The following is a 55,722-nucleotide window of genomic DNA, read 5'->3' as shown; positions in this document are numbered from 1 at the left end:
CCACGCCCGCCGCGGCCAGGTACATCAGCGCCGGCGAGCCCAGGCCGCCGGCGCCCACACACAGCACCTTGGCGTTCTTCAGCCGCTTCTGCCCGTCCATCCCGACGTCCGGGATGATCAGGTGGCGGGAGTACCTGCGGACCTCGTCTACGGTGAGCTCAGCAGCTGGCTCGACCAGGGGTGGCAGCGACACGGGGACTCCGTTGATCGGTCAATCACTACGGTTGTTCTCCCTGTAACACTGCCATGCCCATCTTCATTCCGAGACACCCGTCCCGACCCGCGAGACGATGTCGTCCCAGTAGCCGGGCAGGGTCTCCCAGGGGTCGGCTCTTCCGCCCCGGTCCGTGCGGTCGGTGAAGTAGATCGTCGCGGCGCCCTGCCAGCGGGCGATGCGCAGCGCCTCTTCGAGGTGGGGTCCGGGCACGCCGTGGACGAAATGGCAGAAGCGTTCGGGCGGATGATCCGCGGTCCACTCGGCCACCTGCGACCAGCGGTAGTCGCTCCAGGACCCGGCGAAGGTGACCAACTGGTCCCCGCACTCGACGTACCCGGGGTGCGGGTGGGTGCCGTGGCCGAGGACGACATGCGCGTCGTCGCAGAGCGAGCGGAGCGTGCCGACGGTGCGGGCGATCTCGTGGAGCGAGGCGAGTTCGGTCGGGCAGCGGTCCACGAGGAAGCCGTCGACCCGGTACCAGTCGCGGTAGCGGTGCGCGTCGGAGATCAGCTCGCCGAAGGTGCGGGCCCCGTACGCGCTGTCGAGGTTGCCGAGGACCCGCACGCCCGCGTTGCGCAGCCGGCCCGCCGCCTCCAGACAGTGCGGGTCGGGGCGGGCGCCGGGGCCGTCGGCGACGTCGAGGACGACCCAGTGCAAGGGGGTGCCCGGGCGGGTGAGTTCGGCCCACTCGGTGGGAGCGACCAGGGGGTGGGCGTAGCCCGGGATGCCGAGCCCCGTGCGGACGTCGGTGCTCGCGGTGCCCGCCCTGGTGCTGGTCAGATACGGCATGCCGCCTCCATCCAGATGTCGGCCAGGGACTCTTCGAGGTTGATCCGGGGCCGCCAGCCGAGCCGGTCGCGCGCGGTGCGCACATCGGCCTGCTGCCAGCTGCCGCAGCCGTCCGGGTACGGGTACGCGACCGGGGAGGCATGGTCGGACTCGGTGCGGGGGTGGCCGATGCCGGTGCGCATCAAGGGGCCGGGCGGGCCGTCGAGTTCGTGCAGGGCGCCGCCGTATCCGGCCACCCGCGCGAGTGTGGCGGCGGCGTCGCGCAGCCGGACGGCACGGCCCGAGCCGATGTTGATGACGCCCTGTGCGGCGGAGAGCGAGGCCGCGTGCACGGCGCGCGCCACGTCGCGTACGTCGACGAAGTCGCGCTGGGCGCCGAGGCCGGCGAGTTTCAGCTCGCCGTCGCCGGACTGCATGGCGCGCCGCATGGCCTCGGCGAGCCGGCCGAGCGGTGAGCCGGCGGGCGTGCCGGGTCCGGCAGGTGAGAAGACCCGCAGCACGACCGCGTCCAGGCCGGAGCCGAGGACGAGTTCGGTGGCGGCGAGCTTGCTGACGCCGTACGGGCCGCCGGGGCGCGGCACGGCGTCCTCCGCGGTGGAGGAGCCGGGCTGGCTGGGGCCGTACTCGGCGCCGCAGCCGATCTGCACCAGCCGGGCGCCGCAGCCGCTGCGGCGCAGGGCCTCGCAGACGGTGGCGACGGCGACGGTGTTGTGCCGCGCGAGTTCGCGGGCGCCGCCGCGGGTGGCGCCGGCGCAGTTGACGACCACGCCGGGATGGACCGCGTCGAGGAAGCGGGTGAGGGCACCGGGGCTGCCGGACGCGAGGTCGAAGCGGACGTCGGCGTCGTCGCCGCGGCCGAGCGCGGTGAGCTGGACGGCGGGGTCGGCGAGCAGACGGTCGGCGACGAAGCGGCCCAGATAGCCGTTGGCTCCGATCAGCAGGACTCTCATCGCACGGCTCCCGGAGCCGAGGGTTCGGGTCGGGAGGTGATCATTTGGTGTTCTCCTTCAGCGAGGGTGGTGCCGTTGCCTCGGGGTCGGGCGCCCGCGGCGCGATGGGCGGTGGGCGGGGTGTGCCGGGTCAGCACGGCCGGTCGGCCGGTGCGTGGGCCGAGGCCCGGGTGAGGGTGCGGGTGGTGTGGACCAGCAGGGTCAGGGCGGCCGCCGCGCAGGCCAGGGCCGGGACGCTGCCCGGGCCCGTGGCGTCGACGAGGGCTTCCACGGGGGTGGCGAGGAAGCCGCAGCCGGGAAGGCGGGCCGCGAAGACCGTGACCAGGGCTGCCGCCTCGGCCGTGGCCGTGACGGTGAGGACGAGCGCGGGTGCATGGGTGAAGCCGTGCGTGGTGAGGAGGCGGGCGAGGAACAGGAGGGCGCCGAGGGCGAGGGCCTGGGCGTAGGCGACGGGCTGGTCCAGTGCGGTGGCGCATAGGAGGAGCAGGGCCGTCAGGGCGCACAGGAACAGGGCGAAAGTGCCGAGCAGCAGCGGCCGTACGGAGGCGGCGAAGTCCGCCAGACCACGACTGGCCGTGAGTCTTCGCCGGGCGCGCGCGGTGAAGAGGTGGGCGCTCCACGCGGCGGGGGCGCAGGCCAGGGTGAGCGCCAGGACGGGAGCCGTCGCGACGGGCCAGGGACCGTCGGCCGCGCCGGTGGGCAGGCTGTCGGGGCCGCCGCCGACGGCCGCGCTCAGGAGCCCGTCGCCGAACAGGGCGTAGGCGATGAGCCAGCACGCCCACACGCCGGTGCCGGGGGTGTGCGGGGCGGGTCGTCCCGAAGGGGTTCGGTCGGGCACGCCCAACGGGCCGCGGGCGAGCGCCGCGCGCAGACCGAGAGCCACAGCGAGAACGCCGACGACGGCCACGATCAGGCGTACCCGACCGTGAGTGAAGGGCAGGCCGATCACGGTCGCCGCGCACAGCGTGCCCGGCAGGAGGGCGAGCAGGGCCCAGCCGGCCCGCGCACCCGGGGCCGACGGGGTCTCGGGGGTCGGACGCGTGTCCTCGCCGTGGGAGGCGCGGGCGTACATCTCCTCCGCGAGCGAGAACACGTCCCGGTGCCGGAAGCGGGTCGCGGTCCGGTCGGTGACGCCGTGCGCCTCCAGCCCCGCGGCGATCTCCAGCGGGTCCACGGCTCGTTCGCACAGGTCACGGTGACGGTGCATCAGCGCCTTGACCGGGTCGGCGGCGGTGGCGCGGCGACGGGTGGCGGGGGCTTCGGTGCCGGGTGCGGTGAGTGAGGTGGGGGAGGTCGCGGCAGCGCGTACGCCGGTGAGCGCGTGTCCCGCGCTCCCGTACTCAGGGTCCGCGCCCTCGACGCCACGTCCCGCGCTCCCGTACCCAGGGTCCGCGCCCTCGTCATCACGTCCCAAGCTTCCGTACCCAGGGTCCGCGCCCCCGTCATCACGTCCCAAGCTTCCGTACCCAGGGTCCGCACCCCCGTCGCCACGTCCCACGCTTCCGTCACCACGCCCCGCGCCCTCGTCCCCGCTCCCCGCGCTTCCGTCCCCGGGGTCCGCGTCGCCGTCGGCCCACTTCCCCGAGCGTTCGTCCCATGCCCCGGGATTGGTCGGCGTGCCGGGTCGGTCCAGTTCTCCCAGGTCGCTCATCGAGCCCCCTCCGAAGCAGGCGTCGTGGCCGGTACCGTGCCCGGCGCGATGCCCGGCGTCGCCGTCGTCGCGCGGACCGGGGCGCCCGCTGCCCAGCCAGGTCCACCGCGGGCGACGACTCGGGCGGCAGGGCCTGTCCAACGGCCCGGTACATGTGCCTCGGCCGGGGCGGCGAACGGCAGCGGCTCCCCCGTGTCGTCGAGGACGACTCGGCGTACCGGTGTCTGCGAGACGATCTCCAGGTAAATGCCGTGAAATGCCGTGATGTTCTGCTCGACGGTGAACAGTTCGAGCGCCCGCGCGCGGGCGGCGGCGCCCAGGCGTGCACGGCGCTCGGGGTCGCGCAGCAGCGTCACGCACGCCTCCGCGAGCGCCCGGGGGTTGCGCGGCGGTACGACGAGCCCCGTGCCCCCGATGACCTCCACCACCGCGCCGACGTCCGTGGACACCGTCGCCCGTCCGCTGAACATGGCCTCGACGAGAGTGATCGGGAAGCCTTCGACCACGCTGGACAGCACGGTCACCGAACCGGCTGCGTACGCGTCGGCCGGCGTCGGCACCTCCGGTCCGCCGATCTCCTCGAAGGACACGGGGTTGTCGCCGACGGCGTGCATCCCGTCGGCCTCGTCGGGGAAGAGCTGCGCGGCGAGCGCCCGGCAGTGCCCCAGATAGGCCGCGCCCTCCGCGCCGACCGGCGTACCGACGATCCGCAGCCGGGTCTTCGGCTCCTCCTTGCGAATCTCGGCGAAGGCGTGCAGCAGCGACACCAGGTCCTTCGTGGGCTCGACCCGCCCGACCCACACCAGCGTGTCGGGGTCCGCGCACTCCGGGGACTCCCCCACCTCGGCGAAGTGCGTGGCGTCCATGCCCGGGTAGACCGTGCGGAGCTTGGCCCGGTCGGCGCCGCAGCGCTCCTGCCAGCGGCGGGCGTGCGTGTTGCCGGGCGTGACGATCGTGGCCCGGTCGTAGATCTCGGCGGCGAGCCTGCCGTGGAAGGCGGCGAGCAGGGACCGCACGGCGGGCGGCGCCTCGGCGGCGGCCAGGTAGTGCGTGCGCAGCCGGACCCCGTACTCGGTCACCAGCAGGGGTACGCCGAAGAAGTGGCGGGCCAGCAGCCCGGGCAGGGCGGCCGGGCCGCCGGAGGCCGCGTGGCACAGGTCGACCGAGCCGAGCCCGTCCTCCTCGCACCAGTCAAGCGAGAGGGGGCGCAAGGCGCTCTCCAACTGCGCCGCCACGGCGAGGAGATCGGGTACGCGCGCCTCACGCGCCGCACGCAGGGCGCCGGGCGCACGACAGGCGCGCTCCAGGGCGCTCACGGCGGCCTCGGAGCGCAGCGCGCCCACCAGCCCGCCCTCGTCACGGGCGAGTTCGGCGAGCCCGTACAGAGCACTGCCGAAACGGTCCGCCTGAGTGGCGGAGATCTCCTCGGAGGAACCGGAAGCATCGGAGGAGCCACTCGCGGAAGAGGCGCCGCCCGCGGAACCCGAGGAGCCGGAAGGCCCCCCGGCACTCCCCACCCCCACCCCCGCACCCGCTCCGGCCCCCGCACACAACACGGCCGCCAACTCGCCGTAGCACTCGGCGAATCGCCGCCGCGCCCGGCGCCCGTAGCTCACCCCGTCGTCCTCCGCGCCCCACAGCGGAGCCGTGCGCACCCGGCTGACCTGGGGCGGCAGTTCGACCCAGCCCTCGGCCTCCTGGCGCTCGCTGCGGCTGAGCGCGTAGATGTCGAACTCGTGCTGCCCGAGCCCGCGCACGAGCCGGTCGCACCAGAGCCTGGCATCACCGCTCACATACGGATAGCCACCCTCCGTAAGCAGTCCGATGCGCACAGGTGCACCCCCGATCTCCCGTATGGGGAGCCGCCGTTGACCCGGCGACTCGCAGCGGGACGAACGTATGCGGACAAGGCGGTGGCGCGATGGACGGTTGTCCGTCGCGCCACCAGAAGGGGTGAACGGTCGTAACTTTCCCGTGCGGATCGCGTTCGATCGCGCTAAGGGATCAAGCAGTTACGTTCCGTCAGGCCGCGGCCAGCTCTCGTCAAGCGGCGGCCAGCTCTCGTCGCGCGGCCCGCCGCCGGGCCGCGACCTGCGGATCGAGCGCCGGTACGGCGGCCAGGAGCTGCTTGGTGTACGGGTCTTGGGGGTTGTCGTACACCTCGTCGGCGGGGCCGGACTCGACGATCCGGCCGCGGCGCATCACCGCGACCCGGTCGCTCACCTGCCGCACGACGGCGAGGTCGTGCGCGATGAAGACGAGCGCGAGGCCGAGTTCGCGCTGCAACTCGCCGAGCAGGGCCACCACCTGGGCCTGAGTGGTCACGTCCAGCGCGGAGACGGGCTCGTCGCAGACGATCACGCGCGGGTCGGCCGCGAGCGCCCGCGCGATGCCCACGCGCTGGCGCTGGCCCCCGCTGAACTCGTGCGGGTAGCGGTCGTAATGCGCCCCTTCGAGGCCCACGCGCTCCAGCAGTTCCGTCACGCGCCCCCTGATCCGCTTCTCGTCCCGCTCTCCACGCGCGCGGAGCGGGTCGGCTATCGACTCGCCCACGCTGCGACGGGGGTTGAGGGAGGAGACGGGGTCCTGGAAGACCATCTGCACGGCCGGCCGCACACCCACGCGCGCGTGGCCCTCGTAGCGGACCTCCCCCGCCGTCGGCTCCAGCAGCCCGACCAGCATCCGCCCGAGGGTCGTCTTGCCGCTGCCGCTCTCACCCACGACCCCGAGGGTCTCGCCCCGCCGGATCGTCAGCGACACGTCGTCCACGGCCGTGAACGCCCGCTTCCCGCGCCCGAATTCACGCCTGAGCCCGACGGCCTCCAGGACGACACCGTCGAGCGCCTCGGCGCCCGGCACGGCCGCTCCCGCACTCTCCGCGACCCGCGGCGCGTCCACGCGCGGCACCGCCGCCAGCAGTTCACGGGTGTACGGCTGGACGGGCGCCCCCAGGACCTCGGCGATCGCCCCGTGTTCCACCACGCGCCCGTGCCGCATGACGAGCACGTCGTCGACGCTCTCGGCGGCGACGCCCACGTCGTGCGTGACGAGCAGCAGTCCCATGCCGGTCTCCTCGCGCAGCGTGTGCAGCAGGTCGAGGATCTGGGCCTGGACGGTGACGTCGAGCGCGGTGGTCGGCTCGTCGGCGATCAGCAGGTCGGGCTCGCAGGCGAGCGCCATCGCGATGAGCGCGCGCTGACGCATACCGCCGCTGAACTCGTGCGGACGCGACCGCGACCGGCGCTGCGCGTCCGGAATTCCAACTCGCTCCAGCACCTCCACCGCACGCGCGCGTGCCGCTCGCCGCGACACGCGCGTGTGCACGCGGTACACCTCGGCGATCTGGTCGCCGATCGCGTAGTACGGATCGAGCGAGGACAGCGGGTCCTGGAAGACCATCGCGGCCTTCGCACCGCGCAGCCGCCGCAGTTCGTCGTCGGACGCCTGCTGTACGTCGACGCCGGCGACCTCGATCGAGCCGCCGACCCGCGCGCCCGTACCGCGATGCAGCCCCAATAGGGCCGAGGCGACAGTGGACTTGCCGGAGCCGGACTCGCCGACCAGGGCGACCGCGGCCCCCTGCGCCAGGCTGAAGGAGAGACCGTCGACGGCCCGCAGGTCGCCGAACTCGACGGACAGGTCCGTGACTTGGACGAGATTCACGTCGACAACACTCGGACTCACGTCCGCACCACCCGTACTCACGTCCCTACCACCCGCACTCACGTCAGTACCACCCGTCGGTCGGCCAGCGCGTACAGCACGTCCGCGACAGCGTTGGCGAGGACCACGAAGAACCCGATGACCAGGACCATGCCGACGACGACCGGCAGATCGACCACGTCGACGGCGTGGACGAGTTCCTGGCCGATGCCGGGGAGCCCGAAGAGGGTCTCGGTGAGGACCGCGCCGCCGATCGCCGAGCCGACGTTGTTGGCGTTCAGCGCGATGACGGGCGCCAGCGCGCCGCGCAGGGCGTGCCGTCCGACGATCGTCCGCTCGGCGACTCCGTAGGCCCGGAAGGTGCGGATGTGGTCCTCGGCCAGCGTCTCCAGCATCGACGCCCTGGTCATCCGGGCGAAGGCCGCGGCCTCGATGAGGGCGAGCGAGAGCCAGGGCAGCAGAAGGTTCCACGCCCACTGTTCGGGATCGTCGGTGAACTTCACGTACTGCGGGAAGGGCAGGAGTTGCAGCTCGCCGCAGACGACGATCATCAGGACGAGGCCGATGACGAAGACCGGGGTGGCCCAGCCGGCCAGGGTCAGGGCGGTCAGCAGCCGCTCGGTGAACCGGCCGCGCCGCCAGGCGGAGAGCACGCCGGTGCCGACGCCCAGGATCAGCCACAGGACCATCGCGCCGAGCACGAGCGAGAGGCTCACCGGGAGCTTGGTCAGGATGATGTCCATGACCTGCTGGTCGCTCTGGTACGAGAGTCCGAGGCAGGGCGCCGAGCAGTGCTCCACCGAGGTGCCCGTGGAGTAGTCCTGGCCGGCGACCAGACCCAGCAGGAAGTGCCAGTAGCGCACGTACAGCGGGTCGTCGAGCTTGAGTTGCTGGGCGACCTGGTGCACCTGTTCCGGGGAGCAGCGCGGGCCGCAGGTGATCTGGGCGACGTTGCCGGGGGTGGCGTAGAAGACGACGTAGACGATCACCGAGATGGCCAACAGGGTCACCACGGTGCCGACGGCGCGGCGCAGGACGAAGCCTCCGAAGCCGCTCATGCGGAACCCTCCTTGCCGGCCTCGGACGCGGTCGCGGCCCGGCCGGCCTCGGACGCGCCCTTGCGTGCCGCACCCTGCGCCTTGCCTGCCGCACCTTCCGTCCTGCCTGCCGCACCTTCCGTCCTGCCGGCCTTCGCCTCGCGCTTGCGGCCCGTGCCCACGCTCAACCGCGAGGCGGCGCGCGGGTCCAGGGCGATACGGACGCCGTCGCCGAGGACGGTCAGCGCGAGCACGGTCACGAACAGCGCGCCGGCGGGGAGCAGCAGGTACTGCGGGGCCGCCTGGTACCAGACGTCGGCCGCGGTGAGCATCTGCCCCCAGGACGGTGTCGGCGGCTTGACGCCGACACCGAGGAAGGACAGGGCCGCCTCGACGCTGATGTTGACCGGCATGAGGATCGCCGCGTAGGTGATGACCGGCGCGGCGAGTCCGGGCAGCAGTTCCCTGCGGGCGATCCGCCAGGTGCCCCAGCCGCTGAGTCGGGCGGCGGAGACGTAGTCGAGTCCCTTGAGGGTGAGCGTCTGGGCGCGCACGATCTTCGCGATGTTGCCCCACGCGATGAACCCGATGACCAGGGTGACCAGGACGGGCCGCGGGAAGCTCGACGGGACGATCGCGAGCAGTGCCAATGCCATGATCATCAAGGGCATGGCGACAAAGATGTCCGTGATCCGGCTCAACAGTTGATCAACCCATCCACTGCCGAGCGCGGCGGCGATGCCCATCACGACACCCACGAGGATCTGGATCACGGTCGCGGCGAACGCGACCCCCAGGGAGACGCGGGCCCCGTAGGCCAGCCGCGCGAACAGATCGCGCCCGGTCTGCGGTTCGAGGCCCAGCCAGTGGTCGCCGCTGATCCCGCCGAACGACCCGATCGGCACACCTCCGCGCGCGGAGTCGATGAGCGAGGGGTGGTAGGTGGTCGGGTCCTGGCCCTCGATCGCCGTGAGCAGCGGCGCGGCGAGCGCGACCAGGACCAGCAGCGCGACGACGGCCGCCGCGACGAGGGCGGCGCGCTGTGTGCGCAGCCGCCGCCAGAACTGACGGGCCCCCGAGACCCCCGGGACGGGTTCGATGCCCGTCCCGGGGGTCTCGGCGGCGACAAGTGCCTCGCTCACGGCGCTACTTGACCGCGACCTGCGAGATGTCCAGCACACCGGTCCAGTCGCTGATCACGACGTTCTTGATGTCCTGGCCGACCAGTCGCTTGTAGACGGGGTGGAACAGCGGCACGGTGAGCGCCTGCTCGCCGATCTTCTTGTCCAGTGCACCCCACCTCTTGGCGGCAGCGTCAAGATCGGTCAACTTGTTGATCGCGTCAATCTCGGCATTGACCGACTTGTCGTTCAACAGGCCGTTGTTGAAGTTGGATCCATCCTTGACGATCTGCCGGCCGTCGAAGATCGGGGCGAGGAAGGGACCGCCGGAGGGCCAGTCGGCACCCCAGTGGGCGAGGAAGAAGCCGGGCTCGGTCTTCACGTTGTGGATCTTGTCCCGGTAGTCGTTGTCCTCCAGGCCCTGCAGCTTGACCGTGATGCCGGCCTTCTTGAGCGCGTCCTGGATCGCGGTCGCGATCTCGGGGCTGGTCTCGAAGTCCTTGCTGTTGGAGTGGGTCAGCGTGACGGTGAGCCCCTTCGGGTAACCGGCCTCCTTCAGCAGCTCCTTGGCCTTGGCCGCGCTGCCGGTCTCCCCCGCAGGGAAGAGGTCGTACGGCGTGTAGCCGAAGGACTTCTGGTTCGGCAGGAAGGTCGTCGCGGACTCGGCCAGCGCGGAACCGCCGGCCGCGTTGATCACCGAGGACCGGTCGATGGCGTACGAGACCGCCTCGCGCACCTTGGCGTTGTCGAACGGCTTCACCGTCGGGTTGAAGGCGATGTAGTTCGTGTAGCCGAAGTGCCCGGTGCCGACGCGCGCGGCCAATTCCTTGTCGCCGGACACCTTGGCGAGCTCGGCCGGACCGAGGTTGGTGTCCGTGGTGACCGCGGTCGCGTCCGCCCCTTGGGACGCCGACAGCCGCTGGTTGATCACGGAGGAGTCGAGCCCCGACCGTACGTCGATCTTGTCCGGGTACGCCTTGCGCTCGTCGTCGACGGAGGCCGACCAGTACGTGTTGCGCTCCAGGACGAGGTGCTCACCGTCGTTCTCGTTCGTGACCACCTTGTAGGGGCCGGACGAGACCGGGTGCTCCTCGTACTTCGTGCCGGTGTCCTTGGCCTTGGGGACGGGCGTGAACTGCGTCTGCGTGGCCAGGTACGGGAACTCGCCCTCGGGCTTGTTCAGGTGGAACACGATGGTGCTGCTGTCCGGCGTCTCGATCGCCGACAGGCCCTTCTTGTCCTTGTAGGGCCCCTGGTAGTCGGCCGCGCCGACCAGCCAGTCCCGCAGGTAGGGCGCACCGCCGGACAGCTCGGGCGCGAAGGACCGCTCGATGCCGTACTTGATGTCCGCGGACGTGATCGCCGTACCGTCCTCGTACTTGAGGCCCTTCTTCAAGGTGTACGTCCACACGGTCGCGTCCTTGTTGGGGCGCCCGGTGTCGGTGGCGAGGTCCGGGACGACCTTCGCGCCGGCCGCGCCGTTCTCGCGGTTGCGGGTGGTGAGCGTACGGAAGACCAGGGACGGGACGTTGCCGCCGCCCGAGGTGTACAGGCGGGCCGGGTCGAAGTCCTGCTGCGGGTCGGAGTTCAGGACCGTGAGCGTGCCGCCCTTGTGCGGCGTGGAGTCACCGCCACCGGAGCCCTTGGCATCGTTGTCGTCCGGTCCGCAGGCGGCGACACCCGCTGCCAGAACCAGGCCTACGGATGCCGCGACCACTCTGCGGCTTTTTGCGGACGGTTGACGCATCGGAATGACGACCTCTCGGGTGACTCGAACCGCATGGCTCGAATGGTGAGACGGATTGACGAGGGGTGAGACGGAAGTGAACAGACGTCTGCCCGGGCGTCAGGTCGTCGAGAGGCCGTGACCGGGTCACGGCGGAGAAGAGAGATCGCGACGCGAACGCCCAGGGGCGAGCGTCAGCGACAGTGGATGTCGGCCACGCAGAGCGGGGTCACGCCGATGAGCGCCAGCTCGATGGCGGCGCTGTTCTCGACGGATTGACTAGACCACATGCGCAGCAATATGTATGACCAATCAACGCATGTCAATGTGACATAAGCACCACCGGTCGACCCGTGCGTCAACTTCCGGGGTACGCCCAGGGGTTGGGCAGACAGTGGATCCCGTCATGGTCCAGGAACTTGGTCTGCTGCTGCATCACCGGCGCGAGCTGGCCGTTCTTGTCACAGGTCACATGGTGGTAGCCCAGCCGGTGACCCACCTCATGGTTGATCAACATCTGCCGGTAGGCGTGAATCTCGTCACCGTAGGTCGTCGACCCCTGTGCCCATCTGTATGCGTTGATCATCACTCGCTCGGTGGAGGCCGAGTCGCAGGAGACGTTGTCCTCGGTGGTGTCCAGACCTGACTTGGCGCACCACTCGGCGGTCGTACCGGGGCTGGCGAGCGTGATCACGAAGTCCGGCTCGCCGGAGTAGACGCGCTCGAAGGTACGCGCGCCGTTGTGCGCCCAGCTCCGGTCGTCGTTGAGCGTCTTCTGCACTGCGTCGGCGAACAGCTCCCCGTCGAGCCCGAGCCCCTGCTCCACGTCCACGCGATACGTGTACTTCTGCCCCTTGCCGGGCGCCTTGGCGATCCCCGGGATCGCGTCGAACTTCCCCGACCCCTTGAGCTTGGCGCCCAGCGGGTACTTCTTGTCCATCTTCTGCGTGTACGTCAACGTCGCCACGCTCGGCGACGAGGACGGCGTCGGCCGCCCGTCCCCGCGCGAGGAGGAGTCCCGGGCGTCCCGCCCCTGATCCGTGGCCGCCTGCGTCCGTACGCCCTCGTCGTCCCGTCCGTCCGCGACCTGCCCGGCGACCACAACGGCCAGCACGGTGACGACCGCGGCTGCCGCGATCCCGGTGAAGGCCCGCCCCTTGGCGCCCTTGGCTGTCGCGGGCACACCGGTCGGCGGCGCGCCCTCGTCGTCGGCGTCGGTCTCGGAGGGGACGCCGACGCCGGTACGGCGGTCCCACTCGGTGCCGGAGTCGTAGAGGTCTGTCGCGGTTCGGCCGCGCGGCGCGAAGACGTCGTCGTCCTCACCGAAGGCGTCGACGTAGTCCTGCCGCGCACCGCCCGAGGGCGCCTGTCGCCGCCGCGGCGCGGCAGCACCGGCCCCCGGCGCACCCGCGCCCCTCAACTCGCCCCACCCGCCACCTGATTCACGCTGCTGCGGGTGCCCCCCACGTACCTGGGGGAAACCGTGCGCGGGGGTCCCATCGGGAAGCCGAGGCACTCCACGCGCGGGCGTGCCGTCGGGAAGCCGCGGAAAACCGTGGGCGGGCGTCCCGTCGGGGAGGCGAGGGAAGCCGTGCGCAGGGGTGCCGTCGGGAAGCCGGGGAAAACCGTGTGCGGGCGTCCCGTCAGGAAGGCGAGGGAACCCGTGCGCAGGCGTCCCGTCCGGAAGCCGGGGGAACCCATGTGCAGGCGTCCCGTCCGGGAAGCGGGGTACTCCGCGCGCGGGCGTCCCGTCGGCGGCCCGCGGAAAGCCGTGGGCCGGCGTCCCGTCAGCCATCCGCGCCGCTCCGCTCCGACCGCCCGGACCGCCCGAGCCCTGCCACTGACCCTGCTGTTGCTGACCCTGCGGTTGCTGTTGCCCTCGCTGCGGTCCTTGCTGACCCTGCTGTTGCCGCTGCCCCCGCTGCTGTCCTTGCTGAGGCCAACCGCCGCCTTGCTGAGGCCGGCCACCCTGCTGCCACGCCCCGGGAGCCGTCCCGGAAACCGGACCGTCCCCGCGCCGAGGCCCCGGCACCTGAGGCACCGCACCGGAACCGGGCCCCCGGCCCGCACCCGCCCCGGTCCCCGAAGCCGTACGCGGCCACTGCCGTTGCCGTCCCTGTTCCCGCGACTGACCCTGCTGCTGCCCCTGTTGGGAAGCCGCGCCCGGCCCCCCGCCCGCGGCAGCGGCGGGTCCGGCCCCGGACTCCGATCGCGCCGTCCGAGCACCTCGCCCCGCGCCTATGTCGGCGGCCTCGCCCTTGGCAAGACCGCGACGGCTGTGGCGTCCCACGTCCCCCCTCAGCTCCTCGCGCTCTCGCCGACTCCGTCACCCTCGCCGGCCACCTTCGCACGCCCCGTCCTCGAACCCACAGTCCTGGAGCGCTCGGGTTTCGCGCTCTCGCCGGCAGCGTCGTCCTTGACGTCACCGTCACCCCGCCCGGCGACTGACGAGCCGTCGGCGACACCAGCACCGTAGGCACCAGGAGCCCCACCGGCCAAGTCGCCCCGCGTGTCCGAGGGCACCGACTCCCCCGTATCGGCGAGCAGTTCGCAGAAGCTCCGGGCCACCAGCTCCGGGTACTCCATCATCGCCACGTGCCCGGCGTCGGGCAGGCTGAGCAGGCGGGAGTCGCGGAAGGTGCGGGCCGCCTTGCGGGCCATGCGGTAGCCGACGAGCTGGTCACGGCCGCCGTAGACGAGCAGGGTGGGCGCGAGGACGCGTTCGGCCTGGCGCCACAGCCCGTGCTGGCCGCCCAGCGTGTACGCGTTGACGATCCCGCGCGCGGAGCGGGTCATCGCGTCCCAGAAGTACGGCAGTTGCAGCCGCCGCTCCATCTCCTCCACGGCGTCGTGGAGCCCTTCCGGCGTCACCATCCCGGGGTCGCCGTAACACAGCGTCAGAACGCCGTGGACGCGCTGCTCCGCCGTCCACTCCCGGGTGAGCCGGGTGAACAGCCCGGTCACCCCGGGCAGCGCCATCAGCACCGTCGGCACGGCGCTGCGCTGGACGCGGATCTCGGGCAGCGCCGGCGACACGAGGGTCAGCGTGCGCACCAGGTCGGGTCGGAGCGCCGCCACGCGCGTGGTGACCGCGCCGCCGAGCGAGTTGCCGAAGAGGTGCACGGGACCGCGCCCGGCCGCGTCGAGGTAGCGGATCACCGCGCGCGCGTGCCCGGTGATCGAGTAGTCGCCGTCGTCCGGCGGCGGGGAGTCGCCGAAGCCCGGCAGATCGAGGGCCTCGCCGTCGACGACGCCTTCCAGGCTCTGCATCAGCGCCGACCAGTTCTGTGAGGAACCGCCCAGGCCATGGACGTAGAGCGCGGGCGGCAGCCCCTGGCGGGCGGGGGGTCGCGAACGGATCGTCAGCGTGATCCCCGGCAGCCCGACCGATCTGAGCCGCTCGCCGTCCGCGACCCTGACGGGAGACACCTTCGGGAGCACATTGGTCGCCGGCACGGACGGCGGCTCGGTCGAAGACATGCGGCAATGTTACGAGACGATCACGCAGAGGCCTGTGTGTTCGCCGTCACAGATCGCACGCACGGTCGCATAGCGTCCGGATCCGGTGTCTCCTACGCTCGTGAAGAGGGCACCCGCTTGTAGCCCCTGCTTCTTCCGGGGACATTCGTAGGAAGGGAGCCCACCATGGCCATCGACCCCACCGATCCCGAGACATTCGAGGACGAGCGCGCCGAGGAAGCCACGGAGATCGACGTGGAGGCACCGGAGGCGGACGCGGCGGAGCAGTACGCCGATGTCGTGCCCGACCGCGACGAGCCGCTGGAGGACGCCGACCAGGCCAGGGCGGCCGAGGCCGACCTGATCGAACAGCGCCGGGTCGTCTCGCTCGACGAGGACGACTACCGCTGAAGACAACGAAGCCGACGGCTTCCGACCGGGCGGAAGAGGCTCTTCTGCCCACACCGAAGAGGTCCGAAACCGCCTTTTCGGGTATCACCACGGTCCCGTCCGTGAAATTCTGCGCTCGCACCGCGCACACCACGGTTACCGAAAAGTACGATGGCGGCGCGGCGCTCACCGCAAGAGGACGACTTTGGGAGGCGGCGTGACAGCCATCGAGCAGACAGAGGCCGCGCGCCCGAGGGGTACGCGCCTGCCGCGCCGTGCCCGACGGAACCAGCTGCTGGGCGCCGCGCAGGAAGTGTTCGTGGCGCAGGGCTACCACGCGGCGGCGATGGACGACATCGCCGAGCGGGCGGGCGTCAGCAAGCCGGTGCTCTACCAGCACTTCCCCGGCAAACTCGACCTCTACCTGGCACTTCTCGACCAGCACTGCGAGTCGCTGATCCAGTCGGTACGCGTGGCGCTCGCGTCGACGACCGACAACAAGCAGCGCGTCCGCGCGACGATGGACGCCTATTTCGCGTACGTCGAGGACGACGGCGGCGCCTTCCGCCTGGTCTTCGAGTCGGACCTGACGAACGAGCCCGCCGTGCGCGAGCGCGTGGACAAGGTCACGAACGAGTGCGCCGAGGCGATCTGCGAGGTCATCGCCGAGGACACCGGACTCTCCCAGGCGGAGTCGATGCTGCTGGCCTCCGGGCTCGGCGGGCTCGCCCAGGTGGTGGCCCGCTCCTGGCTGCACAGCGACCGCAGCGTCCCGCGCGACCAGGCGGTGCAACTGCTGACCTCGCTGGCCTGGCGCGGTATCGCGGGCTTCCCGCTGCACGGCACCGACCAGCACCACTGACGCCACTGCGGCCCCGGGCGGCCGTTTGTTCCCGTCCGTTGTTCGCTCCTGGCGTTGGGGCGCGGACCGTGCACGTCCCCTCACCGGGCTAATGTGTGCTGGGTAGGGCGCGGACAGGTCGCGCACTTCATGACCGTCGGAGGGACATAGCCGTGGAGGTCAAGATCGGCGTGCAGCACGCGCCCCGCGAGATCGTTCTGGAGAGCGGTCAGAGTGCCGAGGAGGTCGAGCGGATCGTGGCCGAGGCACTGGCCGGGAAGTCGCAGCTGCTGACCCTCGTGGACGAGCACGGCCGCAAGGTCCTCGTCCCGGCCGAGCGACTCGCCTACGTCGAGCTGGGTGAGGCGGCCCCGCGCAAGGTGGGCTTCGGCGCGCTCTAGGCACACGCGAAACAGAGGGACCCGGCGACATTTCGTCGCCGGGTCCCTCTGCCGTTCTCCTCCACAAACGGAGCACAAGTCATGCACAGGGGAGGATTGCATTCCGCAGGTCACGGGTATGACGGGCTACGACCGTGATGCGCAGGCAGGCCATGTGGGAGGGACCCCTCGTGATGTTGTTGGAAGCGCTCGCCGCCGCCGTTCTCGGTCTGGTGCTGGCGACCCTGACATCCCATCGGCTGGCACACCGTCTGCCGGCCCGTTCCCTGGTCCTGGCCACCGGAGTCACCGGCGCCCTCTTCGGCGCCTTCATCACCCACAGCGCCCTCGACCCGGGCAACCTCTTCGTGATCCTCCTGGGCGCGGCCGTCATCTCCGCCGCGTCCCTCTCCCTACTCCTCCGCCCCAGCCGCAGACTCCGCCGCCGCTCAGCCCCGGCGTAGGGCGTTAGGGCGGGAAGACAGGCGGCGCAATCAAGTCGCCCTAGGGTCAACGCCGTTAGGGGCGCGGGGAACTGCGCGACCAGCCCCCACCGGGCCGCAGCCGCGCACCCCCCTCAACCACCCCCCACAGAGCGCTACGCAGCCAACCCCAACGCAGCCATCCGCTTCGTGTGCGCCTCAGTAATACGCGAGAACATCCGCCCCACCTCAGCAAGATCGAACCCGTCGGCCACGCCCCCAACAAGCATCGTCGACAACGCATCCCTGTCAGCGACAACCCGCTGGGACTGCGACAACGCCTCCCCCATCAACCGCCGAGCCCACAAAGCGAGCCGCCCACCCACACGCGGCTCCGCATCAATGGCGGCCCGCACCTTCTCCACCGCGAACCCCGCATGCCCGGTGTCGTCGAGAACCGCCAGCACCAGCTCCCGCGAATCCGTGTCGAGCCGCGCGGCGACCTCCCGGTAGAAGTCGGACGCGATCGAGTCACCGACGTACGCCTTGACGAGCCCCTCCAGCCAGTCCGAGGGCGCCGTCTGCCGGTGGAACCCGTCCAGCGCGGCGACGAACGGCTGCATCGCGTGCGTGGGCTCCTCGCCGATCTCCGTGAGCCGGTCCCGCAACCTCTCGAAGTGGTGGAACTCGGCCGACGCCATCTTCGCCAGCTCCGCCTTGTCCGCCAGCGTCGGCGCCAGCTTCGCGTCCTCCGCGAGCCGCTCGAAGGCCGCCAGCTCCCCGTACGCCAGCGCGCCCAGCAGGTCGACGACCGCGGCGCGGTACTGCGGGTCGGCGGCGGCCGTCGCCCAGTCCTGGGCGGCGACCCCGGTGTGCTCGACGGGGGCGTCGACGGTCGCCTCCCCCGTCGTCTCTCCGGTCGCGTCGGAGGCGTTGTCAGGCTTGTCAGAGGTCGTCATGAAGCGCACAATAGCCCGCTCGCCGCGAGGCGGAAGTCCCTGGTCAATCAGTGTGACGACGACTACGTGACCAATTCGGCCATCGCGTGTGCACGTTTCCGGGGTATGGTGGTAATGCGCCTGCTGAGTACGCACGTCCATAACGACGACGTACCTCGTGCGGCCGCACGTTTGAGGATGCCCGGTCGGTGGCCCGATCGGCTCCGACCTGACAGCCCTCTGGGCCGTGCGCACTCTGCGCACGGAGTACGGAGGGAACCCTCAGCGGTACGAGCGCTAGAGCGTCGGCAGAGGTCCCGTGCCCTGCGGCCCGATGTCCGTAAGGCAGCCGACGTCCCCGGCACGGTCCGTCAACGACCCCTTCGCTCGCCTCGCGCCGCGCACACAGAAGAGGCAAAACCCTGACTACGACGTTCAGAGATCTCGGAATCCTTCCCGAGACCGCCGAGGCGCTTGAAGCCGTCGGCATCATCACTCCCTTCCCCATCCAGGAGATGACCCTCCCCGTAGCCCTCTCGGGCACGGATGTCATCGGCCAGGCCAAGACCGGCACCGGCAAGACGCTGGGCTTCGGTCTCCCGCTCCTCGAGCGCGTCACCGTCCCGGCCGACGTAGAGGCCGGCCGGGCCAAGCCCGAGGCCCTCACCGACGCCCCGCAGGCGCTCGTCGTCGTCCCCACGCGCGAGCTCTGCACGCAGGTCACCAACGACCTGCTGACCGCGGGCAAGGTCCGCAACGTACGCGTGACCGCGATCTACGGCGGCCGGGCCTACGAGCCCCAGGTCGAGGCCCTCCGGAAGGGCACCGACGTCATCGTCGGCACCCCGGGCCGACTGCTCGACCTCGCGGGCCAGAAGAAGCTCAACCTCAAGCACATCAAGGCGCTCGTCCTGGACGAGGCCGACGAGATGCTCGACCTGGGCTTCCTGCCCGACGTCGAGAAGATCATCAACTTCCTGCCGGCCAAGCGGCAGACCATGCTGTTCTCGGCGACCATGCCGGGCGCGGTCATCGGCCTGGCCCGTCGCTACATGTCGCAGCCCACGCACATCCGCGCCACCGCGCCGGACGACGCGGGCGCGACGGTCGCGAACACCGCGCAGTACATCTACCGCGCGCACAACATGGACAAGCCCGAGCTGGTCTCGCGCATCCTGCAGGCCGACGGCCGGGGCCTGGTCATGGTCTTCTGCCGCACCAAGCGCACCGCGGCCGACCTCGCCGACCAGCTCAAGCAGCGCGGGTTCGCCGCCGGCGCGGTCCACGGCGACCTCGGCCAGGGCGCCCGCGAGCAGGCGCTGCGCGCCTTCCGCAACGGCAAGGTGGACGTCCTCGTCTGCACCGACGTCGCCGCGCGCGGCATCGACGTCGAGGGCGTGACGCACGTCATCAACTACCAGTCCCCCGAGGACGAGAAGACGTACCTGCACCGCATCGGCCGTACCGGCCGCGCGGGTGCCAAGGGCATCGCGATCACCCTCGTCGACTGGGACGACATCCCGCGCTGGCAGCTCATCAACAAGGCGCTGGACCTCGGTTTCAACGACCCGCCGGAGACGTACTCCACGTCCCCGCACCTCTTCGAGGAACTGAACATCCCCGTGGGCACCAAGGGTGTCCTGCCCCGGGCCGAGCGCACCCGCGCCGGGCTTGAGGCGGAGGTGCTCGAGGACCTCGGCGAGACGGGCGGCCGTGGCGGCCCGCGCGGCCGCGGCGGACGAGGCGACCGGAACGACCGGGGTGACCGCGACCGGAACGAGTCCCGCTCCGGCGACCGCGAGCGTCCCGCACGTACGCCGCGCAGCCGCCGTCGCACGCGCAACGGAACCCCGCTGGACGGCGCGGCCGCGACGACCGCCCCCCTGTCCGCCGTACCCGAGGCCGAGGAGGCCACCGGCACGCGGACCCCGCGCCGCCGGCGCCGTACGCGTAACGGTGCGTCGGAACCGGTGACGGCTGTCGCCGCCGTACCGACCGAGGCCGCCGAGGCCGCGGTCACCACGGCCGAGGGCCCCGCCCTGGACGCCCCTGAGACCGCGTCGAAGTCGCGCCGCCGCCGGACCCGCCGGTCCGCGGAGACGTCGGCCGAGGCCACGCAGACCGCTGTCGCGGCGGTGGCTCCGGTCACCGCGGAAGCCCCGGTCGTCCTGGAGACCCCGGTCACCGTGACGGAGCCCGAGGCTCCCGCCGCCCCGCGTCGTCGTACGCGCAAGGCGACGGCCGCCGCGGAGACCGCCGTGGACACTGCGGAAGCGGTGGAGACCAAGCCGAGGGCGCGCCGTACGCGGAAGGCCGCCGAACCCGTGGAAGCGGTCGCGGAGGTCGCCGAGGTCATCGAGCTGGCCGAGGCCAAGCCGCGCCGCACCCGCAAGGTCGCCGCTGCCGCCGAGACCGTCGTCGACACGGCCGAGGCCACGGAGACCAAGCCCAGGGCTCGCCGCACCCGCAAGGTCGCCGAGCCCATGGAAGCGGTCGCGGAGGTCACCGAGCTGACCGAGGCGAAGCCGCGCCGTACCCGGAAGACCGCGGCAACGGCCGAGGCCGTCCTCGACACGGCCGAGGCCACGGAGACCAAGCCCAAGGTCCGCCGCACCCGCAAGGCCGCGACCACCGCCCCGGAGACCGCCGAGGTCACCGAGGCACCGGCCGAGGCCAAGCCGCGCCGCACCCGCAAGGTCGCCGCCGCTGCCGAAACCGCCGTCGACACGGCGGAAGGCACGGAGGCCAAGCCCAAGGCGCGCCGCACCCGCAAGACCGCGGCGACCGTCACGGCCGACATCCCGGCCCAGGCCGTGGAGGAGCCGGCGGCCAAGCCGCGTCGCACCCGGAAGGCAGCGGCGACCGCCGAGGCCGTCCCGGAGCCGACCGAGGCAAAGCCCAAGACGGTACGCCGCACGCGCAAGGCGACCACCGCAGCCACGGAGCCCGCGGAAAGCTGACCGCACACTCACCCGACGGCCCGCCCCACACCACGTGGGCGGGCCGTCAGCGTTTCACCCACGCCCCCCTCGGTCCACCCCCACCCTCCCGGACACCCCCCGTGAACCAGCCCGACACCCTCCCCGTCACACCCGCCGGATAGCCTCGCCCTATGAGCAGGCCTCCGTCCTTCACCCCGCCCCCCGGCGCCCGCGCGTACTCGCTGCGTACCGCGCGCGGAGAGTTCGCCGTCGTCGACGCAGCCGTGGCCGGCGGTGTCGAGCCGCAAGGCGTGGTGTTGATGCTGCCCGGGTTCACCGGCAGCAAGGAGGACTTCAATCCGCTGCACGAGATGCTCGCGGCGCGCGGGTACCGGACGGTCGCCGTGGACGGGCGGGGGCAGTACGAGTCTGACGGGCCGGTGGACGACGAATCGGCGTACGCGCAGGAGGAGTTGGCGCGGGACGTGCTCGCTCAGGTCGCTGCCGTCGATGCCGGTCCCGTGCATCTGGTCGGGCACTCGCTCGGCGGTCAGATCGCCCGTGCCGCCGTTCTCCTGGACCACTCGCCCTTCCGCTCGCTGACCCTCATGGCCTCCGGTCCGGCCCAGATCTCCTCCTCGCAGCAGCAGCGCGTGAAGCTGTTGCGGGACGCGCTGGCCGTGATGACCCTGGCCGAGGTGTGGGACGCGATCCAGGCCATGGAGCCGCAGCCGCCGGAGGAGACGGACGCGGGTGGGCTGGACGACGGTCTCGACGACCAGGAAGACCTGCGGCGCCGATTCTTGGGCAACAAGCCCGCCCAACTCATCGCCACAGGACGCCAGTTGTGCGTCGAGCCGGACCGCGTGACCGAACTGGCCGCCGTACCCATCCCCTTCCACGTCCTGTCGGGTGCGCGTGACGACACCTGGCCGGTGACGCTGCTCGACGAGATGGCCCTGCGACTGCGCGCTCATCGGACGGTCGTCCAGGGCGCCGAGCACTCCCCCAACACCGACAACCCGGCGGAAACGGCCCGCGCCTTCGCGGACTTCTGGGACGGCGTCCACTAGAGCCGTGCACCAGCAGAAACCCGTCAGGAACCCGTACTAGTACTGCGTCTGCAAGTGCTCCCAGAACCCGTCCCGCAGCGCCCGCCGCAGATCGGCCTGTCCGCGCAGCGAGTACTGGAGAAGGCCCTCCGCCTCGACCAGCAGATCCTGGTCGACCGAGCCCGGCAGGTACGGGTGGCCCGGCAGCAGCTCCACCAACGCCTCCCGCCCCCGCGCGGCCAGCCACTTCGCCGCGATCTGCGCGCCGACGAAGCGCACGTCCTCGCGGGTGGGCCGGGTCGCCGTGGCCTCGTACGCGGGCGCGGTGCGGCGGGCGACGTACGGCTTGAAGAAGTCGAGGTCGAAGGTGCGTTGGCTGTCGACCTCCCAGAGCAGCGGCTCCGCCTGGTTGCGGCCCTCGGGGGCCTCGATGCCCCACAGGTGGACCCGCGCCCCGTACCCCTGCGCCGCCTCGACCGCCGACACCAGGTCCTCGTCGCCGCCGAGCAGGGCCGCGTCGCTGATGGCGCGGTGCCGGGCGAGGGATTCGAGGTCGGTGCGGATGAGCGAATCGACGCCCTTCTGCTGGTTGTTGGCGTTCAGGTTGCCCAACCGGACCTTGACGTCCGGGAGTTCGGCGATGGACTGCTGCTCGGCGGTGTGGATGCGGCGCCGGGCGCCGTCGTACCAGTAGACCCGCAGCAGCCTGCTGTCCGCGAAGATCGTGCGGGCCTTGTCGATGAGCGCCTCGATCAGGCCCTCGGAGTCGAGGTCGAAGGAGCGGCGGTCCTCCGTGCCGGCGACGAGACGTCCCGCGGCCGCGTACAGGTAGCCCGCGTCGACGAAGATCGCATGGGTCGAGGGCGTCTTCGCCACCTCGGCGAGCATGCGTCTCAGCAGCTCGTTCGTGCGGTCGATACGGGCGCCGAGCGCCGTCAGGTCGTCGTCTCTCATTGCCTCCATTGTCTCGGCGGTCACGCTGCGAACACAACCGGTCCCGGTCAGTCTCCTGTGTGCACCTTGAGAGTCTCTTACCGGTCAGTAATTAGCCGTTCGAAAAATTTCCTTAGCGTAGGGAATGTTTGTAACACGCATCCCGTTGACTACATCAGTACCCAAGTAGTTCTCCTCAGGAGGATGACCAGACGAAGGGAGAAGCCATGCGCTTCGAAATCATGCGTCTCGACGAGGTCGACGGCACCACCGTGGACAGCACCGTCGTGGACGCCGCCTCCGTCAATCGGATCGTGCAACAGGCCGCCGCCATAGGACAGCGTCTGTGGATCCGCCCCGCCGAGACCAAGGCCTCGTAACACTTACGCGGACCCCTCAACCACACTTCAGAGCCCCTGCACGGCACACGCCGTGCGGGGGCTCTGTGTATACGAAGCATCCGCGCACACGAAGCATCCGCGGATACGAACGCTTCAGGCGCCCTTGATCACCTGCGTGACCCCGTTGATGATCTGCTGCACGGCGATCGCGGAGAGCATCATCCCGGCGAGCCGCGTCACGAGCACCACACCGCCGTCCTTGATGACCCGGATGATCAGCAGCGAGTACCGCATCACCACCCACAGCACGACATGGATCGCGAGGATCGCCGCCCACACCGACACCTGCGAGGCGACACCGTCGGCCTTCTGCACGGCCAGGATGACGGACACGATCGCTCCGGGTCCGGCCAGCAACGGCATGCCCAGCGGGACCAGCGCCACATTGACGTCCTTGGTCTGCTTCGGCTCGTCGGTCTTGCCGGTGAGCAGATCGAGGGCGATCAGCAGAAGCAGCAGCCCGCCCGCGATCATCAGCGCGGGCACGGAGACATGCAGATAGTCGAGGATCTGGTGCCCGAGCAGCCCGAAGACGGTGATCACGCCGCCGGCGACACAGACGGCCTGGAACGCCATCCGCTTCTGCACCTTGCCGGGCCGGCCGGCGGTCAGCGCGAGGAAGATCGGGGTGATCCCAGGGGGATCCATGATGACGAACAGGGTCAAAAAGAGGGAGCCGAAGACGGCGACATCGAACATGGGTGAGCACAAGCCTTGCGAGAGAAGAGAAAGAGACAGACGGGAGCGTGGGCGTCAGGCTCCGCCGGTCCCCGGCACCGGGAACGCCCCCGTCGCGCGGCGCGTGATCTCCCCGTACACCTCGGGGTCGGTGACGTTCTCGCCGAGCACGCACGTCTTGCGGCTGCCGTGGTAGTCGCTGGACCCGGTGGTGAGCAGCCCCAGTTCCTTGGCCAGCCCCCGCAGCCGCGCCCGTGTCTCCAGGTCGTGGTCCATGTGGTCGACCTCGATGCCGTCGAGCCCGGCGGCGGCCAGCTCGGCGATCGAGGACTCCGGCACGGTACGGCCGCGCTTGCTGGCGCCCGGATGCGCGAACACGGTGACTCCGCCCGCGGCCTTGACCAGCCGGATCGCCTCGAAGGGGTCGGTCTCGTGCTTGGGGACGTAGGCCCGGCCGCCGTCGGCGAGCCACTTCTGCGTGAACGCCTCGTCCACCGTCGCCACCACGCCCAGCTCGACCAGCGCGGTCGCGACATGCGGCCGCCCGACCGAACCGTCCCCGGCGATCCGCGCCACCTGCTCCCAGGTCACCGGCACCCCGGCGTCCTGAAGCCGCGCCACCATCGCCCGGGCCCGCGGCACCCGGTCGTCCCGCACCAGCTCCCGCTCGGCGAGCAGCGTCGGCTCCTCGGGATCGAAGAGGTACGCCAGCAGGTGCATGGACACCCCGTCGATACGACAGGACAGCTCGGCCCCGGTGACGAGCGTGAGCCCCGCAGGGAGCGCGGCGATCGCCTCGGCGTACCCACGGGTGGTGTCGTGATCGGTCAGCGCGACAACGTCAAGCCCGGCACCGGCAGCATTGCGCACCAGCTCAGCGGGGGTGTCCGTACCGTCGGAAGCGGTGGAGTGGGCGTGCAGATCGATACGCACTACGCGAACTCCAGCGGGGTGACGGAAAAGGGGACCGCCCAAGAGTAACCGGCGATTCTCTTCCCTCCGCAGCCTCTCCCCCGCAGCCTCTACGGCTGAAGCAAGCGCGGCGCCAGCGCCCCACAAGGCACCAGCTCCACCTCCGCCCCCGCGTCCCGCAGATCCGTGAGCACCAGCTCGTCGTACATCAACAACCCCGACTGCTCAGGCCACACCACGGCCCAGAGCCACAGCCCCAGCGCCTCACCAGCGAAAACGGCCCGGTCGTCGGACGCACCGGCGACATGCCACAACGGCGTGGGCCTGCCCGCCGCCAACACCTTCGCTTGCGGCGGCTTCTCGACATTCATGTACGGCCCCGGGTCCGGCCCGTCGATCCCCGCGTAACGCGCACCGAGTCCGACCCCGAGTTCCTCCGCTACGAGGATGAGCTCACCGATCCCGCCGAGCGGGCCAGGACCGGAGCACGCCACAGCCGTCGCACGACCCCCACTGCGGTCGTCGCCCGCGCATGCCACGCCCGTGAACAGCCAGCCGACCGGCAGCGGCCACGGCATCCACACCGGTACCTGCGTGCGATGCACGACGACTTCGAGGGCCTCGACGCTGGGCGGGATCACGGGCTGCAGCGGATGCACGGTCCCGTGCACATCGCACTGCCAGGAATCGGCGAAGAGTCCGGGAGCCCTGACCCGGCCACCACACTTCGGGCAACTGGGTTCGCCCCTCATAGGGCCCCACGGTCCTACCCTCGCTCGCGCACGTCAAGGACGATCACCCGTCCGGACGGAAGCCTTACCGAGCAGAACTACATGTAGCTTGCATTAATTAGCCCACCTAACTTACTATGTGTATATGCCAACCATCTCCCAGTCGGAGAACAGCGAGAGAGGCGGAGGAAGCATGCACGACCGCATGGACGACCCATTCGACGCGGGAGCGACCGGCATCCTGCGACAGCCCAAGTCCGTATGGGCGACGGCCGGCGCGTCCGTCGTCGCCTTCATGGGCATCGGACTCGTCGACCCGATCCTGCCGTCCATCGCCAAGGGCCTGGACGCCACGGCCAGTCAGGTCTCCCTGCTCTTCACCTCGTACTTCCTGATCACCGCCATCGCGATGCTGGTCACCGGCTTCGTCTCCAGCCGTATCGGCGGCCGCAAGACCCTGCTGCTCGGCCTCGCGCTCGTGGTCGTCTTCGCCGGTCTCGCGGGCACCTCGAACTCCGTCGCCGAACTCGTCGGCTTCCGCGCGGGCTGGGGTCTGGGCAACGCGCTCTTCGTCTCGACGGCCCTCGCGGTCATCGTCGGCGCGGCGGCGGGCGGCAGCTCCGCAGCGATCCTGCTGTACGAATCGGCACTGGGCCTCGGCATGGCGTGCGGCCCGCTCCTTGGCGCGCTGCTCGGCGACGCCAGCTGGCGCTACCCGTTCTTCGGCACCGCGTTCCTGATGGCGATCGGCTTCCTATGCATCACGGTGTTCCTCAAGGAGCAGCCGAAGCCGACGACGAAGACCTCGATCCTCGACCCGATCAAGGCGCTCGGCCACGGCGGTCTCGCCTCGGCGGCGGCCTCGTCCTTCTTCTACAACTACACGTTCTTCACCGTGCTGGCCTTCACCCCGTTCGTGCTGGACATGACCCCGTACAAGTCGGGTGCCGTGTTCTTCGCCTGGGGCGTCCTGCTCGCCGTCTTCTCCGTGTTCGTGGCACCGCGGCTGCAGGAGCGGTTCGGTTCGCTGAAGGTGCTCGGCGGCTCACTGGTGCTGCTCGCCGCGGACGTCCTGGTCCTCGGCTACGGCGGCCACACCACGGCCGTCGTCTGCACGATCCTGTCCGGCGCGTTCATCGGCGTGAACAACACCGTCTATACGGAGCTGGCGCTCGGTGTCTCGGACGCGCCGCGCCCGGTGGCGAGCGCGGGCTACAACTTCGTGCGGTGGTTCGCGGCCGCGGCGGCGCCGTTCTTCGCGCCGAAGATCGAGGAGTGGAGCGACATCCACATCCCGTTCGTGGTCGCCGCGGTGACTGCGCTGCTGGGCGCGGTCGTGGTCGTCGTACGGCGCAAGGCGCTCACGCACGAGGCGGAGGAGCTGGAGACGCGGCACGCGGTCGAGGACAGTGTCACGGTCTTTGCCAACTGAAGCTTTTCGGCCACCGGGCGGTGAGCTTGCTCACTCCAGCGGGACGGACCTGCGGGACGGATCCCGCAGGTCCGTCCCGTTCGTCAGCCAGCGTTCCTGGAGGGCCTGGGCGCCGTGGACGCGTTTCCAGGCCGCTTCGTTCGGGGTCATCGGGAGCAGGGGCAGGAAGCGGACCGGGGCGAGGGGGGCGTCCAGTTCGAGGTCCTCGACCAGTCCGCCCGGTTCGGCCACCAGGACCGAGGTGAACGGCGCGCCGGGCCACAGCGGCTCGCCCACGTCGAGGGAGGCACCCGGGGCCACCACCACGCCCTCCACCTGCGGAGACGCGGCGAGCACGGCGAGCGGGCGCAGAACCTTGTCGGTCTCGGCGACTCCCGCGCGGACGGAGAGGACGAGTTCGGCGCGCGGTCCCGCGACCGGGTCGGCGAGCATCGCGGTGGGGTCGCTCATCGGCTGTGCGGACATCCCGAGCGTGGCGTAGCGGACGACGTCCCCCTCCTGGAAACGCAGCACCTCGACGCGGTCCGTGCCGAGAAAGGTGACCGCCGCGCGCGCGTCCGGATCGCCCAGCGCGGTGCGCAACCGGGCCTCGACCAGAGGAAGAACATCAACCATGTCGCGAGCATAGAACTCGTCAGTACCGGGCAAAGCGGCGGCTTGACACTTCGGGTCACTGCTAGTCTTGCCCGGTGGTTCGGGGCAGCACGCCGAGGCGTCGCGATCAAGTCCCGACGCCGACACCACTCCCTTTCGAGGGATTGAGACTCCCTTACGAGGGACCGGCCGGAGGAGGTGGGGCTGTCATGGATCGAAGTCGACCGTGCAGTACCACTCGTTCTTCCGCCCGCTGATGCAGCTGCTGTGACTCCGGCAACCGCCGCCTCTCACACTCGCGTCCTTGCACGGAAGAGCACTTCATTCCGTTTTGCCTGATCTCTGTGATCTGTCTGATCTGAAGCAGTAGCTGATCCAGCAATGAAGCTCCGCTGCCGCGACGATGCGGTGCTCCCCGCTTTGTGGACGTGCCAAACACACCCGCAGTCAGGACGTCCCCATTCCGGGTAGTTCCACCCGTCGCCGCCGCCCTTTGTTGCCTGTCACGAAGGAGCCTGCCATGTCGATGATCCGTGACCTGCGTGCCGCAGTACGCCCGTCGCGTCCCTCGCTGCGCAAGGACACCGGCGCGTACGACACCACCCGCGACCCCGGTACGCCCTCGGCCGTCGTCGACTGCGCCGTCTACCGCGACGGCACCCGCGTCGTGACGCCGACGCCGCTCACTCCGCACGAGGCGATGCGTCAGGTGCGCCGCGACGGGGGCTTCGTGTGGATCGGTCTGCACGAGCCGACCGAGGCCGAATTCGCCGGTATCGCAAGCGAGTTCGGGCTCCACCCGCTGGCCGTGGAGGACGCCGTCCAGGCCCACCAGCGCCCCAAGCTGGAGCGCTACGACGACTCCCTGTTCACCGTCTTCAAGACCATCCACTACGTCGAGCACGACCAACTCACCGCCAACAGCGAGGTAGTTGAGACCGGCGAGGTCATGTGCTTCACCGGACGGGACTTCTTCATCACCGTCCGGCACGGCGGCCAGGGCTCGTTGCGCGCGCTGCGGCACCGGCTGCAGGACGACCCCGAGCTGCTCGCCAAGGGCCCCTCGGCCGTGCTGCACTCGATCGCCGACCACGTCGTCGACGGCTATGTCGCGGTCGCCGACGCCGTGCAGGACGACATCGACGAGGTGGAGACCGAGGTCTTCTCGCCCGGGCGGGGCGGTATCTCGCGCGGTGTCGACTCGGCCCGGATCTACCAACTCAAGCGTGAGGTACTGGAGTTCAAGCGCGCGGTGTCGCCCCTGCTGCGGCCCATGCAGCTGCTGAGCGAGCGGCCGATGCGGCTGGTCGACCCGGACATCCAGAAGTACTTCCGGGACGTCGCCGACCACCTCGCCCGGGTCCAGGAACAGGTCATCGGCTTCGACGAGCTGCTCAACTCGATCCTCCAGGCCAACCTCGCACAGGCGTCCGTCGCGCAGAACGAGGACATGCGGAAGATCACCGCGTGGGCCGCGATCATCGCCGTACCGACGATGGTCTGTGGCGTGTACGGCATGAACTTCGAGCACATGCCCGAGCTGCACTGGCGGTACGGGTACCCGATGGTGATGACCTTCATCGTGGGGGTCTGTCTGACGATCCACCGCACCCTCAAGCGCAACGGCTGGCTCTGAGGTGCCGGGAACGGCCGTGGATAGGCTGAGCCCATGACCGCGGAGCCGATGCCAAGCGAGCTGCTCGACCAGGCCCTCGTCGAGGAGGCCACGAAGAAGTCCGGCCTTGTCTGGGTGAACGGTCCCGGCGTTCCGCCGCGCGGCCTGTGGCACGTCTGGCACGAGGGCGCGGCCTGTCTGGTCGGCGACGGTCCCGGCGAGCAGCCGCTGCCGGGGCTGACCGACGGCGGCTCCGCCGAGGTCACCGCGCGCAGCAAGGACAAGGGCGGCCGGCTGGTCTCCTGGTCGGCGAAGGTCGTCGAACTCGCCCCGGACTCCGAGGCCTGGCGGGCGACGGTCGCCGAACTGAAGGGCAAGCGCCTCAACGCCCCCGACGGCGAGGCGATGCCGGAACGCTGGGCACGCGAGTGCCGGGTGCTCCGCCTGGTTCCCACGGGGTCCGTGGCGCCGTTGCCCGACGGGGATCTGGCGCAGGCACCGCTGCCTTCGCCGGCGACCACGCGTCAGCCGGTCCCTGCTGGGTTGCCGCAGCTGCTGTTCCGAAAACGGCGACGGAAGTAGCCCACCGACAGGGCGAGTTCGGCCCCGCTACGACGTCGGCAGCTGCTTCCCGTAGTCCACTGTCTCGTCGTCCTTCGGTTCGGTGAGGGGGAACTGCTTGCCCCAGGACGAGAAGGTGAGGGTGCCCGCGCCGCCCGCGCGTTGGAGGCGGAGGGGGTAGGGCTCGCCCTTCAGGGAGACGTCCAGCGTGCCGCCGGAGCCCTCGTCGCCGGTGATGCGGATGGTGCGGGTGCCCGACTGCTCGTGGTGGCCGTCCGTCGCGAGGGACCCGTGCAGCGTCAGCAGTCCGTCGAGAAGGACGTCCTTCTCGGTGAAGCCACTGAACTTCTGGTAGGAGGGGTCACCCTTGGGCACCTTCACGTACTTGCCGTCGAGCGTGCTCGTGGCGCCCGCGTCCGAGCCGCCGTCGGCCTGGTTCCAGAACTCCGCGTCGGCCTTCAGGTACAGCTGCTCACCGACCCGCAGCAGCCCGAAGGCCACCCCCTTCGAGGTGACGGAACCGGTGCCGCCGTCGGCCGACAGCCGCATGTCGAGCGTGTACGTCCGCCCGTTGGTCACGACGTTCCCGGCCAGCCGGACCGCCGTGGCCGACTCGGCGGCCGCCTTCGACTTGGACTGGATCGTGGCGGCCGGCAGCTTGCCGACCCCGTTCGTGCCCGCGTCGGGATCCTCGCTGCACCCCGTGAGCAACCCGGTCCCCGTCACCACCAGAGCGCACACCGCGCTCACCAGCGCGGCTTTGCGGGTACGGCCCTGGGCAATCGCGGTCACAGCTGGGGCTGCCTTTCTGTCGCGGGACGGAGGCAGCGTACCGGGGCCGCGCGGACTGAACGGAGCCGGTCCGTCCGGACCCCCTACCAGGGCGGACACGATCGGGACGGGCTAGCCTGAAGCCCATCCGAGCGGGCAATTCGGAAAAGGAACACCGTACGAAACACCCGTAAAGAAAAGGAGGCGCGGCCATGGCAGCGGGCGCCCCTTCCCGGATCTTCGTCTCGCATCTCGCGGGCGTCCCCGTCTTCGACCCCAACGGCGACCAGGTGGGCCGCGTCCGCGATGTCGTCGTCATGCTGCGCGTGGCCCGGCGCCCGCCGCGCGTGCTCGGCCTGGTCGTCGAACTGACCACGCGCCGCCGGATCTTCCTGCCCATGACCCGGGTCACCGGCATCGAATCCGGCCAGGTCATCTCCACCGGCGTGCTCAACGTCCGCCGCTTCGAGCAACGGCCCACGGAGCGCCTCGTGTTCGGCGAGCTCCTCGACCGGCGGGTCACGCTCGCCGAGACCGGCGAGGAGGTGACCGTCCTCGACCTGTCGGTGCAGCAGTTGCCGGCCCGCCGGGACTGGGAGGTCGGCCGCGTCTTCGTGCGCAAGGGGAAGAAGGGCGGCGCCTTCAGACGGGCCAGGGGCGAGACGCTGACGGTGGAGTGGTCCGCGGTCACCGGCTTCTCCCTGGAGGAGCACGGACAGGGCGCGGAGAGCCTCCTGGCCACCTTCGAGCAGCTGCGCGCGGCCGACCTCGCCAACGTCCTGCACCACTTGGCCCCCAAACGGCGGGCCGAGGTCGCCGCCGCCCTCGACGACGACCGCCTCGCCGACGTGCTCGAAGAGCTGCCGGAGGACGACCAGATCGAGATCCTCGGCAAGCTCAAGGAGGAGCGTGCCGCCGACGTCCTGGAGGCGATGGACCCGGACGACGCGGCCGACCTGCTCGGCGAGTTGCCGGAGGAGGACCAGGAACGGCTGCTGAGCCTGATGGAGCCCTCCGACGCGGCCGACATGCGCCGTCTGATGTCGTACGAGGAGCACACGGCCGGCGGTCTGATGACGACCGAGCCGATCGTGCTGCGGCCCGACGCGACCGTCGCCGACGCCCTCGCGCGCGTGCGCAACGCCGACCTCTCCCCCGCGCTCGCCGCCCAGGTCTACGTCTGCCGCCCGCCCGACGACACCCCGACCGGCAAGTACCTCGGCACGGTCCACTTCCAGCGGCTGCTGCGGGACCCGCCCTACACGCTGGTCAGCTCGATCCTCGACGACAGCCTCCAGACCCTCGACCCGAAGGCCGCGCTGCCCGTCGTCGCCGGGTTCTTCGCGACGTACGACATGGTCGCGGCGCCCGTGGTGGACGAGGCCGGGTCGCTGCTGGGCGCGGTGACCGTGGACGACGTGCTCGACCACATGCTGCCCGAGGACTGGCGGGAGACGGAGTTCCACCTGGACGAGCCGGCGGAACCGGGCGGTCCGGACGGACCGGTCGAAGGGGAGGAGGCGACGGCGCATGGCTGAGCGTGAGAACGGACGCGAGCGCACCCCGGCGGGGGCGACGGCGACCTCGCGGTCGCGGACCCGGCTGGACCAGCCCCGGCCGGCCCGGCGCCGGTTGCTGCCCGAGTGGGATCCGGAGGCCTTCGGACGGTTCTCGGAGCGCATCGCGCGGTTCCTGGGCACCGGGCGGTTCATCGTCTGGATGACGGTCGTCATCATCGCGTGGGTGCTGTGGAACATCTTCGCGCCGCGTGACCTGCGGTTCGACAACTACCCGTTCATCTTCCTGACGTTGATGCTGTCGTTGCAGGCCTCCTACGCGGCCCCGCTGATCCTGCTCGCGCAGAACCGGCAGGACGACCGCGACCGGGTCAACCTCGAACAGGACCGCAAGCAGAACGAGCGGTCGATCGCCGACACCGAGTACCTGACCCGCGAGATCGCCGCGCTGCGCATCGGCCTCGGCGAGGTGGCGACCCGCGACTGGATCCGCTCCGAGCTGCAGGACCTCGTCAAGGAGATAGAGGGCCGGCGGGACGGACACGTCGTATTCCCGGCAGAACGGTCCGCCGGGCGTGACGCAGACGACCGCTGAGGGGCTGGCCGAAGGGACCGGTGGGCGCCGTACCATCGACCCTATGGCTAGCGAAGACGCGGTGCGCGAGGCACTGGCGACGGTGAACGACCCCGAGATCAACCGGCCCATCACCGAGCTCGGGATGGTCAAGTCCGTGGAGATCGACGCGGACGGAGCGGTCGCGGTCACCGTGTACCTCACGGTCTCCGGCTGCCCGATGCGGGAGACGATCACGCAACGCGTGACCGATGCGGTCGCCGCCGTCGACGGTGTCTGCCGCGTCGACGTGACCCTCGACGTGATGAGCGACGAGCAGCGCAAGGAACTCGCGACCGCCCTGCGCGGTGGCAAGACCGAGCGCGAGGTCCCCTTCGCGCAGCCCGGCTCCCTCACCCGCGTCTACGCGGTGGCGTCCGGCAAGGGCGGCGTCGGCAAGTCCTCGGTGACGGTGAACCTGGCGGCGGCGATGGCGGCCGACGGCCTCAAGGTGGGTGTCGTCGACGCCGACATCTACGGCCACAGCGTGCCGCGCATGCTGGGCGCGGACGGCCGTCCGACCCAGGTCGAGAACATGATCATGCCGCCGTCGGCGAACGGCGTGAAGGTCATCTCCATCGGCATGTTCACCCCGGGCAACGCGCCGGTGGTGTGGCGCGGCCCGATGCTGCACCGCGCGCTCCAGCAGTTCCTCGCGGACGTCTACTGGGGCGACCTGGACGTCCTGCTCCTCGACCTCCCGCCGGGCACCGGCGACATCGCGATCTCCGTCGCCCAGCTCGTCCCGAACGCCGAGATCCTGGTCGTCACGACCCCGCAGCAGGCGGCGGCCGAGGTCGCCGAGCGGGCCGGCTCCATCGCCGTACAGACCCACCAGAAGATCGTCGGCGTCGTCGAGAACATGTCCGGGCTGCCCTGCCCGCACTGCGGCGAGATGGTCGACGTCTTCGGCTCGGGCGGCGGCCAGTCGGTCGCCGACGGCCTCACCCGCACAACGGGCGCCTCGGTCCCCGTCCTCGGCTCCATCCCCATCGACGTCCGCCTCCGCGAAGGCGGCGACGAGGGCAAACCGGTCGTCCTGACCGACCCGGACTCCCCGGCGGGCGCGGCCCTGAGGGCGATCGCGGGAAAGCTGGGGGGACGGCAGCGGGGCCTTTCGGGACTGTCGCTCGGGATCACTCCCAAGAACAAGTTCTAGTCAGCCGACCTAAGGGGCGCGGGGCCGTATCGATGTGCGGCTCCGCCGCGTGGGCGCGACCAGCCACGACGGCGGAGCAGTTCCCCACAAACCGCTACTCGTACGCGCCGATGTCTTTGATCACGGCGAATCCGAGCCCATAGGCACTCATCCCTCGCCCGTACGCCCCCACATGCACACCCTCAGGCGTGGACCCGGCGAGAACCCAGCCGAACTCGGACTCCCGGTAGTGGAAGGGCGTAGGCACCCCGTCCACCGGCAGGGACAGCGTCGACCAGTCAGCCCCCTCAAGGTCGTCCGCCAAAACCCAAGCGGTCTCCGTCTGCTGATCCAGCCAGTCGTCCCGCAGCGAGTGGTCCATCTGCCCGGGCCAGGTGAAGGACAGCAGCCCCACACCGGCGAGCCAGGCCGCCGAGGAGACCGACGTGGCCTCCAGCAACCCCGTACCGTCCGCACTCCTCCGGGACGGACTCGCGGCGACGGTCACGACGACCGCGAACTTCTCCTTCGGCTCACCTGCGGAGCCCACCGCGTACTCGTTCTTGACCGAGGGCTCGTCACCGTGCCCGATCGACCCGTGCTCGACGGCCCCGTCGGCCGCCGTACCGACCTGCATCAACCAGCGCGGCCCCGTGAAGGCCTCGTCGAGGCCGTACCACGGGAAGGGCGCCTGCAGGTAGCCGTCGACCGTGCGCCGGGCGGAGGGGACCTGTTGTCCACCCTCCGCGGCCGGCGCCTGTGCGACCGCCTGACTCGTCGTCTCCATGTGCCCGGACGCCTCCTCGCTCTCGTCGGGCCGGAGCGGCCCGCCCCCCTTCGGGCGGCGTTGCTCGTTCGCCTCCGGCCCGCACAACAACTCGGCAGCATAGCCACCCCGCCGCGGGCAGCCGGGAAACCGCCCGGCGCGTGGGTCGCGAACGGGGCCGGTTCAGGGCGCGCGAAGGCTCGACGGCGTATGAAACGCGTCACGTACGGCGCGGGCGACCAGCCCTGCCGTACGGCTCAGGTGGCGTCCGCGTCGAAGGGCGGACGGTCGTCGTCCTCGGGCTTCTTGGTCATGTCGATACGACCACCGGAGGAACCGGACGACGAGGTGGAACCAGACGTACCGGAGGAGCCCGACTTGTCGCTGTCGCGGCTGTTCACCGCGTCCGTGACCTCGGCCATCTCCTTCTTCAGGTCGAAGCCGTTGCGGATCTCCTTGAGCCCCAGTTCGTCATTGTCCAGCTGCTTGCGGATGAACGTCTTGGGGTTGAGGTCCTCCAGCTCGAAGTCCTTGAACTCCGGGCCGAGTTCCTGCCGGATGTCCTCCTTGGCGCTCTCCGAGAACTCGCGGATCTTGCGTACGGTCCGCATGACGTCCTGGATGACCTTGGGGAGCTTGTCCGGACCGAAGACGAGCACGGCGAGGACGATGAGCGTCACCAGCTCCAGCGGTCCTATGTCATTGAACACCTGATGCTCCTTGTGGTCCGGGCCGGATCCACGGTACCCGGCGATCCGCTTCGACCGGTACTGTCCCGAGCGCTCCGAGTGCGGCCGCATGCCGGTTTTCCCGGTTGTTTGCCTTGTGGACCGGGGGTCGTGACCTCACGTGTGAGGTTCCTGTCAGTTGCTGTCGATGGTCACGGCGTCGATCAGTCGCCGTCGGAGGATCCGAGCACCAGCGAGATCGTCAGCTCCTTGCCGCCGCGTCGCACGGTCAGCTCCAGCCGGTCGCCGGGGCGGTGGGCCCTGGTCTTGACGATCAGTTCCTCGCCGGAGTGCACGCGCTGGCCGTCGACCTCGGTGATGACGTCGCCGGCCTTGATGCCTGCCTTGTCGCCGGGGCCGCCCGCGTTGACCGCCGGGGAGCCGCCGCTGCCCTTGGTGCCCACGCGGGCGCCGTCGCCGGTGTAGTCCATGTCGAGGGTGACGCCGATGACCGGGTGGGTCGCCCTGCCGGTGTTGATCAGTTCCTCGGCGACGCGCTTGGCCTGGTTGACGGGGATGGCGAAGCCGAGCCCGATGGAACCGGCCTGGCCACCGGAGTCCGAGCCGTCGTCGGCGGAACGGATGGCGGAGTTGATGCCGATGACCCGGGCCCGCGAGTCGAGCAGCGGCCCGCCGGAGTTCCCGGGGTTGATGGGCGCGTCCGTCTGCAGGGCGTCCACGTACGACACATCGCTGCCGTCGACGCTCTCGCCGGCCGTGATGGGCCGCGACTTGGCGCTGATGATGCCGGAGGTGACGGTGCCCTCCAGGTCGAAGGGGGCGCCGATGGCGACGACGGGGTCGCCGACCTGGACGTTGTCGGAGTTGCCGAGCGGCAGAGGGCTGAGTCCGCGCACTCCGCTGACCTTCACCACGGCGAGGTCGTATCCGCTGTCCCGGCCCACGACGGTGGCCTTGGCGGTGTCCCCGCTGTTGAAGGTCACCGATATCTCGCCGGACCCGCCGGCGGGTTCGACGACGTGGTTGTTGGTGAGGATGTGTCCGAGGTCGTCGAGCACGAACCCGGTGCCGGTGCCGGACTCCTCGGCGCCGGTCACATGCAGGGTCACCACGCTGGGCAGGGCCCGCGCGGCGATCCCGGCCACGCTGTCGGCGGCCCGCCCGACGGGCTCCTTGCCGGCCTGCGGCAGCTCTACGCCCCCCACACCGCCGTTGCGCTCCAGATACGCGCCGATGGCACCCCCGACGCCGCCGGAGAGCAGGGCGAGCGCCAGGGCTCCGCCGATCAACGCCCTGCGCACGCGCCGACGCCGTGCGGAGACTCCGTCGACGGCGGCACCGGTCTGCTGGAGGGGAGCGGCGGGGGCGGCCCAGGGGTCGTAGTTCTGCCAGGGGGTGGGAGCCGGCTGGGTCGGGGGTGTGCCGTTCGCCGGGGGTGGACTCGCCGTGCCGGAGGCCTGCGGCAGCGTGGGGAGCGCTGTGCCCTGCTCGGGCGTGGTCGCGGGGTGCTGGACCGGCGGGGCGGGTGACCAGGGACCGGGCTCGCCGTACGGCGGGGTGCTGAAGGGGTCGGGGTCGTGCAGGGGTCGGGGACGGCCCTCGGACACTGGAGCGGCGGATGCCCGGGCCGCCTCCTCCGTCAGGGACCCGTCCTGCGGAAGCAGCGGCTCGACGTCACCGTTGGACGCGTCACCGTCGGACACGGCGCCGACCGGTTCCGCGTCGCCCGCCCCCACGGGCGGGGCCAACGCGAAGTCGCCCTCCGTGGCAGCGGGCTTCGCCAACTCGAAATCACCGTCGGCGGAACCGTCCGCCTCCGCCGCCCCCGAAGGGCCGTGCGGGTGTGGACGATTCCACCACTTCGCCTTCGTGGGCTTCCCCTCGTTCACTGCTCTCCCCACAGCTGACCGCGGCACGGCTCGTCGTCGGCGGTCGCGGTTCGTCGACTCCGCGCCCGGCTGCCTGCACAGGGCGCGGCCCTCACAGGATTCAACCAGGTTCGCGAGCAGTAGCGCAGGGGCCGGTCAGCGGGCCGTGCGCGAGGAAGGGGGAGAGGTGGGGGAGGAAGGAGCGGAGGTCGTGTCGGGGACGGGTGCGGCGAGCAGGCTGCCGGGGGCCGTGACCTCCGACGTGGTGGACCACGAGGTCAGGGTGAACGGCGGGGTGGTGCCGAGCGGGCGTATCAGCGGGGACATGGCCGCGACACCGGACACCACGGGCGTGGCCAGCGTGTGCATGGTCTCCTCGCGTCCGGCGACCGCGGGGCTCGGTACGCCGGGCAGCAGGGGCGCGGACACCGAGGTCGGGGCGACCGGGGTGCCGAAGGAGCGCTGGCCCTGCCCCTGTGCGAGCAGGGGGCCGACGACACCGCGGCGCCGCTGGGACTCGGGCGCCGTCGAGGCTCCCGTCCCCTGCGTGCGCATCGGGGTCACGTTGCTCCCCGTGCCGGTGCCGCCGCGGGCGTCCGCGGTGTCGGTCGGGACGCCACTGGTGACGCCGCCGAGGGCGATCGCGGCCAGCGACACCGCACCGGCGGCGACGAACGCGAACCGCATCCCGCGTGAGGCGGAGCGCTCGGCCTCGTGCCGGCTGACGTCGTGTATGCGGAACCCGCGGTCGGCCGCCGCGGGCATGGGTACGGGCCCGGGCGTGACCGCCGGGGTGTGCGGGCGGGCCGGCACATAGCCGAACTCGAAGCGCTCGGGGCGCCTCAGCCCGAAGACGCCGGAGGTCCCGGCGCCTGCTCCGGCTCCGGCGGTGGGGCGCCCGGCGAAGCCGTCGGAGAATCCGCCCCCGCCGAACGGCGAGCCACCGCCGTCCGTGTCACCTCCCCCGGGGAGCCCCTGGAGTCGGGCCAGGAAGCTCTCGGAGGGCGGCGGGGGTGCCGCCTCCGCGAACACGTTCTTCAGGCGTCGCTGGGCGTCGGCCTCGGCCTTGCACTTGGCGCAGGTGGCCAGGTGGGCGAGGACGCGCTCGCGCGACTCATGACCGAGCTCTCCGTCCACCAGGGCGGAGAGTCGGTCTCCCAGATGCTGCTCGGAAAAGCGCCCCTCGGCGGGGCTGGGTCGTGATCCACTCACGCGGTCGCGCCCCCTCCCCCCAGTGCGGGCACCCGTGGCACGAAGGAGGAACGGCGCTCGGCCGCCCTGGCCTCCGGCGAACGGTGCGCCAGGGCCTTGCGCAGCTGGGAACGGCCACGATGGATCCGGGAGCGGACGGTGCCGAGCTTGACCCCGAGGGTCGCGGCGATCTCCTCGTACGACAGTCCTTCGATGTCGCACAGGACGACCGCGGCGCGGAACTCCGGGGCGAGGGTGTCGAGGGCCTGCTGGACGTCGGCGTCGAAGTGCGCGTCGTTGAAGACCTGCTGGGGCGAGGGCTCGCGGCTGGGCAGTCGCTCGGCCGCGTCCTCGCCCAGCGCGTCGAAACGGATGCGCTGCTTGCGGCGGACCATGTCGAGGAAGAGGTTGGTGGTGATGCGGTGCAGCCAGCCCTCGAAGGTGCCGGGCGTGTAGGTGGACAGGGAGCGGAAGACGCGGACGAAGACCTCTTGCGTGAGGTCCTCGGCGTCGTGCTGGTTACCTGTCAGGCGGTACGCGAGCCGGTACACACGGCCGCTGTGGGTGCTGACGATCTCCTCCCACGTGGGCGGAGTCCACGCCTGCCCGTCCGCGTCGGTGGAGAAAGTCGCGGTCTGGGTCTGGTCAGCGGCGTGGCTGGGGTCAGCAGCGGTGTCGTTCACGGATTTCGGCCTGCCCGCCGATCCGAGGAAGCGCCGCAGCACTCCTCCCCGATCCATAGGCGCAGCCGCACCTCCCCTGTCGGCTCTGGTGGTGTCCAGTGGAGCCCCTACCATAGCCACCTCGCCCGTTAGCTCCGGATAAGCGGTTTTACGAGAATTTGATGAGGACCGGCGTGGCTCGGGCGGCTGCGTCAGCAGTTGCTCAAGGCCCCGCTCGTCCCCCTGCTCGTCTTCGTGATCCAACTGTGTCCCCCCGCTCCTTCTTCCACCCCTCTAAACGCCTGGTCCCATCTGCGGGTTCCCGACGCCAGCGGATACAGTCACGCCCAGGCAACCACGGGGACAGGAGAGGGTCATTACCGGCAACCGGCAGACGAGCTGGGCGTTCTCCGACGCCTACGTCGCCGAGGACGAAGTGCTGCGCTGGGCCCGGGACCGGGCCCGTGAGGCGGGGCTGCGCTCGGTGTCGCCCGGCACGGGCTCCGCGCTGCGTCTGCTGGCCGCCTCCGTGGACGCGAAGGCGGTCGCGGAGATCGGCACCGGCACCGGCGTCTCCGGTATCCATCTGCTGCACGGCATGCGCGCGGACGGCGTGCTGACCACCGTGGACCCCGAGCCCGAGCACCAGAGCTTCGCCCGCCAGGCCTTCCGCGCCTCCGGGTTCGCGAGCAACCGCGCCCGCTTCATCCCGGGCCGCGCCCTGGACGTGCTGCCCCGGCTCGCGGACGCCGGCTACGACCTCGTCTTCTGCGACGGCGACCGGCTGGAGTTCCTCGACTACCTCGCTGAATCGTTGCGCCTGCTCCGTCCGGGGGGTCTGGTGGTCTTCGAGGGCGTCTTCGCCAACGGCCGCACGGTCGACTCGGGCCCGCAGCCGACCGAGGTCCTGCGGCTGCGCGAGCTGCTGCGCGCGGTGCGCGAGAGCCAGGAGCTGGTGCCGTCGCTGCTGCCGGTGGGCGACGGCCTGCTGTGCGCGGTCAAGCGCTGACGGAGAAGCACGCGGCGGAGAAACGAACGGCACAGACAGCTGCCCCGGCATCGATGACGATGCCGGGGCAGTGACGGGTCTGGTCGCGTGCGCGTCAGCCGACGACCTTCTTGAGGGCGTCGCCGAGCGCGTCGGCCTCGTCAGGGGTCAGCTCGACGACGAGTCGACCGCCGCCTTCGAGCGGAACGCGCATGACGATGCCCCGCCCCTCCTTGGTCACCTCGAGCGGGCCATCGCCCGTTCGCGGCTTCATGGCCGCCATGCTCGTTCCCCTTCCTGAAACCAGCTCATCGTCAAAGCCGACGGCCCGGGAGGGCACGCGTGGCCACAGCGAGTGACTGGGACGCACGACACCGGCATCGAACACATTGCTTCCAGGCCATTATCCCGCATCTCAGGACCCGATGACCAACATCAGTCGGCATCGCTTGGGCAACGCGCGCGAGCAAAACCACTCAATTCGGCGATGTGACTGCGATACTCCGCCGCCGCACGGACTTCCGCGGACCGGAATCCGTTCAGATTTCTTTGACGCAGGTCACACGTCCGCTCCGGTCCCCGGGCGGTGATCTCCGCCATGCTGTCCTTCGGACAGGGGCGTACCGGACGGTACGCCCGAGCCGCGACACCGGAGGGGACATCACCATGGCCGACACCGTGCTCTACGAGGTGGGCGACGGACTCGCGACGATCACGCTGAACCGCCCCGAGGCGATGAACGCGCTGAACATCGCGACGAAGGTGGCCCTTCGCGAGGCGGTCGAGTCCGCGGCGGCCGACGAGGCCGTGCGCGCCGTGCTGCTGACGTCCGCCGGCGACCGGGCGTTCTGCGTCGGGCAGGACCTCAAGGAGCACATCACGCTGCTCGCGTCGGACCGCGAGACCGGGTCCGGGCAGACCATGACCACGGTGAGGGAGCACTACAACCCGATCGTGCGGGCGCTGACGGAGATGCCGAAGCCCGTGGTGGCGGGGGTGAACGGGGTCGCGGCGGGCGCCGGTCTCGGCTTCGCGCTGGCCGCGGACTACCGGGTGGTGGCGGACACGGCGGCCTTCAACACCTCGTTCGCCGGAGTGGCGCTGACGGCCGACTCCGGGATCTCGTGGACGCTGCCGCGCGTGGTGGGTCCCGGCCGCGCCGCCGATCTGCTGCTCTTCCCGCGCAGCATCAGCGCCCAGGACGCCTACGAACTGGGGATCGCGAACCGGGTCGTCCCGGCCGGCGAGCTGCGGGCCGAGGCCGAGAAGGTGGCCCGCGCGCTCGCCGTCGGACCGACGGTGGCGTACGCGGCGATCAAGGAGGCGGTGGCCTACGGGCTGTCCCACTCCCTGACGGAGACCCTGGACAAGGAGGACGAGCTGCAGACGCGGGCCGGGCAGTCCGAGGACCACGCGATCGCGGTGCAGGCCTTCGTGAACAAGGAGAAGCCGAAGTACCTGGGCCGGTAGGGCCGGGTACTTCGGCAGGTGAGGCCGACACGAGGTTCCCGCCGGGCGTGTCGGCCTACGGAGGACCCCCCTACCGGTCGCCTCTGGCCGTTACCGATACCGCTGACCGCTACCGATCGCTGCTGACCGCTACCGGTCGCCTCTGGCCGCGCAGTCCGCCAGGTGGTCGTTCACCAGACCGCACGCCTGCATCAGCGCGTACGCCGTCGTCGGGCCCACGAAGCGCAGGCCGCGCTTCTTGAGGTCCTTCGACAGGGCCGTCGACTCCGGGGTGACCGCCGGGACATCCGACAGGGTCCTCGGGGCCGGACGGGTGGCGGGTTCCGGGGCGTGGGACCAGATGAGGGTGTCCAGGTCGCCCGGAGCCCAGTCGACGAGCACGCGCGCGTTGGCGATGGTCGCGTCGACCTTGGCGCGATTGCGGATGATGCCCGCGTCGGCCAGGAGGCGTTCGCGGTCCTCGTCGGTGAAGGCGGCGACGGCCTCGATCTTGAAGTCGGCGAAGGCCGCGCGGAAACCCGGGCGGCGGCGCAGGATCGTGATCCAGGACAGGCCCGACTGGAAGGCCTCCAGGCTGAGCCGCTCGAAGAGGGCCTGGTCGCCGTGGACCGGGCGGCCCCACTCCTCGTCGTGGTACGCCACGTAGTCCTCGGTGGACAGCGCCCAGGGGCAGCGCAGTGCGCCGTCCGGACCGGCGAGGGCGGTGCCGTCGCTCACTGCTGCTCCCCCGGGCCGTGCGTCGGCTTCTCCATGGAGACGTGGGCACCGGCCCGGACACCCGCCAGCGCGGACTCCAGGTCGGCGATGCGCGCGTCGCGCTCCGCGAGTTCGGCACCGATGCGGTTCAGGGCGTCGTCGACGTCCGCCATGCGGTAGCCGCGGGCGGCGAGGGGGAAGCGGAGTTCGTCCACGTCCGCGCGGCTGACCGGGCGGTCCGGCGGCAGCGGGTCCTGGAGCCGCTCGGGGGCCACCTCGGGCAGCGGGCCGTCGCTCTCGCCCCCGCCCACCACGGCCAGCGTCACCGCGGCCACCACGACGGCCAGGGCGACGACCAGGAACAAGAACATAACCATCGCTGTGGTCCCCAAACTCGATGTTCGGAAGCTGAATGTGTCAGGGTCCGATCGTGCCATGCGGGTCTGACAGTTAGGGTCGCAGGCGGCCGAAGACGGTCCCGTACTAGGAGAGGTCACAGGGGATGCTCAGGCTGGGCAGGCGCGAATTCGAGGCGCACGAGCCGGTGATCATGGCGATCGTGAACCGGACCCCGGACTCCTTCTACGACCAAGGGGCGACGTTCCTCGACGAGCCCGCCCTCGCGCGCGTGGAGCAGGCCGTGGCCGAGGGCGCGGCGATCATCGACATCGGCGGGGTCAAGGCGGGCCCGGGCGAAGAGGTGACGGCCGAGGAGGAGGCGCGGCGGACCGTCGGGTTCGTGGCGGAGGTGCGGCGACGATTCCCGGACGTCGTCATCAGCGTCGACACCTGGCGGGCGGATGTCGGTGAGGCCGTGTGCGAGGCCGGGGCGGATCTGCTGAACGACGCGTGGGGTGGCGTGGACGCGCGGCTCGCGGAGGTGGCGGCGCGGTACGGGGTGGGGCTGGTGTGCACGCACGCGGGTGGGGCGGAGCCGCGGACTCGGCCGCATCGGGTGGCGTACGACGATGTCATGGCCGACATCCTGCGGGTGACGGTCGGGCTGGCGGAGCGGGCGGCCGAGTTGGGGGTGCCTCGGGAATCGATCCTCATCGATCCGGGGCACGACTTCGGCAAGAGCACGCGGCACAGCCTGGAGGCGACTCGGCGTCTTGGCGAGATGGTCGACACCGGGTGGCCCGTGCTGGTGTCGCTGTCCAACAAGGACTTCGTGGGCGAGACCTTGGACAAGCCGCTGAAGGAGCGGGTGGTGGGGACGCTGGCGACGACCGCGGTGTCGGCGTGGTTGGGGGCGCAGGTGTATCGGGTGCACGAGGTGGCGGAGACGCGGCAGGTGCTGGACATGGTGGCGTCGATCGCGGGGTGGCGTCCGCCGGCTGTGGCCCGACGGGGCCTGGCGTAGGGCTTTTCTCGCCCCCGCCGCCCCTACCCGTCCCATCCTCCAGGGGCTCTGCCCCTTCGACCCCGCTGGGGCTCCGCCCCAGACCCCGCTCCTCAAACGCCGGAGGGGCTGAAAGATCAGCCCCTCCCACATTGCAAAGCCCCGCGCCTAGCGGCCCGCTTCCTTCGACACCAACGCCACCGCCTCGTCCACGTCGTCCGTCACGTGGAACAGGAGGAGGTCCTTCTCCGAGGCCTTGCCCTGGGCTACCAGGGTGTTGCGGAGCCAGTCGACCAAGCCGCCCCAGTACTCGCTGCCGAAGAGGACGATCGGGAAGCGGGTGACCTTCTGGGTCTGGACCAGGGTGAGGGCCTCGAAGAGTTCGTCGAGGGTGCCGAGGCCGCCGGGGAGGACCACGAAGCCCTGGGCGTACTTGACGAACATCATCTTGCGGACGAAGAAGTACCGGAAGTTGAGGCCGATGTCGACGTAGGGGTTCAGCCCCTGCTCGAAGGGCAGCTCGATGCCGAGGCCGACCGAGACGCCCTTGGCCTCGCCCGCGCCCTTGTTGGCCGCCTCCATCGCGCCGGGGCCGCCGCCGGTGATCACCGCCCAGCCCGCCTCCACAAGCGCCCGGCCGAGCCGTACGCCCGCCTCGTACTCCGGCGAGTCCACCTTGGTCCGCGCCGAGCCGAACACGCTGATCGCGGGCGGGAGTTCGGCGAGCGTACCGAAGCCCTCGATGAACTCCGACTGGATGCGCAGCACCCGCCAGGGGTCGGTGTGGACCCAGTCCGAGGGGCCGCCCGCGTCCAGCAGGCGCTGGTCGGTCGTGCTCGCCGTCACCTGGTCGCGCCGCCGGAGTACCGGCCCCAGGCGCTGCTCCTCCGGTGGCTGCTTCTTGCCCTCGGGGTTCCCGGTAGCCATGTGCGCTCCCTCCGCTTGCAGGTGTTTCCACCTCAGCGTAGATCTCCGCCGGTTACGGACGGGGGACGTCGGCATGTCCGCCGTGCAGCGCCGCCCCGCCGATCGGTCGGTTCAGAGCGAGGATCAGGCCGAGAGCCACGCCCTCAACCGCTCCTCACCCGCCAAGATCTTTGCCGTTTCGACCCTTTCGTCCCGCTTGTGCGCCAAGTGCGGGTTCCCGGGGCCGTAGTTGACCGCCGGAACGCCGAGCGCGGAGAAGCGGGACACGTCCGTCCAGCCGTACTTGGGCCGGGGTTCGCCGCCGACCGCCTCGATGAAGGCGACCGCGGCCGGGTGGGAGAGGCCGGGCAGCGCGCCGCCGCTGTGGTCGTCGACGACGAACTCCTCGACCCCGCAGTCCGCGAAGACCTCGCGCACGTGGGCGATCGCCTCCGCCTCCGTACGGTCGGGCGCGTAGCGGAAGTTGACCGTCACGACGCACTCGTCGGGGATGACGTTCCCGGCGACCCCACCGGAGATGCCGACCGCGTTCAGGCCCTCCCGGTACTCCAGGCCGTCGATGACCGGGTAGCGCGGTTCGTACGCGGCGAGGCGGGCGAGGATCGGGGACGCGGCGTGGATCGCGTTCGCGCCCATCCAGGAGCGGGCGGAGTGGGCGCGCTCGCCCTTCGTCTTCAGCAGCACCCGAAGCGTGCCCTGGCAGCCGCCCTCGACCTCGCCGTCCGACGGTTCGAGCAGGACCGCGAAGTCGCCCTCCAGCCAGTCCGGGTGGGCCTCAGCGACATGGCGCAGGCCGTTCAGCTCGGCGGCGACCTCTTCGTTGTCGTAGAAGATGAAGGAGATGTCCCGGTTGGGGGCGGGGACCGTTGCCGCGACGCGGAGTTGGACCGCCACCCCGGACTTCATGTCGCAGGTGCCGCAGCCCCACAGGACGCCCTCGTCGTCGAGGCGGGAGGGGACGTTGTCGGCGATCGGGACCGTGTCGATGTGGCCGGCCAGGATGACCCGCTCCGCGCGGCCCAGGTTCGTGCGGGCGATCACGTTGTTGCCGTACCGGTCGACCGTCAGGTGCGGAAGTGCGCGCAGGGCGGTCTCGATCGCGTCGGCGAGCGGCTTCTCGGTGCCGCTCTCCGAGGGGAAGTCGACGAGCTGCGCGGTCAACAGAGCGGCGTCCAGCGTGAGGTCAAGGGGGGTGTCGGCCATGCCGTCGACCCTAACGCGCCGAGGTGCGGAGCTCTGTCCACACCCGGCTCGGCAGTCACAGCGGCCTCCGCTACCTTGTACGCGTGTCAGAGCAGTCACCTCACTCCCCCAAGCGTCGTGGTCGCTTCCTCCGCTTCTCGGCGGCCCTCGTCGTCCTGCTCGGTGTAGCGGGATATCTCGTCGTGCAGTACGAGACGGGCGGGAGAGGCCCGGGTTGCGAGGTCGTCTCCGGCAAGGGCGGTGAAGCGGCGTACGAGTTCACGCCGGAGCAGGCGGTGAACGCGGCGACGATCGCCGCCGTCGGCACCGGCCGCGGCATGCCCGAGCGGGCCGTGGCCATCGCGCTGGCGACCTCGATCCAGGAGTCGGGCCTGCGCAACATCCAGCACGGCGACCGGGATTCGCTCGGCCTGTTCCAGCAGCGCCCCTCGCAGGGCTGGGGCACCGAGAAGGAGATCCTGGACCCGACGTACGCGGCGGGCATCTTCTACGAGCACCTGGCCAAGGTGCCCGACTACACCAAGCTGCCGCTGACCGTGGCCGCGCAGCGCGTGCAGCGCAGCGGCTTCCCGGAGGCGTACGCCAAGCACGAGCCGGACGCGACGCTGCTGGCCGCCGCCCTCACCGGCTCCTCGCCGGCCACGCTGACCTGCCAGGGCCGCCCGGACCCCACCACCGTGACCGAGGCGGGCCCCGACGCCGTACGGGCCGCGCTGGTACGGGACTTCGGGCGGGACGCGCTGCAGCCGGCCGCCGCCGAGGTGAGCGGCGCCTCGACGAAGTCCACCCCCACGCCGACGGTGAGCGCGACGCCGGGCTCGCGGACCGTCACCCTGCCGGTGACCAAGGACACCGGCGCAGGCAAGGGCCGTGACGTACGCGAGCGCGGCTGGCAGTTGGCCCACTGGGCCGTGGCCAACGCCTCCGCGCTGCACATCGAGCGCGTCTCCTACGGCGGGCGCGAGTGGAGCGCCGGGAACACCGACAGCAAGTGGCGTACGACGGGTACGCAGAGCGCCGACGGGGCGAAGCAGACCGCGAACGCGGTGCGGATCGTCACCGGGCAGTAGTGCGAGTGGTCACCCGCGAGGGTCAGCCGAGGGGCCCTCGCGGCGGGGTGTGCGCAGGTTTTCGCGCAGTCACTCCCGAAACCGCGAAATCCCTTGAGAACAAAGGGCTGTAAGGATTCGGCAGACTTTCGGACCAGGCACTCTTTGCCCGTTTTTATCCGCAGCCGATTATGCGACGCATTGCCAACTCTTTACGTTGTCGCTGCGCAACCTCCGAGGGGCTTCGAGCGGTAGTCACGACGTCCGAGCAACGTTTCCTCCCGTCACAAGGAGCATCATGTCCCTCCCCCTGACCCGTCGGATTGCCCGTGCCGCGCTGCTCGTCGCGGCGGGAGCGGCTGCCGGGGTCGGTGCGGCCGGCGCCGCGAGCGCGGCCCCCGAGCTGCCCGCCACCCCCAACCTCGGCGGCCTGACCGCCCTGGACGGGGCGAACGTGGGCAACACCGTCGACGGAGCGGCACAGAACGTCACCGGGCTCGCGGGCGAGGCCGGCAGCAAGGCGGTCAAGAAGGCGGTGCCGGCCGCGGGCAAGACCGGCGGCAAGGCCGTCAAGAAGGCCGCGCCCGCCGCGCAGAAGACCGCGGGCGAGGCGGCGGGTTCCGCCGGGGACCTCGTCGGTGACACCACCAAGACCGCCACCAAGGGCGGGCTGCCCACGGACTCCCTCACCAAGGGCGGCGGCCTTCCCTCCGCGGACACCCTGCCGCTGAAGGGCCTGCCGCTCGGCGGCTGAGCACCACCCGCATGACGAGGGGCCCGGGAGACGATCCCGGGCCCCCTCGTCATGCACTCACACTTACGCCAGCCGCTCCACAGCCGCCCGCACCCGCTCGTCCGTCGCCGTCAGGGCCACCCGTACGAACGTGTCGCCGGCGGTCCCGTAGAAGTCGCCGGGCGCGACCAGGATGCCCAGTCCTGCCAGGTGGGCCACCGTGTCCCAGCAGGACTCGCCCCGGGTCGCCCACAGGTAGAGGCTGGCCTCACTGTGCTCGATCCGGAAGCCGTGCCCGACCAGCACCTCGCGCAGCGCCGTGCGCCGGGCGAGGTACCGCTCCCGCTGCTCGCGCACATGGCCGTCGTCGCCGAGGGCCGCGACCACGGCGGCCTGGGTCGGCGCGGAGGTCATCATCCCGCCGTGCTTGCGGATCTCCAGGAGCGGGCCCAGGACGGCCGGATCGCCGGCCAGGAAGGCCGCACGGTAACCCGCCAGGTTGGAGCGCTTGGAGAGCGAGTGGACGGCCACGAGACCGTCGTACGAGCCGCCGTTGACGTCCGGGTGCAGCACCGAGACCGGGTCGGCCTCCCAGCCCAGTTCGAGGTAGCACTCGTCGGAGAAGATCAGCACGCCGTGCTCACGGGCCCAGGCGACGATCCGGGTCAGCTCGTCCTTCGACAGGACCCGACCGGTCGGGTTGGAGGGCGAGTTGAGCCAGAGAAGCTTCAGGCCCTCAGGGCCGAGGGTCGTGGGGTCGTCGTAGACCTCGTACTCGGCGCGGGCCAGGCGGGCGCCGACCTCGTAGGTCGGGTAGGCCAGGCGCGGGTGGGCGACCCGGTCACCGGGGCCGAGGCCCAGCTGGGTGGGGAGCCAGGCGACGAGTTCCTTGGAACCGACGATCGGCAGGACGTGCCGGTGGGTGACGTCCCGGGCGCCCAGGCGCCGCTCGACCCAGCCGGTGATCGCGTCCCGCAGCGCCGGGGTGCCCCAGACCGTGGGATAGCCGGGCGAGTCGGCCGCGTCGACGAGCGCCTTCTGGATCAGGTCGGGGACCGGATCGACCGGCGTGCCGACGGACAGGTCGACGATGCCGCCGGGGTGCGCCGCGGCCGTCTTCTTGTACGGCTCCAGCTTGTCCCAGGGGAAGGTGGGCAGGCGGTCGGAGACTGCGGACACGGTTACTCGCTCACTTTCTTCGGTACGGCAAACGCCTCGGCCCCGTACGGCGGCGATCCGGGGATCAGGCCGTACGGGACCGAGGCGGCGCGATGTGCGGGCCGCTGGCGGCGGCTACTCGGCCTCGGCCTGCGGGGGCAGCGCGGCGATGAACGGGTGGTCGCGCTCGATCAGACCCAGCTTGCTGGCGCCGCCCGGGGAGCCGAGCTCGTCGAAGAACTCGACGTTCGCCTTGTAGTAGTCCTTCCACTCCTCGGGAGTGTCGTCCTCGTAGAAGATCGCCTCGACCGGGCAGACCGGCTCACAGGCTCCACAGTCGACGCATTCGTCCGGGTGGATGTACAAGGACCGCTGGCCCTCGTAGATGCAGTCGACCGGGCACTCCTCGATGCACGCCTTGTCCTTGACGTCGACACAAGGCTGCGCGATGACGTAGGTCACGCTGTCGTTCCTCCTCGATAGGGCGCCGGCGGGCCTCCTCAGGCTCCGCCGCCTGGCGCGCGGGAGCGCGGCGTCGTCGATGCCCGCCCCTAGTATCTCCGTTCCTGGGCATGATCCGAACAGGAGGGGTGGACAGACCTGTGGAAATCTCGGCCGGCGGGCGGCTCGATGTCCGTATCACCGCAGCTGACGTGGGGAAACGAGTATCCGTACGGCGGTTGAACGAGCCTGGGACAACTCAGGAGAAGTTCACCGACACGGTGGGTGTTCTCACATCATGGGACGACGGTGTGCTGCTGATCACACGCAAGAGCGGCGAGAGCGTCCACATCGCGGAATCCTCGCTGGTCGCGGGCAAGGTGGTGCCGTCCGCCCCGGCCCGCCGCCGGGGCCCCGCCGCTTCGTACGAGGAACTCGCGCGCGTCTCCTCGCGCGCGTGGCGGCCGGTGGAGAGCGAGCGGCTCGGCGACTGGGAGCTGCGGGCCGCGAGCGGATTCACCCGGCGCGCGAACTCCGTGCTCCCGCTGGGCGATCCGGGCCTGCCGCTCGACGAGGCACTGGATGCCGTACGACGGTGGTACGGCGACCGGGGGCTGCCGGCGTACATCCAGACCGCGACCGGGGCCGAGGGCACGCAGGAGGTTCTGTGCGCGGAGCTGGAGCGGCGGGGGTGGGTGCGTGAGGTGAGCGCCGAGCTGTGGACCGGGGCGCTCGCGCCGGTCGCGGACCGGGCCGAGGGTACGGACGTGGTGCTCTCCCGGGAGGTCGACGAGGCGTGGCTGTCGCGGTATCAGCGCAAGGGGATGAGCGAGGTGGCGTTGAAGGTGCTGGGGAGCGGGCCTTCGGTGTGGTTCGCGACGGTTCCCGGTGAGGAGTCGCCCGCTGCCATCGGGCGGTGTGTGGTGGACGGACGGTGGGCTTCGTTCGCCGCCGTGGAGGTGGATCCGGCGATGCGGCGGCGGGGGCTGGCGACCGTGGTGATGGCCGCGTTGGCCCGGCGGGCGCTGGCGGAGGGGGCCTCGGCCGCGTGGTTGCAGGTCGAGACGGACAACGTGGGGGCGCGGGCGCTGTACGCCGGGCTGGGGTTCGGGGCGCATCACGCGTACCACCACTATCGGGAGCCGGTCCGTATCGGCGGCGAGACTGTCGGCGACGGCCGGTAGCGATCGCCGGGAAAGGGCACGAGCCTGCTATGCGTCACCCCACTCCCCCGCCGCCCGAGCGGGCCGCCGAGGTGCGGCGGCGGTTCGCCGAAGAGGCTCGGTCCGAGCGGCCCGATCTGTCCGCGCTGTGCCTGCTGGTGGGCGCGGCGGCGGACGGCACGCTGGACGAGGCCGGGCTGGATGCCGCGCAGATGGAACTCGACCGGCTGGCCGGGCAGTTGCCCTTCCGGCCGGGTGGGCCGTTGTCCTGGGCGACCGCGCTGCATCATCTGCTGGGCGTTCAGGAGGGATTCCGCGGTTTCCCCGTCGACTACCAGCGGCTTGAGTCGTCCCTGCTGCACGAAGTCCTGCGGCGGCGGCGCGGGTTGCCGATCCTGTTGTCGGTGGTGTGGATGGAGGTCGCGCGGCGGGCGGGCGCGCCGGTGTACGGGGTGGCACTTCCTGGGCATTTCGTCGTCGGGTTCGGGCCGCCCGAGCAGCAGGTGCTCGCGGATCCGTTCGACGGGGGGCGGGTGCTGGGTGGGGGCGACGCGGAGTTGTTGGTCGCGGGGGCGACGGGGGCTCCGCTGGATGCGTCGATGTTGACGCCGGCGGATCCGTTGGAGGTGGTGCTGCGGATTCTCAACAACGTTCGGGCGTGGGCGGTGGCGCGGCCGGAACGGTCGGATGTCGCGTTGTGGGCGGTTGATCTGTCGTTGCTGTTGCCTTCGCATCCTGCGCGGTTGCGGTATGAGCGGGCGCAACTTCTTGTTCAGAGGGGGGAGTTTCTCGGCGGGGCGGCCGAGTTGGAGGCGTATGCCGATGTTGTGGCGGCGGTTGATGAACCGGCGGCGGAGAAAGTGCGGGGGCAGGCTCGGGCTGCTCGGGCGTTGCTCAACTGAGTTCGCCCAATCGCCGTAGGTCTGAAGCTAGTTGAGCGGGTGCGGGTGCGTCGTGGCTGGTCGCGCAGTTCCCCGCGCCCCTGGGTTGGCTGCCCTGACGGCGTTCGAAGCCAGCCCCCCTCCATCTTCCCAACTACAACCAGCCCTTCTCCCTTGCGATTCTCACCGCCTCCGCTCTGTTCCTCACCGCCAGTTTTTGGATTGCCGTGGAGAGGTAGTTGCGGACCGTTCCCTGGGACAAGTGCAGGGCCGATGCCAACTCCGCGTTGGTGGAGCCGTCCGCTGCCGCTCGGAGTACCTCTCGTTCCCGCTCGGTCAGAGGGTTCGCTCCGTCGGCCAAGGCGGCAGCCGCCAGCGTGGGGTCGATTACTCGGTCGCCGGCCAGGACCTTGCGGACCGCCTGGGCGAGTTGGGCCGCGGGGGCGTCCTTGACCAGGAAGGCGTCCGCGCCGGCCTCCATCGCGCTGCGGAGGTAGCCGGGGCGGCCGAAGGTGGTGAGGACGACCAGCTTCACGGACGGGAGTTCCTTGCGGACCGCGGCCGCCGCCTCGATGCCGGTGCAGCCGGGCATCTCGATGTCCAACAGGGCCACGTCCACGGCGTGTTCGCGGACCGCGGCCAGGACCTCGTCGCCGCGCGCCACTTGGGCGACGACCTCGATGTCGTCCTCCAGACCGAGCAGCGCGGCCAGCGCCTCGCGGACCATCGACTGGTCCTCGGCGAGCAGCACCTTGATCGTTCGGCTCATGCCCCGGATCCTACGTCCGCCGGGGTGCCGGCGGGCACGCGGACGACCAGGCGGAAGCCCTGCTTGGTGCCGGTGGCCTCCAGGGTGCCGCCCGCCTTCTCCAGGCGTTCCGCGAGGCCGGTCAGGCCGTTGCCGGGGCCCTTGCCGGAGCCGCCGGAGCCGTTGTCCTCGACGGTGAGTTCCAGTACTCGGCCGCCCAGGGTCTGGCGGGCCAGCAGCTCCACCGTGCAGCGCCGGGCGCCGCTGTGCCGGACGACGTTGGTGATCGCCTCGCGCAGTGCCCAGGCCAGGGCCGACTGGCTCTCCTCGGGTACGTCGGTCAGGTCGACGGTGGTCTCTTCGGGCAGTTCGGCGGTGACTCCCGCCGCGGTCAACGCGACCTGGGCACCCGCCAGTTCGGCGGCCAGGCGCGGGCGGCGGTAGCCGGTGACGGCCTCCCGGACGTCGACCAGGGCCTGCCGGCTGACCTGTTCGATGTCGGCGACCTGCTGGGCCGCCTTGTCGGGGTGGCCGGGGAGCATCCGGCCCGCCAACTCGCTCTTCAGCGTGATCAGCGAGAGGGAGTGGCCCAGCAGGTCGTGCAGGTCGCGGGCCAGGCGCAACCGCTCCTCGTTGGCGGCGAGTTGGGCGACGGTGGCGCGTGCCTTGCGCAACTCCACCGTCGTACGCACCAGTTGCCGTACGCCCGTCATGGAGTAGCCCACGAGGAGCACGATCAGGAAGAGGCCCCAGGCGTCGTCCAGGTCGTCGACGTACCAGCCCGTCAGCATCATCGCGGCGGTGGTCAGCGGGATCGTCCAGTACGCGGCGCGCAGCGGGAGGGTGATCCCGCAGGTGACGGAGACGTAGACGTAGAGGCCCAGCCAGTGGCTGCCGAGGGAGAGGGACAGGGTGACGGCCAGGACCCACATGACGGCCACCAGGGCGGCGATGAACCAGCCCGCGTAGAGGCGGCCCATGGTGCGGAAGACGACGGCGAGGTAGATCCCGGTGAAGGTCACCAGGCCCACCCAGCCGGCCGCCGTGGCCGCGGTGGTGTGGTGGTCGGCCAGCAGGTCCTGCACGGGGGCGCTGAGGAAGACCAGCCAGGGCAGCACCCACACCAGCTTGCGGATCGCGTCGCCCCGGTTGCGGGGCGGCTGGCCGATCCGCACCAGCCGGTCCGCGCGGGCTTCCTCGTCGGACCGCAGATCTTCCGTCATCGCGCTCACGCCTTCAGCGTGTCCTTCCGGTACAGCCACGCCGCGCCGCCCGCGAACAGGGCGAGGTAGACGACGAGGAGGGCGACGTCCTTCGAGCTCGGGGACTGGCTCTGCTCGATGGCCTGCCCCAGGGCAGCGTACGCGTGCGTGGGCAGCCACTTCGCGATGTCCTGCAACCACTGCGGGAACGTCGTCGCGGGCATCCACAGGCCGCCCAGCAAGGACAGGCCGAAGTAGGTGATCATCGTGATCGGGCGGACCGCGTCGCCGGTGGCGAGGTAGCCGATGGCCACGCCGAGCGCGGCGAAGACCAGGCTGCCGGCCCAGATCGCGCCGGTGAGCGCGAGCCACTGCCAGGCGTCCAGGCGTACGTCCTTCACCGTGGCCGCGACCAGGAAGACGATCACGATCGAGGGCAGGCTGACCACGGCCGCGCTCGCGGTCTTCGCGATCACGTAGCCGCGCCCCGGCAGCGGGGTCAGCCGCAGCTGGCGTACCCAGCCGTTCTCCCGCTCCTTGGCGATGCGCTCGCTGTTGCCCATCAGGACGGCCGTCAGGGCGCCGAAGGAGGCCATGGAGACCATCATGTACGTCGCCACGGTCAGGCCGGTGCCGTCGACCTTGTCCGTGCTGCTCGCGCTGCCCGCGATCAGCAGGAACAGGGCCGAGGGGTAGATCACCGAGAAGAACAGGAACTTGCGGTTGCGCAGGGCGCGGGTGAGTTCCAGCTTGATCAGGCTGTTCACTTCGACTTCGCCTCCTCGGCGGCGGTGATGGCCACGAACGCCTGCTCCAGGCCGAGCCCGGCGACTTCGAGATTGCGGGGGTAGACGCCGAGGCCGTAGAGGGCGTGCACGGTCGCGTCGGCGTCGGTGGACTGGATGCGGACGGTCTGGCCGCTGATGTCGATCGAGGTCAGGAACGGCAGTTCTCGGATGGGCGCCTCGTCGATCTCGCCCTCCAGGTCGAAGGCGACCTTGCGGGCGCCCGCCTTCGCCTTGATCTCGGCGGCGGTGCCGTCGGCGAGGAGCCGGCCGCGGTGCAGGACCAGCACGCGGTCCGCGATCGCGTCGGCCTCCTCCAGGTAGTGCGTGGCGAACAGGACCGTGCGGCCCTGGTCGGCCTGCTCGCGCATGGTGGCCCAGAAGGCCTGGCGGGCGGAGACGTCCATGCCGGTGGTCGGCTCGTCCAGCACGATCAGATCGCTGTCGCCCGCGGTGGCGAGCGCGAAGCGGACGCGCTGGGCCTGGCCGCCGGAGAGCTTGTTGACCTTGCGGTCGGCGATCTGCGCGATGTCGGCGCGGGCCAGCACCTCGCTCAACGGGTACGCCTTCGGGTGCAGATCGCAGGCGAGCCGCACCAGCTCGGCGACCGTGACCTCGTCCATCAGCCCGCCGCTCTGCAGCATCGCGCCCACCCGCCCGGCGACGATCGCCTCACGCGGACTGGACCCGAACACCCGCACCGAGCCGCTGTCGGCCTGCCTCAGCCCCAGCAGCAGATCGAGGGTGGTCGACTTGCCGGCCCCGTTGGGCCCCAGCAGGGCCACCGTCTCCCCCGGGTGCAGAGCGAGCGTCAGCCCGTCCACCGCCCGCACGTCCCCGTACCTCTTGCTCACCTGCTCGAACCCGACCACCGGAGTGGTGGCCGTCACCGCTGTCGTCGTCATGTGGACCATGGTGGCCGCGGTGGGCTCCCGCCCGTCAGTGTCGGCGGTCCTGAGTGCCGGATGACAGATGTCATACGCCGAAGGGGGCGCCCGGTAAGTACCGGGCGCCCCCTCTCACGGAGTCGACGTCAGCTGGGGTCGGTCTCGATGACCCCGACCCGCTCCGCCGTCGTCTTGCCGACCAGTGCCTTGCGCAGTGCGCCGGCGACGTCCTGCGGGGTGACCGCCGTCTTCTGGCCGGTGCCCCGGGTGATCAGCACGCCGTCGAAGGTGGCGCCGTACGCCTCCTTGAGCGCGTCGAGGTCGTACGTCTCCACCAGCTTGCCGTCCACCGCCTTGAAGCCGAGGATCTTCGGCAGGGAGTTCGAGCCGAACTGGATGCTGTGCGCCGCGTCGGTCTGCACGGTGACGAGTTCGGACATCGCCGGCTTCGCGAAGTCCTTCATCTCGCGGTCGACCTCGGCGTTCGAGATCGTCGGCTGCTGGGCCGTGGTGGCGACCGTGACCGGCGAGGTGGTGCCGGTCTGCACCAGGGTGCGGTACGCCGCCACGACGGCGTCGGTCGACCCCGCGGCGTCGATGCCCTTGCCCGCCTTGCCGTAGACGGCGACCGGCTTGCCGGACTTGAACTCGATCGTGCCCTCGGTCACCGAACCGGAGCCGCCCGCCGCGTCCTTGAGGGCCGCGGTCAGCTTCTCCTCGTCGACCGGCATGACCGGGTCGATGATCCGGTGGTTGCCGAAGAGGGAGCCGACGACGGAGACCGGGTTGTAGTCGCTCTGCGCGGCCGCGGCGACCGTGGCCTGCTCGTCGAACTGCAGGCCCGCCTGGTCCGGCGTGAGCGAGACCGTGCTGCCGCCGACGGAGAGCTTCAGCGGCTTGTTGACGCGGTCGCCGAAGGCCTCGTCGAGCTTCTTGACGGCGTCGTCGCGGGTGCCGCCGCCGATGTCGACGCCGAGCACGGTGGAGCCCTTGGGCACGTCCGTGTGGTTCATCAGCAGGCCGGCGCCGTAGGCACCGCCGCCGATGACGAACAGGGCGACGACGAGGAGCACCAGCTTGCTGCGCCCCTTCTTCTTTTTCTTGCCCGCCTTGCTCGACGCCGCGGCCGGCACGTCCTGCGCGACCGGCTCGGGCAGCTTTGGCGGCGTGTGCGGCAGCGGCCCGTCGGTGTGGGCGCCCGGTCCGAAGGGCGCGCCCTGGCCGGACGGGACGACCGGGATGCCGCTGGTGACGGTGTGCCCGGAGACGTTGTCGGGGTTCGGGTAGCCCGGGCCCCGCTCGCCGGCGGGCTTCTGCGGGGTGAGGATCGCGGTGTCGTCGCTCAGACCGCCGCCGGGACCGAGCCCGGCCCCGCGCGGTCCGGCGCCGGGGCCGACGCCGGGGGCGCCCATGCCGCCGG

Annotated in this window: 55 protein-coding genes and 1 pseudogene (1 of these 56 only partly in view); 20 read left to right on the top strand and 36 right to left on the bottom strand. The window is 71.0% G+C overall.

Features of this window, described 5'->3' with window-relative positions; all coding sequences use genetic code 11:
* The 12 genes from moeZ to ACWDR3_RS14275 all read right to left on the bottom strand — a co-directional run.
* Window positions 1–193, bottom strand: the 5' end (the start) of a protein-coding gene (moeZ, locus tag ACWDR3_RS14330) for an adenylyltransferase/sulfurtransferase MoeZ (RefSeq protein WP_402352065.1). Its footprint begins 986 nt before the window's first position; only the first 193 of its 1,179 coding nucleotides appear in the window; the start codon lies at window positions 191–193; the stop codon falls past the left edge of the window.
* A 63-nt stretch (window positions 194–256) separates the two neighbouring features.
* The gene (locus ACWDR3_RS14325; protein WP_450352769.1) at window positions 257–1,006 is read right to left on the bottom strand and encodes a spherulation-specific family 4 protein; all 750 of its coding nucleotides are present in this window, start codon (window positions 1,004–1,006) and stop codon (window positions 257–259) included.
* Entirely contained in the window at window positions 994–1,956 is a 963-nt protein-coding gene (locus ACWDR3_RS14320; RefSeq protein ID WP_450352768.1) for an NAD-dependent epimerase/dehydratase family protein, read from the bottom strand. The genes ACWDR3_RS14325 and ACWDR3_RS14320 overlap by 13 nt, the downstream gene beginning before the upstream one ends.
* Window positions 1,957–2,086: 130 nt before the next feature.
* Entirely contained in the window at window positions 2,087–3,607 is a 1,521-nt protein-coding gene (locus tag ACWDR3_RS14315) for a hypothetical protein (protein WP_450352767.1), read from the bottom strand.
* Window positions 3,604–5,439 carry a DUF3492 domain-containing protein gene (locus ACWDR3_RS14310; RefSeq protein ID WP_450352766.1) on the bottom strand — a complete coding sequence of 612 codons (1,836 nt, stop codon included), beginning with the start codon at window positions 5,437–5,439 and terminating at the stop codon, window positions 3,604–3,606. The genes ACWDR3_RS14315 and ACWDR3_RS14310 overlap by 4 nt, the downstream gene beginning before the upstream one ends.
* A gap of 211 nt (window positions 5,440–5,650) precedes the next feature.
* The gene (locus ACWDR3_RS14305) at window positions 5,651–7,270 is read right to left on the bottom strand and encodes a dipeptide ABC transporter ATP-binding protein (protein ID WP_450352797.1); all 1,620 of its coding nucleotides are present in this window, start codon (window positions 7,268–7,270) and stop codon (window positions 5,651–5,653) included.
* A 59-nt stretch (window positions 7,271–7,329) separates the two neighbouring features.
* Window positions 7,330–8,328 (bottom strand): ABC transporter permease, encoded by a 999-nt coding sequence (locus ACWDR3_RS14300; RefSeq protein WP_450352765.1) that lies wholly within the window; start codon window positions 8,326–8,328, stop codon window positions 7,330–7,332.
* Window positions 8,325–9,449, bottom strand: coding sequence for an ABC transporter permease (locus ACWDR3_RS14295; RefSeq protein WP_450352764.1), 1,125 nt, complete (start codon window positions 9,447–9,449; stop codon window positions 8,325–8,327). The genes ACWDR3_RS14300 and ACWDR3_RS14295 overlap by 4 nt, the downstream gene beginning before the upstream one ends.
* Window positions 9,450–9,453: 4 nt before the next feature.
* Window positions 9,454–11,175 (bottom strand): ABC transporter substrate-binding protein, encoded by a 1,722-nt coding sequence (locus ACWDR3_RS14290; protein WP_450352763.1) that lies wholly within the window; start codon window positions 11,173–11,175, stop codon window positions 9,454–9,456.
* A gap of 173 nt (window positions 11,176–11,348) precedes the next feature.
* Complete coding sequence (locus ACWDR3_RS14285) at window positions 11,349–11,444, bottom strand: Ms4533A family Cys-rich leader peptide (RefSeq protein ID WP_401713139.1); 96 nt, start codon at window positions 11,442–11,444, stop codon at window positions 11,349–11,351.
* Window positions 11,445–11,512: 68 nt separating this feature from the next.
* The gene (locus ACWDR3_RS14280; RefSeq protein WP_450352762.1) at window positions 11,513–12,949 is read right to left on the bottom strand and encodes a DUF3152 domain-containing protein; all 1,437 of its coding nucleotides are present in this window, start codon (window positions 12,947–12,949) and stop codon (window positions 11,513–11,515) included.
* Between the two features lie 503 nt (window positions 12,950–13,452).
* Window positions 13,453–14,634 carry an alpha/beta fold hydrolase gene (locus ACWDR3_RS14275; RefSeq protein ID WP_450352761.1) on the bottom strand — a complete coding sequence of 394 codons (1,182 nt, stop codon included), beginning with the start codon at window positions 14,632–14,634 and terminating at the stop codon, window positions 13,453–13,455.
* 165 nt (window positions 14,635–14,799) lie between these two features.
* On the opposite strand from ACWDR3_RS14275, the gene ACWDR3_RS14270 reads away from it, so the two are divergent.
* From ACWDR3_RS14270 to ACWDR3_RS14255, 4 genes are all read left to right on the top strand, one after another.
* Window positions 14,800–15,024 (top strand): hypothetical protein, encoded by a 225-nt coding sequence (locus ACWDR3_RS14270; protein WP_450352760.1) that lies wholly within the window; start codon window positions 14,800–14,802, stop codon window positions 15,022–15,024.
* 196 nt (window positions 15,025–15,220) lie between these two features.
* Entirely contained in the window at window positions 15,221–15,865 is a 645-nt protein-coding gene (locus ACWDR3_RS14265; RefSeq protein ID WP_123997902.1) for a TetR/AcrR family transcriptional regulator, read from the top strand.
* A gap of 152 nt (window positions 15,866–16,017) precedes the next feature.
* Window positions 16,018–16,245, top strand: a complete 228-nt coding sequence (locus tag ACWDR3_RS14260) for a DUF3107 domain-containing protein (RefSeq protein ID WP_123997903.1) — start codon at window positions 16,018–16,020, stop codon at window positions 16,243–16,245.
* Between the two features lie 173 nt (window positions 16,246–16,418).
* The gene (locus tag ACWDR3_RS14255) at window positions 16,419–16,688 is read left to right on the top strand and encodes a hypothetical protein (protein WP_450352759.1); all 270 of its coding nucleotides are present in this window, start codon (window positions 16,419–16,421) and stop codon (window positions 16,686–16,688) included.
* A 134-nt stretch (window positions 16,689–16,822) separates the two neighbouring features.
* Here ACWDR3_RS14255 and ACWDR3_RS14250 read toward each other — a convergent pair whose 3' ends face one another.
* The gene (locus ACWDR3_RS14250; RefSeq protein WP_450352758.1) at window positions 16,823–17,605 is read right to left on the bottom strand and encodes a ferritin-like fold-containing protein; all 783 of its coding nucleotides are present in this window, start codon (window positions 17,603–17,605) and stop codon (window positions 16,823–16,825) included.
* 494 nt (window positions 17,606–18,099) lie between these two features.
* On the opposite strand from ACWDR3_RS14250, the gene ACWDR3_RS14245 reads away from it, so the two are divergent.
* Together ACWDR3_RS14245 and ACWDR3_RS14240 are read left to right on the top strand one after the other, a co-directional pair.
* Window positions 18,100–20,544 (top strand): DEAD/DEAH box helicase, encoded by a 2,445-nt coding sequence (locus ACWDR3_RS14245; RefSeq protein WP_450352757.1) that lies wholly within the window; start codon window positions 18,100–18,102, stop codon window positions 20,542–20,544.
* Window positions 20,545–20,696: 152 nt separating this feature from the next.
* On the top strand, window positions 20,697–21,578 hold the full coding sequence (locus ACWDR3_RS14240; protein WP_450352756.1) for an alpha/beta fold hydrolase: 882 nt from the start codon (window positions 20,697–20,699) through the stop codon (window positions 21,576–21,578).
* A gap of 36 nt (window positions 21,579–21,614) precedes the next feature.
* On the opposite strand, the gene ACWDR3_RS14235 is transcribed toward ACWDR3_RS14240, so the two are convergent.
* Window positions 21,615–22,520, bottom strand: coding sequence for an NYN domain-containing protein (locus ACWDR3_RS14235; RefSeq protein WP_450352796.1), 906 nt, complete (start codon window positions 22,518–22,520; stop codon window positions 21,615–21,617).
* Window positions 22,521–22,717: 197 nt separating this feature from the next.
* On the opposite strand from ACWDR3_RS14235, the gene ACWDR3_RS14230 reads away from it, so the two are divergent.
* On the top strand, window positions 22,718–22,870 hold the full coding sequence (locus tag ACWDR3_RS14230; RefSeq protein WP_019058373.1) for a hypothetical protein: 153 nt from the start codon (window positions 22,718–22,720) through the stop codon (window positions 22,868–22,870).
* A 114-nt stretch (window positions 22,871–22,984) separates the two neighbouring features.
* Here the strand turns inward: ACWDR3_RS14230 and ACWDR3_RS14225 are convergent, their stop codons facing one another.
* The 3 genes from ACWDR3_RS14225 to ACWDR3_RS14215 form a co-directional block, all read right to left on the bottom strand.
* Window positions 22,985–23,590 (bottom strand): MarC family protein, encoded by a 606-nt coding sequence (locus tag ACWDR3_RS14225; protein WP_450352755.1) that lies wholly within the window; start codon window positions 23,588–23,590, stop codon window positions 22,985–22,987.
* A 54-nt stretch (window positions 23,591–23,644) separates the two neighbouring features.
* Entirely contained in the window at window positions 23,645–24,502 is an 858-nt protein-coding gene (locus ACWDR3_RS14220; protein ID WP_450352754.1) for a PHP domain-containing protein, read from the bottom strand.
* Between the two features lie 89 nt (window positions 24,503–24,591).
* Window positions 24,592–25,233 carry a DUF6758 family protein gene (locus tag ACWDR3_RS14215; protein ID WP_450352753.1) on the bottom strand — a complete coding sequence of 214 codons (642 nt, stop codon included), beginning with the start codon at window positions 25,231–25,233 and terminating at the stop codon, window positions 24,592–24,594.
* Between the two features lie 172 nt (window positions 25,234–25,405).
* On the opposite strand from ACWDR3_RS14215, the gene ACWDR3_RS14210 reads away from it, so the two are divergent.
* A complete protein-coding gene (locus ACWDR3_RS14210; RefSeq protein WP_450352752.1) occupies window positions 25,406–26,644 on the top strand; it encodes an MFS transporter in 1,239 nt (412 codons plus the stop codon).
* Between the two features lie 30 nt (window positions 26,645–26,674).
* Here ACWDR3_RS14210 and ACWDR3_RS14205 read toward each other — a convergent pair whose 3' ends face one another.
* The gene (locus ACWDR3_RS14205) at window positions 26,675–27,259 is read right to left on the bottom strand and encodes a suppressor of fused domain protein (RefSeq protein WP_450352751.1); all 585 of its coding nucleotides are present in this window, start codon (window positions 27,257–27,259) and stop codon (window positions 26,675–26,677) included.
* A gap of 499 nt (window positions 27,260–27,758) precedes the next feature.
* Between ACWDR3_RS14205 and ACWDR3_RS14200 the strand changes: the two genes are divergently transcribed.
* A complete protein-coding gene (locus ACWDR3_RS14200; RefSeq protein WP_450352750.1) occupies window positions 27,759–28,874 on the top strand; it encodes a magnesium and cobalt transport protein CorA in 1,116 nt (371 codons plus the stop codon).
* A gap of 48 nt (window positions 28,875–28,922) precedes the next feature.
* On the top strand, window positions 28,923–29,435 hold the full coding sequence (locus ACWDR3_RS14195; RefSeq protein ID WP_450352795.1) for a hypothetical protein: 513 nt from the start codon (window positions 28,923–28,925) through the stop codon (window positions 29,433–29,435).
* Window positions 29,436–29,462: 27 nt separating this feature from the next.
* Here ACWDR3_RS14195 and ACWDR3_RS14190 read toward each other — a convergent pair whose 3' ends face one another.
* Entirely contained in the window at window positions 29,463–30,206 is a 744-nt protein-coding gene (locus tag ACWDR3_RS14190) for a hypothetical protein (protein ID WP_450352749.1), read from the bottom strand.
* Window positions 30,207–30,397: 191 nt separating this feature from the next.
* Between ACWDR3_RS14190 and ACWDR3_RS14185 the strand changes: the two genes are divergently transcribed.
* The 3 genes from ACWDR3_RS14185 to ACWDR3_RS14175 are packed head-to-tail and all read left to right on the top strand — an operon-like array spanning window position 30,398 to window position 33,474.
* Entirely contained in the window at window positions 30,398–31,723 is a 1,326-nt protein-coding gene (locus ACWDR3_RS14185) for a magnesium transporter MgtE N-terminal domain-containing protein (protein WP_450352748.1), read from the top strand.
* Window positions 31,716–32,297, top strand: a complete 582-nt coding sequence (locus tag ACWDR3_RS14180; RefSeq protein ID WP_450352747.1) for a DUF1003 domain-containing protein — start codon at window positions 31,716–31,718, stop codon at window positions 32,295–32,297. The genes ACWDR3_RS14185 and ACWDR3_RS14180 overlap by 8 nt, the downstream gene beginning before the upstream one ends.
* 43 nt (window positions 32,298–32,340) lie before the next feature.
* Window positions 32,341–33,474, top strand: coding sequence for an Mrp/NBP35 family ATP-binding protein (locus ACWDR3_RS14175; protein WP_450352746.1), 1,134 nt, complete (start codon window positions 32,341–32,343; stop codon window positions 33,472–33,474).
* 94 nt (window positions 33,475–33,568) lie between these two features.
* Here the strand turns inward: ACWDR3_RS14175 and ACWDR3_RS14170 are convergent, their stop codons facing one another.
* From ACWDR3_RS14170 to sigE, 5 genes are all read right to left on the bottom strand, one after another.
* Window positions 33,569–34,240, bottom strand: a complete 672-nt coding sequence (locus ACWDR3_RS14170; protein WP_450352745.1) for a hypothetical protein — start codon at window positions 34,238–34,240, stop codon at window positions 33,569–33,571.
* Between the two features lie 236 nt (window positions 34,241–34,476).
* Window positions 34,477–34,929: a sec-independent translocase gene (locus tag ACWDR3_RS14165; protein WP_450352744.1), complete on the bottom strand. Its 453-nt coding sequence runs from the start codon at window positions 34,927–34,929 to the stop codon at window positions 34,477–34,479.
* Between the two features lie 182 nt (window positions 34,930–35,111).
* Entirely contained in the window at window positions 35,112–36,797 is a 1,686-nt protein-coding gene (locus ACWDR3_RS14160) for a trypsin-like peptidase domain-containing protein (RefSeq protein WP_450352743.1), read from the bottom strand.
* Window positions 36,798–36,932: 135 nt separating this feature from the next.
* On the bottom strand, window positions 36,933–37,988 hold the full coding sequence (locus ACWDR3_RS14155; protein WP_450352742.1) for an anti-sigma factor family protein: 1,056 nt from the start codon (window positions 37,986–37,988) through the stop codon (window positions 36,933–36,935).
* A complete protein-coding gene (gene sigE, locus ACWDR3_RS14150) occupies window positions 37,985–38,692 on the bottom strand; it encodes an RNA polymerase sigma factor SigE (protein WP_401714395.1) in 708 nt (235 codons plus the stop codon). Before sigE ends, ACWDR3_RS14155 begins: the two co-directional genes overlap by 4 nt.
* 313 nt (window positions 38,693–39,005) lie before the next feature.
* On the opposite strand from sigE, the gene ACWDR3_RS14145 reads away from it, so the two are divergent.
* Window positions 39,006–39,638, top strand: a complete 633-nt coding sequence (locus tag ACWDR3_RS14145; RefSeq protein ID WP_450352794.1) for an O-methyltransferase — start codon at window positions 39,006–39,008, stop codon at window positions 39,636–39,638.
* A 94-nt stretch (window positions 39,639–39,732) separates the two neighbouring features.
* Here the strand turns inward: ACWDR3_RS14145 and ACWDR3_RS14140 are convergent, their stop codons facing one another.
* Window positions 39,733–39,900 (bottom strand): DUF3117 domain-containing protein, encoded by a 168-nt coding sequence (locus ACWDR3_RS14140; RefSeq protein WP_003966491.1) that lies wholly within the window; start codon window positions 39,898–39,900, stop codon window positions 39,733–39,735.
* A gap of 377 nt (window positions 39,901–40,277) precedes the next feature.
* Here ACWDR3_RS14140 and chcB point away from each other — a divergent pair, with 377 nt between their 5' ends.
* A complete protein-coding gene (gene chcB, locus ACWDR3_RS14135) occupies window positions 40,278–41,087 on the top strand; it encodes a 2-cyclohexenylcarbonyl CoA isomerase (protein ID WP_450352792.1) in 810 nt (269 codons plus the stop codon).
* Between the two features lie 129 nt (window positions 41,088–41,216).
* Here the strand turns inward: chcB and ACWDR3_RS14130 are convergent, their stop codons facing one another.
* Together ACWDR3_RS14130 and ACWDR3_RS14125 are read right to left on the bottom strand one after the other, a co-directional pair.
* Window positions 41,217–41,804 (bottom strand): DNA-3-methyladenine glycosylase I, encoded by a 588-nt coding sequence (locus ACWDR3_RS14130; protein WP_450352741.1) that lies wholly within the window; start codon window positions 41,802–41,804, stop codon window positions 41,217–41,219.
* Window positions 41,801–42,154, bottom strand: coding sequence for a DivIVA domain-containing protein (locus ACWDR3_RS14125; protein ID WP_450352791.1), 354 nt, complete (start codon window positions 42,152–42,154; stop codon window positions 41,801–41,803). Before ACWDR3_RS14125 ends, ACWDR3_RS14130 begins: the two co-directional genes overlap by 4 nt.
* Window positions 42,155–42,285: 131 nt before the next feature.
* On the opposite strand from ACWDR3_RS14125, the gene folP reads away from it, so the two are divergent.
* On the top strand, window positions 42,286–43,146 hold the full coding sequence (folP, locus tag ACWDR3_RS14120) for a dihydropteroate synthase (RefSeq protein WP_450352740.1): 861 nt from the start codon (window positions 42,286–42,288) through the stop codon (window positions 43,144–43,146).
* Window positions 43,147–43,293: 147 nt separating this feature from the next.
* On the opposite strand, the gene ACWDR3_RS14115 is transcribed toward folP, so the two are convergent.
* Together ACWDR3_RS14115 and dapE are read right to left on the bottom strand one after the other, a co-directional pair.
* A complete protein-coding gene (locus tag ACWDR3_RS14115; protein WP_450352739.1) occupies window positions 43,294–44,052 on the bottom strand; it encodes an LOG family protein in 759 nt (252 codons plus the stop codon).
* A gap of 123 nt (window positions 44,053–44,175) precedes the next feature.
* Window positions 44,176–45,255, bottom strand: coding sequence for a succinyl-diaminopimelate desuccinylase (gene dapE / locus ACWDR3_RS14110; RefSeq protein WP_450352738.1), 1,080 nt, complete (start codon window positions 45,253–45,255; stop codon window positions 44,176–44,178).
* Window positions 45,256–45,338: 83 nt separating this feature from the next.
* Between dapE and ACWDR3_RS14105 the strand changes: the two genes are divergently transcribed.
* Together ACWDR3_RS14105 and ACWDR3_RS14100 are read left to right on the top strand one after the other, a co-directional pair.
* Entirely contained in the window at window positions 45,339–46,325 is a 987-nt protein-coding gene (locus tag ACWDR3_RS14105) for a heavy metal transporter (RefSeq protein WP_450352737.1), read from the top strand.
* Window positions 46,326–46,602: 277 nt separating this feature from the next.
* On the top strand, window positions 46,603–47,058 hold the full coding sequence (locus tag ACWDR3_RS14100) for an ATP-binding protein (RefSeq protein ID WP_402352167.1): 456 nt from the start codon (window positions 46,603–46,605) through the stop codon (window positions 47,056–47,058).
* Between the two features lie 63 nt (window positions 47,059–47,121).
* Here ACWDR3_RS14100 and ACWDR3_RS14095 read toward each other — a convergent pair whose 3' ends face one another.
* Entirely contained in the window at window positions 47,122–48,216 is a 1,095-nt protein-coding gene (locus ACWDR3_RS14095) for a bifunctional succinyldiaminopimelate transaminase/glutamate-prephenate aminotransferase (RefSeq protein WP_450352736.1), read from the bottom strand.
* A 114-nt stretch (window positions 48,217–48,330) separates the two neighbouring features.
* Entirely contained in the window at window positions 48,331–48,657 is a 327-nt protein-coding gene (gene fdxA / locus ACWDR3_RS14090) for a ferredoxin (protein WP_402352173.1), read from the bottom strand.
* A 140-nt stretch (window positions 48,658–48,797) separates the two neighbouring features.
* Between fdxA and ACWDR3_RS14085 the strand changes: the two genes are divergently transcribed.
* A complete protein-coding gene (locus ACWDR3_RS14085) occupies window positions 48,798–49,820 on the top strand; it encodes a GNAT family N-acetyltransferase (protein ID WP_450352790.1) in 1,023 nt (340 codons plus the stop codon).
* A gap of 29 nt (window positions 49,821–49,849) precedes the next feature.
* Window positions 49,850–50,701: a transglutaminase family protein gene (locus ACWDR3_RS14080; protein ID WP_450352735.1), complete on the top strand. Its 852-nt coding sequence runs from the start codon at window positions 49,850–49,852 to the stop codon at window positions 50,699–50,701.
* 133 nt (window positions 50,702–50,834) lie between these two features.
* On the opposite strand, the gene ACWDR3_RS14075 is transcribed toward ACWDR3_RS14080, so the two are convergent.
* The 5 genes and pseudogenes from ACWDR3_RS14075 to ACWDR3_RS14055 all read right to left on the bottom strand — a co-directional run.
* Complete coding sequence (locus ACWDR3_RS14075) at window positions 50,835–51,449, bottom strand: response regulator (protein WP_450352734.1); 615 nt, start codon at window positions 51,447–51,449, stop codon at window positions 50,835–50,837.
* A complete protein-coding gene (locus ACWDR3_RS14070) occupies window positions 51,446–52,660 on the bottom strand; it encodes a sensor histidine kinase (protein ID WP_450352733.1) in 1,215 nt (404 codons plus the stop codon). Before ACWDR3_RS14070 ends, ACWDR3_RS14075 begins: the two co-directional genes overlap by 4 nt.
* Window positions 52,657–53,397 carry an ABC transporter permease gene (locus tag ACWDR3_RS14065; RefSeq protein ID WP_450352732.1) on the bottom strand — a complete coding sequence of 247 codons (741 nt, stop codon included), beginning with the start codon at window positions 53,395–53,397 and terminating at the stop codon, window positions 52,657–52,659. Before ACWDR3_RS14065 ends, ACWDR3_RS14070 begins: the two co-directional genes overlap by 4 nt.
* On the bottom strand, window positions 53,394–54,320 hold the full coding sequence (locus tag ACWDR3_RS14060; protein WP_450352731.1) for an ABC transporter ATP-binding protein: 927 nt from the start codon (window positions 54,318–54,320) through the stop codon (window positions 53,394–53,396). The genes ACWDR3_RS14065 and ACWDR3_RS14060 overlap by 4 nt, the downstream gene beginning before the upstream one ends.
* Window positions 54,321–54,448: 128 nt before the next feature.
* A pseudogene (locus ACWDR3_RS14055) lies at window positions 54,449–55,722 on the bottom strand (hypothetical protein); the annotation flags it as partial.

The sequence above is a fragment of the Streptomyces sp. NPDC001002 genome (assembly GCF_053599215.1).
This window is presented reverse-complemented; position numbering and strand designations above follow the sequence as displayed.

Coding starts and splice junctions, on each gene's coding strand:
- ACWDR3_RS14140 (WP_003966491.1), bottom strand. CDS start 39,900: ATGGCGGCCATGAAGCCGCGAACGGGCGATGGCCCGCTCGAGGTGACC.
- ACWDR3_RS14315 (WP_450352767.1), bottom strand. CDS start 3,607: ATGAGCGACCTGGGAGAACTGGACCGACCCGGCACGCCGACCAATCCC.
- ACWDR3_RS14230 (WP_019058373.1), top strand. CDS start 22,718: ATGCGCTTCGAAATCATGCGTCTCGACGAGGTCGACGGCACCACCGTG.
- ACWDR3_RS14195 (WP_450352795.1), top strand. CDS start 28,923: ATGCCAAGCGAGCTGCTCGACCAGGCCCTCGTCGAGGAGGCCACGAAG.
- folP (WP_450352740.1), top strand. CDS start 42,286: ATGCTCAGGCTGGGCAGGCGCGAATTCGAGGCGCACGAGCCGGTGATC.
- dapE (WP_450352738.1), bottom strand. CDS start 45,255: ATGGCCGACACCCCCCTTGACCTCACGCTGGACGCCGCTCTGTTGACC.
- ACWDR3_RS14290 (WP_450352763.1), bottom strand. CDS start 11,175: ATGCGTCAACCGTCCGCAAAAAGCCGCAGAGTGGTCGCGGCATCCGTA.
- ACWDR3_RS14280 (WP_450352762.1), bottom strand. CDS start 12,949: ATGGCTGACGGGACGCCGGCCCACGGCTTTCCGCGGGCCGCCGACGGG.
- ACWDR3_RS14225 (WP_450352755.1), bottom strand. CDS start 23,590: ATGTTCGATGTCGCCGTCTTCGGCTCCCTCTTTTTGACCCTGTTCGTC.
- ACWDR3_RS14125 (WP_450352791.1), bottom strand. CDS start 42,154: ATGTTCTTGTTCCTGGTCGTCGCCCTGGCCGTCGTGGTGGCCGCGGTG.
- ACWDR3_RS14325 (WP_450352769.1), bottom strand. CDS start 1,006: ATGCCGTATCTGACCAGCACCAGGGCGGGCACCGCGAGCACCGACGTC.
- ACWDR3_RS14205 (WP_450352751.1), bottom strand. CDS start 27,259: ATGGTTGATGTTCTTCCTCTGGTCGAGGCCCGGTTGCGCACCGCGCTG.
- ACWDR3_RS14255 (WP_450352759.1), top strand. CDS start 16,419: ATGTTGTTGGAAGCGCTCGCCGCCGCCGTTCTCGGTCTGGTGCTGGCG.
- ACWDR3_RS14235 (WP_450352796.1), bottom strand. CDS start 22,520: ATGGAGGCAATGAGAGACGACGACCTGACGGCGCTCGGCGCCCGTATC.
- ACWDR3_RS14300 (WP_450352765.1), bottom strand. CDS start 8,328: ATGAGCGGCTTCGGAGGCTTCGTCCTGCGCCGCGCCGTCGGCACCGTG.
- ACWDR3_RS14215 (WP_450352753.1), bottom strand. CDS start 25,233: ATGAGGGGCGAACCCAGTTGCCCGAAGTGTGGTGGCCGGGTCAGGGCT.
- ACWDR3_RS14060 (WP_450352731.1), bottom strand. CDS start 54,320: ATGACGACGACAGCGGTGACGGCCACCACTCCGGTGGTCGGGTTCGAG.
- ACWDR3_RS14100 (WP_402352167.1), top strand. CDS start 46,603: ATGTCCCTCCCCCTGACCCGTCGGATTGCCCGTGCCGCGCTGCTCGTC.
- ACWDR3_RS14170 (WP_450352745.1), bottom strand. CDS start 34,240: ATGGAGACGACGAGTCAGGCGGTCGCACAGGCGCCGGCCGCGGAGGGT.
- ACWDR3_RS14320 (WP_450352768.1), bottom strand. CDS start 1,956: ATGAGAGTCCTGCTGATCGGAGCCAACGGCTATCTGGGCCGCTTCGTC.
- ACWDR3_RS14240 (WP_450352756.1), top strand. CDS start 20,697: ATGAGCAGGCCTCCGTCCTTCACCCCGCCCCCCGGCGCCCGCGCGTAC.
- ACWDR3_RS14075 (WP_450352734.1), bottom strand. CDS start 51,449: ATGAGCCGAACGATCAAGGTGCTGCTCGCCGAGGACCAGTCGATGGTC.
- ACWDR3_RS14275 (WP_450352761.1), bottom strand. CDS start 14,634: ATGTCTTCGACCGAGCCGCCGTCCGTGCCGGCGACCAATGTGCTCCCG.
- ACWDR3_RS14080 (WP_450352735.1), top strand. CDS start 49,850: ATGCGTCACCCCACTCCCCCGCCGCCCGAGCGGGCCGCCGAGGTGCGG.
- ACWDR3_RS14210 (WP_450352752.1), top strand. CDS start 25,406: ATGCACGACCGCATGGACGACCCATTCGACGCGGGAGCGACCGGCATC.
- ACWDR3_RS14175 (WP_450352746.1), top strand. CDS start 32,341: ATGGCTAGCGAAGACGCGGTGCGCGAGGCACTGGCGACGGTGAACGAC.
- ACWDR3_RS14245 (WP_450352757.1), top strand. CDS start 18,100: ATGACCCTCCCCGTAGCCCTCTCGGGCACGGATGTCATCGGCCAGGCC.
- ACWDR3_RS14285 (WP_401713139.1), bottom strand. CDS start 11,444: ATGTGGTCTAGTCAATCCGTCGAGAACAGCGCCGCCATCGAGCTGGCG.
- ACWDR3_RS14270 (WP_450352760.1), top strand. CDS start 14,800: ATGGCCATCGACCCCACCGATCCCGAGACATTCGAGGACGAGCGCGCC.
- ACWDR3_RS14180 (WP_450352747.1), top strand. CDS start 31,716: ATGGCTGAGCGTGAGAACGGACGCGAGCGCACCCCGGCGGGGGCGACG.
- ACWDR3_RS14185 (WP_450352748.1), top strand. CDS start 30,398: ATGGCAGCGGGCGCCCCTTCCCGGATCTTCGTCTCGCATCTCGCGGGC.
- ACWDR3_RS14200 (WP_450352750.1), top strand. CDS start 27,759: ATGTCGATGATCCGTGACCTGCGTGCCGCAGTACGCCCGTCGCGTCCC.
- ACWDR3_RS14115 (WP_450352739.1), bottom strand. CDS start 44,052: ATGGCTACCGGGAACCCCGAGGGCAAGAAGCAGCCACCGGAGGAGCAG.
- ACWDR3_RS14250 (WP_450352758.1), bottom strand. CDS start 17,605: ATGACGACCTCTGACAAGCCTGACAACGCCTCCGACGCGACCGGAGAG.